At 71.8% G+C, this 55998-nt stretch carries 55 protein-coding genes, 2 tRNA genes and 1 riboswitch (2 of these 58 running past the window's edge); of the genes, 20 read left to right on the top strand and 37 right to left on the bottom strand.

What is annotated here, in order from left to right:
• A protein-coding gene (locus tag ML5_RS00570) for an NUDIX hydrolase (protein ID WP_013473383.1) crosses the window boundary here: on the bottom strand, positions 1 to 96 show its 5' end (the start). Its footprint begins 471 nt before the window's first position; only the first 96 of its 567 coding nucleotides appear in the window; it begins with the start codon at positions 94 to 96; its stop codon lies beyond the left edge, outside the window.
• Positions 97 to 128: 32 nt separating this feature from the next.
• Positions 129 to 1022, bottom strand: a complete 894-nt coding sequence (locus tag ML5_RS00565) for a LysR family transcriptional regulator (RefSeq protein ID WP_013473382.1) — start codon at positions 1020 to 1022, stop codon at positions 129 to 131.
• A gap of 88 nt (positions 1023 to 1110) precedes the next feature.
• On the opposite strand from ML5_RS00565, the gene ML5_RS00560 reads away from it, so the two are divergent.
• On the top strand, positions 1111 to 1506 hold the full coding sequence (locus ML5_RS00560) for a VOC family protein (protein ID WP_013473381.1): 396 nt from the start codon (positions 1111 to 1113) through the stop codon (positions 1504 to 1506).
• A 9-nt stretch (positions 1507 to 1515) separates the two neighbouring features.
• Positions 1516 to 2082 carry a GNAT family N-acetyltransferase gene (locus tag ML5_RS00555; protein WP_013473380.1) on the top strand — a complete coding sequence of 189 codons (567 nt, stop codon included), beginning with the start codon at positions 1516 to 1518 and terminating at the stop codon, positions 2080 to 2082.
• Here the strand turns inward: ML5_RS00555 and ML5_RS00550 are convergent.
• The gene (locus tag ML5_RS00550; protein ID WP_013283333.1) at positions 2061 to 2672 is read right to left on the bottom strand and encodes a dihydrofolate reductase family protein; all 612 of its coding nucleotides are present in this window, start codon (positions 2670 to 2672) and stop codon (positions 2061 to 2063) included. The two genes, ML5_RS00555 and ML5_RS00550, sit on opposite strands and share 22 nt — an antisense overlap.
• 77 nt (positions 2673 to 2749) lie before the next feature.
• On the opposite strand from ML5_RS00550, the gene ML5_RS00545 reads away from it, so the two are divergent.
• Positions 2750 to 3052 carry a hypothetical protein gene (locus ML5_RS00545; RefSeq protein ID WP_013473379.1) on the top strand — a complete coding sequence of 101 codons (303 nt, stop codon included), beginning with the start codon at positions 2750 to 2752 and terminating at the stop codon, positions 3050 to 3052.
• On the opposite strand, the gene ML5_RS00540 is transcribed toward ML5_RS00545, so the two are convergent.
• Positions 3030 to 3575: a hypothetical protein gene (locus tag ML5_RS00540; RefSeq protein WP_013473378.1), complete on the bottom strand. Its 546-nt coding sequence runs from the start codon at positions 3573 to 3575 to the stop codon at positions 3030 to 3032. The genes ML5_RS00545 and ML5_RS00540 overlap by 23 nt on opposite strands.
• Before the next feature lie 115 nt (positions 3576 to 3690).
• On the opposite strand from ML5_RS00540, the gene ML5_RS00535 reads away from it, so the two are divergent.
• Positions 3691 to 4428, top strand: a complete 738-nt coding sequence (locus ML5_RS00535) for a hypothetical protein (protein ID WP_013473377.1) — start codon at positions 3691 to 3693, stop codon at positions 4426 to 4428.
• Between the two features lie 12 nt (positions 4429 to 4440).
• On the opposite strand, the gene ML5_RS00530 is transcribed toward ML5_RS00535, so the two are convergent.
• The 5 genes from ML5_RS00530 to ML5_RS00510 all read right to left on the bottom strand — a co-directional run bounded on the left by ML5_RS00530 (position 4441) and on the right by ML5_RS00510 (position 6986).
• On the bottom strand, positions 4441 to 4683 hold the full coding sequence (locus ML5_RS00530) for a hypothetical protein (RefSeq protein ID WP_013473376.1): 243 nt from the start codon (positions 4681 to 4683) through the stop codon (positions 4441 to 4443).
• Positions 4684 to 4866: 183 nt separating this feature from the next.
• Positions 4867 to 5334, bottom strand: coding sequence for an SRPBCC family protein (locus ML5_RS00525; RefSeq protein ID WP_013473375.1), 468 nt, complete (start codon positions 5332 to 5334; stop codon positions 4867 to 4869).
• An 87-nt stretch (positions 5335 to 5421) separates the two neighbouring features.
• The gene (locus ML5_RS00520; protein ID WP_236619342.1) at positions 5422 to 5856 is read right to left on the bottom strand and encodes a hypothetical protein; all 435 of its coding nucleotides are present in this window, start codon (positions 5854 to 5856) and stop codon (positions 5422 to 5424) included.
• 187 nt (positions 5857 to 6043) lie between these two features.
• Positions 6044 to 6463, bottom strand: coding sequence for a hypothetical protein (locus tag ML5_RS00515; RefSeq protein WP_013473373.1), 420 nt, complete (start codon positions 6461 to 6463; stop codon positions 6044 to 6046).
• Positions 6464 to 6912: 449 nt separating this feature from the next.
• Positions 6913 to 6986: transfer RNA gene (locus ML5_RS00510), tRNA-Gly, on the bottom strand.
• A gap of 244 nt (positions 6987 to 7230) precedes the next feature.
• On the opposite strand from ML5_RS00510, the gene ML5_RS00505 reads away from it, so the two are divergent.
• Entirely contained in the window at positions 7231 to 8223 is a 993-nt protein-coding gene (locus tag ML5_RS00505) for a zinc metalloprotease (protein ID WP_013473372.1), read from the top strand.
• Positions 8224 to 8292: 69 nt separating this feature from the next.
• Here ML5_RS00505 and ML5_RS00500 read toward each other — a convergent pair whose 3' ends face one another.
• Complete coding sequence (locus tag ML5_RS00500; RefSeq protein WP_013473371.1) at positions 8293 to 8838, bottom strand: pyridoxamine 5'-phosphate oxidase family protein; 546 nt, start codon at positions 8836 to 8838, stop codon at positions 8293 to 8295.
• Between the two features lie 78 nt (positions 8839 to 8916).
• Here ML5_RS00500 and dcd point away from each other — a divergent pair, with 78 nt between their 5' ends.
• A complete protein-coding gene (dcd, locus tag ML5_RS00495; RefSeq protein WP_013283324.1) occupies positions 8917 to 9495 on the top strand; it encodes a dCTP deaminase in 579 nt (192 codons plus the stop codon).
• 64 nt (positions 9496 to 9559) lie between these two features.
• Here dcd and ML5_RS00490 read toward each other — a convergent pair whose 3' ends face one another.
• Positions 9560 to 10591 (bottom strand): NlpC/P60 family protein, encoded by a 1032-nt coding sequence (locus tag ML5_RS00490; RefSeq protein ID WP_013473370.1) that lies wholly within the window; start codon positions 10589 to 10591, stop codon positions 9560 to 9562.
• A 13-nt stretch (positions 10592 to 10604) separates the two neighbouring features.
• A riboswitch (cyclic di-AMP (ydaO/yuaA leader) is annotated at positions 10605 to 10739 on the bottom strand.
• A gap of 238 nt (positions 10740 to 10977) precedes the next feature.
• Here ML5_RS00490 and ML5_RS00485 point away from each other — a divergent pair.
• On the top strand, positions 10978 to 13011 hold the full coding sequence (locus ML5_RS00485) for an N-acetylmuramoyl-L-alanine amidase (RefSeq protein WP_013473369.1): 2034 nt from the start codon (positions 10978 to 10980) through the stop codon (positions 13009 to 13011).
• A 70-nt stretch (positions 13012 to 13081) separates the two neighbouring features.
• Here the strand turns inward: ML5_RS00485 and ML5_RS00480 are convergent, their stop codons facing one another.
• The 3 genes from ML5_RS00480 to ML5_RS00470 all read right to left on the bottom strand — a co-directional run bounded on the left by ML5_RS00480 (position 13082) and on the right by ML5_RS00470 (position 16567).
• The gene (locus ML5_RS00480) at positions 13082 to 14092 is read right to left on the bottom strand and encodes a C40 family peptidase (protein ID WP_013283321.1); all 1011 of its coding nucleotides are present in this window, start codon (positions 14090 to 14092) and stop codon (positions 13082 to 13084) included.
• A 170-nt stretch (positions 14093 to 14262) separates the two neighbouring features.
• On the bottom strand, positions 14263 to 15267 hold the full coding sequence (locus ML5_RS00475) for a hemolysin family protein (RefSeq protein ID WP_013473368.1): 1005 nt from the start codon (positions 15265 to 15267) through the stop codon (positions 14263 to 14265).
• A complete protein-coding gene (locus ML5_RS00470) occupies positions 15260 to 16567 on the bottom strand; it encodes a hemolysin family protein (protein ID WP_013473367.1) in 1308 nt (435 codons plus the stop codon). The genes ML5_RS00475 and ML5_RS00470 overlap by 8 nt, the downstream gene beginning before the upstream one ends.
• 82 nt (positions 16568 to 16649) lie before the next feature.
• Between ML5_RS00470 and ML5_RS00465 the strand changes: the two genes are divergently transcribed.
• On the top strand, positions 16650 to 17327 hold the full coding sequence (locus ML5_RS00465) for a GPP34 family phosphoprotein (RefSeq protein WP_235437536.1): 678 nt from the start codon (positions 16650 to 16652) through the stop codon (positions 17325 to 17327).
• A gap of 67 nt (positions 17328 to 17394) precedes the next feature.
• Here ML5_RS00465 and ML5_RS00460 read toward each other — a convergent pair whose 3' ends face one another.
• Positions 17395 to 19593 carry a (Fe-S)-binding protein gene (locus ML5_RS00460; RefSeq protein ID WP_013283317.1) on the bottom strand — a complete coding sequence of 733 codons (2199 nt, stop codon included), beginning with the start codon at positions 19591 to 19593 and terminating at the stop codon, positions 17395 to 17397.
• Positions 19594 to 19773: 180 nt separating this feature from the next.
• Entirely contained in the window at positions 19774 to 20037 is a 264-nt protein-coding gene (locus ML5_RS00455) for a cell division protein CrgA (RefSeq protein ID WP_013283316.1), read from the bottom strand.
• A 230-nt stretch (positions 20038 to 20267) separates the two neighbouring features.
• Here ML5_RS00455 and ML5_RS00450 point away from each other — a divergent pair, with 230 nt between their 5' ends.
• The 4 genes from ML5_RS00450 (at position 20268) to ML5_RS00435 (ending at position 23700) form a co-directional block, all read left to right on the top strand.
• Positions 20268 to 21074: a DUF881 domain-containing protein gene (locus tag ML5_RS00450; RefSeq protein ID WP_013283315.1), complete on the top strand. Its 807-nt coding sequence runs from the start codon at positions 20268 to 20270 to the stop codon at positions 21072 to 21074.
• A 791-nt stretch (positions 21075 to 21865) separates the two neighbouring features.
• Positions 21866 to 22768 (top strand): class E sortase, encoded by a 903-nt coding sequence (locus ML5_RS33215; RefSeq protein WP_013473365.1) that lies wholly within the window; start codon positions 21866 to 21868, stop codon positions 22766 to 22768.
• Positions 22769 to 22771: 3 nt separating this feature from the next.
• On the top strand, positions 22772 to 23044 hold the full coding sequence (locus ML5_RS00440; protein ID WP_013473364.1) for a hypothetical protein: 273 nt from the start codon (positions 22772 to 22774) through the stop codon (positions 23042 to 23044).
• A 5-nt stretch (positions 23045 to 23049) separates the two neighbouring features.
• A complete protein-coding gene (locus ML5_RS00435; RefSeq protein WP_013473363.1) occupies positions 23050 to 23700 on the top strand; it encodes an aminodeoxychorismate/anthranilate synthase component II in 651 nt (216 codons plus the stop codon).
• A gap of 174 nt (positions 23701 to 23874) precedes the next feature.
• On the opposite strand, the gene pknB is transcribed toward ML5_RS00435, so the two are convergent.
• The 7 genes from pknB to ML5_RS00400 are packed head-to-tail and all read right to left on the bottom strand — an operon-like array spanning position 23875 to position 32828.
• A complete protein-coding gene (gene pknB, locus ML5_RS00430; RefSeq protein ID WP_013473362.1) occupies positions 23875 to 25707 on the bottom strand; it encodes a Stk1 family PASTA domain-containing Ser/Thr kinase in 1833 nt (610 codons plus the stop codon).
• Positions 25704 to 27089, bottom strand: coding sequence for a serine/threonine-protein kinase (locus tag ML5_RS00425; RefSeq protein ID WP_013473361.1), 1386 nt, complete (start codon positions 27087 to 27089; stop codon positions 25704 to 25706). The genes pknB and ML5_RS00425 overlap by 4 nt, the downstream gene beginning before the upstream one ends.
• Position 27090: 1 nt before the next feature.
• Positions 27091 to 28599: a penicillin-binding protein 2 gene (locus ML5_RS00420; RefSeq protein ID WP_013283308.1), complete on the bottom strand. Its 1509-nt coding sequence runs from the start codon at positions 28597 to 28599 to the stop codon at positions 27091 to 27093.
• Positions 28596 to 30086, bottom strand: a complete 1491-nt coding sequence (locus tag ML5_RS00415; protein WP_013283307.1) for an FtsW/RodA/SpoVE family cell cycle protein — start codon at positions 30084 to 30086, stop codon at positions 28596 to 28598. The genes ML5_RS00420 and ML5_RS00415 overlap by 4 nt, the downstream gene beginning before the upstream one ends.
• Positions 30087 to 30114: 28 nt before the next feature.
• Positions 30115 to 31551, bottom strand: coding sequence for a protein phosphatase 2C domain-containing protein (locus tag ML5_RS00410; RefSeq protein WP_013283306.1), 1437 nt, complete (start codon positions 31549 to 31551; stop codon positions 30115 to 30117).
• Positions 31548 to 32033: an FHA domain-containing protein gene (locus ML5_RS00405; RefSeq protein ID WP_013283305.1), complete on the bottom strand. Its 486-nt coding sequence runs from the start codon at positions 32031 to 32033 to the stop codon at positions 31548 to 31550. The genes ML5_RS00410 and ML5_RS00405 overlap by 4 nt, the downstream gene beginning before the upstream one ends.
• Positions 32034 to 32039: 6 nt before the next feature.
• A complete protein-coding gene (locus tag ML5_RS00400; protein ID WP_026267912.1) occupies positions 32040 to 32828 on the bottom strand; it encodes a DUF3662 and FHA domain-containing protein in 789 nt (262 codons plus the stop codon).
• Between the two features lie 209 nt (positions 32829 to 33037).
• Here ML5_RS00400 and ML5_RS00395 point away from each other — a divergent pair.
• The 4 genes from ML5_RS00395 to ML5_RS00380 all read left to right on the top strand — a co-directional run bounded on the left by ML5_RS00395 (position 33038) and on the right by ML5_RS00380 (position 35796).
• Positions 33038 to 33123, top strand: a tRNA-Leu gene (locus ML5_RS00395).
• 71 nt (positions 33124 to 33194) lie between these two features.
• On the top strand, positions 33195 to 34304 hold the full coding sequence (locus ML5_RS00390; RefSeq protein WP_030269640.1) for an NAD-dependent epimerase/dehydratase family protein: 1110 nt from the start codon (positions 33195 to 33197) through the stop codon (positions 34302 to 34304).
• Positions 34301 to 35107, top strand: a complete 807-nt coding sequence (locus ML5_RS00385) for a WecB/TagA/CpsF family glycosyltransferase (protein WP_013473360.1) — start codon at positions 34301 to 34303, stop codon at positions 35105 to 35107. Before ML5_RS00390 ends, ML5_RS00385 begins: the two co-directional genes overlap by 4 nt.
• Before the next feature lie 86 nt (positions 35108 to 35193).
• Positions 35194 to 35796 (top strand): hypothetical protein, encoded by a 603-nt coding sequence (locus ML5_RS00380; RefSeq protein ID WP_013473359.1) that lies wholly within the window; start codon positions 35194 to 35196, stop codon positions 35794 to 35796.
• Here the strand turns inward: ML5_RS00380 and ML5_RS00375 are convergent.
• The 3 genes from ML5_RS00375 to ML5_RS00365 form a co-directional block, all read right to left on the bottom strand.
• Positions 35764 to 36162, bottom strand: coding sequence for a hypothetical protein (locus tag ML5_RS00375; protein ID WP_013283300.1), 399 nt, complete (start codon positions 36160 to 36162; stop codon positions 35764 to 35766). The genes ML5_RS00380 and ML5_RS00375 overlap by 33 nt on opposite strands.
• Before the next feature lie 149 nt (positions 36163 to 36311).
• Positions 36312 to 36533 (bottom strand): DUF397 domain-containing protein, encoded by a 222-nt coding sequence (locus ML5_RS00370; RefSeq protein ID WP_013283299.1) that lies wholly within the window; start codon positions 36531 to 36533, stop codon positions 36312 to 36314.
• A complete protein-coding gene (locus tag ML5_RS00365) occupies positions 36503 to 37384 on the bottom strand; it encodes a helix-turn-helix transcriptional regulator (RefSeq protein WP_013283298.1) in 882 nt (293 codons plus the stop codon). Before ML5_RS00365 ends, ML5_RS00370 begins: the two co-directional genes overlap by 31 nt.
• 626 nt (positions 37385 to 38010) lie before the next feature.
• Here ML5_RS00365 and ML5_RS00360 point away from each other — a divergent pair.
• The gene (locus tag ML5_RS00360; protein ID WP_013283297.1) at positions 38011 to 38298 is read left to right on the top strand and encodes a hypothetical protein; all 288 of its coding nucleotides are present in this window, start codon (positions 38011 to 38013) and stop codon (positions 38296 to 38298) included.
• Positions 38299 to 38396: 98 nt separating this feature from the next.
• On the top strand, positions 38397 to 38876 hold the full coding sequence (locus ML5_RS00355) for a hypothetical protein (protein WP_141722645.1): 480 nt from the start codon (positions 38397 to 38399) through the stop codon (positions 38874 to 38876).
• A gap of 3 nt (positions 38877 to 38879) precedes the next feature.
• Here ML5_RS00355 and ML5_RS00350 read toward each other — a convergent pair whose 3' ends face one another.
• On the bottom strand, positions 38880 to 39779 hold the full coding sequence (locus tag ML5_RS00350) for a PASTA domain-containing protein (RefSeq protein ID WP_013473356.1): 900 nt from the start codon (positions 39777 to 39779) through the stop codon (positions 38880 to 38882).
• 97 nt (positions 39780 to 39876) lie between these two features.
• A complete protein-coding gene (locus ML5_RS00345) occupies positions 39877 to 40548 on the bottom strand; it encodes a PASTA domain-containing protein (protein ID WP_236619341.1) in 672 nt (223 codons plus the stop codon).
• 103 nt (positions 40549 to 40651) lie between these two features.
• Here ML5_RS00345 and ML5_RS00340 point away from each other — a divergent pair, with 103 nt between their 5' ends.
• A complete protein-coding gene (locus ML5_RS00340; RefSeq protein WP_013473354.1) occupies positions 40652 to 42040 on the top strand; it encodes a hypothetical protein in 1389 nt (462 codons plus the stop codon).
• 204 nt (positions 42041 to 42244) lie between these two features.
• Here ML5_RS00340 and ML5_RS00335 read toward each other — a convergent pair whose 3' ends face one another.
• A complete protein-coding gene (locus ML5_RS00335; protein WP_013283292.1) occupies positions 42245 to 43723 on the bottom strand; it encodes a hypothetical protein in 1479 nt (492 codons plus the stop codon).
• 253 nt (positions 43724 to 43976) lie between these two features.
• Complete coding sequence (locus tag ML5_RS00330; protein ID WP_013473353.1) at positions 43977 to 44558, bottom strand: YceI family protein; 582 nt, start codon at positions 44556 to 44558, stop codon at positions 43977 to 43979.
• A gap of 101 nt (positions 44559 to 44659) precedes the next feature.
• Between ML5_RS00330 and ML5_RS00325 the strand changes: the two genes are divergently transcribed.
• Positions 44660 to 45151: a MarR family winged helix-turn-helix transcriptional regulator gene (locus ML5_RS00325; RefSeq protein WP_013283290.1), complete on the top strand. Its 492-nt coding sequence runs from the start codon at positions 44660 to 44662 to the stop codon at positions 45149 to 45151.
• 281 nt (positions 45152 to 45432) lie between these two features.
• Here ML5_RS00325 and ML5_RS00320 read toward each other — a convergent pair whose 3' ends face one another.
• From ML5_RS00320 to ML5_RS00290, 7 genes are all read right to left on the bottom strand, one after another.
• Positions 45433 to 47970, bottom strand: coding sequence for a helix-turn-helix domain-containing protein (locus tag ML5_RS00320; protein WP_013473352.1), 2538 nt, complete (start codon positions 47968 to 47970; stop codon positions 45433 to 45435).
• Positions 47971 to 48070: 100 nt separating this feature from the next.
• Positions 48071 to 49219 carry an acyl-CoA dehydrogenase family protein gene (locus ML5_RS00315; RefSeq protein WP_013283288.1) on the bottom strand — a complete coding sequence of 383 codons (1149 nt, stop codon included), beginning with the start codon at positions 49217 to 49219 and terminating at the stop codon, positions 48071 to 48073.
• Positions 49220 to 49337: 118 nt separating this feature from the next.
• Positions 49338 to 50870, bottom strand: coding sequence for an acyl-CoA carboxylase subunit beta (locus ML5_RS00310; protein ID WP_013473351.1), 1533 nt, complete (start codon positions 50868 to 50870; stop codon positions 49338 to 49340).
• 157 nt (positions 50871 to 51027) lie between these two features.
• Positions 51028 to 51948 carry a hydroxymethylglutaryl-CoA lyase gene (locus ML5_RS00305; RefSeq protein ID WP_013473350.1) on the bottom strand — a complete coding sequence of 307 codons (921 nt, stop codon included), beginning with the start codon at positions 51946 to 51948 and terminating at the stop codon, positions 51028 to 51030.
• 25 nt (positions 51949 to 51973) lie between these two features.
• Positions 51974 to 53311, bottom strand: a complete 1338-nt coding sequence (locus tag ML5_RS00300) for an acetyl/propionyl/methylcrotonyl-CoA carboxylase subunit alpha (RefSeq protein ID WP_030269621.1) — start codon at positions 53309 to 53311, stop codon at positions 51974 to 51976.
• Between the two features lie 77 nt (positions 53312 to 53388).
• Positions 53389 to 54003, bottom strand: coding sequence for a TetR/AcrR family transcriptional regulator (locus ML5_RS00295; protein ID WP_013283284.1), 615 nt, complete (start codon positions 54001 to 54003; stop codon positions 53389 to 53391).
• Between the two features lie 71 nt (positions 54004 to 54074).
• On the bottom strand, positions 54075 to 55998 hold the 3' portion of the coding sequence (locus ML5_RS00290) for a hypothetical protein (protein ID WP_013473348.1). Its footprint extends 920 nt past the window's final position; only the last 1924 of its 2844 coding nucleotides appear in the window; the start codon falls outside the window, past its right edge; its stop codon occupies positions 54075 to 54077.

Here is a 55998-nt window from a genome sequence, read left to right as displayed (position 1 = left end):
GGCGGCCAGCCAGGCCAGCGCCGCCTCCCGGTGCCGCGCCTCCAGCTCGTCACCCGGTGGCAGTTCCTCGACCAGTGCCCGGATCTCGTCCCGCATCCCGCCGATGGTGCCAGCCGGGTACGACGAGGTCAGTCCGGCGGCAGCGGGTTGGCGTCAGCAGCCGCGCGGACGAACTCACGTACCCGGGACGTGGTGTTCCCGGCCGGCCACACCGGACCGCGACAGATCGGCGGCGCGTCGTGGATCGGCACGTAGGCCACGTCCGGGCGGGCGTAGAACTGCCGGGCCTGCTCGCCCACCGGCAGCACCCCGCGCCCCATCGCGACGAGCGCCAGCATCTCCGAGAAGCTGCCGCCCACCGGGCCCTTCGGCACCGGGCGGCCGGACGGGGTGCGGTCCGGCGTGCGGTCCTGCTTGAACGCGGCCGAGGTCACCGCCGGGTACTGCACCACCGGATGGTCGCCCAGCACCTCCAGCGACACCGACTCCTCGGCCGCCAGCGGATGATCAGCGGCCACCGCGAGCACCCGGCGCTCGCGCAGCAGCACCGGGCCGTTCGCCATGCCGTCGAAGGGGTACGAGGCGATCAGCACGTCGATCGTGCCGTCCAGCAGACTCGACCGGGTGCTGGCCAGCGGCGCCTCGTGCACGTGCACCTCGCAGTCCGGGTGGCGCTCGGTGAACAGGGCCACCGCGCGCAGCAGCACCGGAGCTGTCGACTCACCCACGTACGCCACCCGCAGCTCACCGGTGAGCCCGCGCCCGGCGTCGACGGCCCGCTGCACAGCCGCCTCGATGCCGGCCACCAACGGGCGCATCTCCTCAGCCAGGCGGGCGCCGATCGGGGTGAGCCGCACGACCCGGCTGGTCCGCTCGAACAGCGGCGCGCCGATGCGGCGTTCCAGCTTGCGCACCACATGGCTGACCCGGCCGGTACTCACCCGCAGCCGCTCGGCGGTCCGCCCGAAATGCAGTTCCTCGGCCAGGGTCAGGAACGTCTCGACCTCGTACCGCTCCAGCACCGGAGCACCTCCGTCGTTGCCTGCGGGTCAACGATCGTAGTCCGGATCGGGGTTGGTCCGGACGGCGCGCCGGACCAGGGTTGACGGCATGCACAACCATCTCGTGACGGTGACCGGTTTCGACCACCTCGTCCTCTCGGTGAGCGACGTCGAGCGCTCCCTCGACTTCTACTGCAGCACGCTCGGCCTGGCCCCGGTGCGGGTCGCCAGGTGGCGGGCCGGTGAGGTGCCGTTCCCCTCCGTACGCGTCGACGCCGGCACCATCATCGACCTGATCGAGGGCGACCCGACCGGGTCCAACGTGGACCACTTCTGCCTCGTGGTGGAGCCGGTCGACTGGCAGCGGGTGGTCGACTCCGGCGTCTTCACCGTGCTGACCGGCCCGGTCCCGCGCTTCGGTGCGCGCGGCACCGCCACCTCGATCTACGTCAGCGACCCGGACGGCAACACAATCGAACTGCGCTGCTACCCGGCCGACGCCTAACCTGGTCCGATGCCGGAGCTGGAACGACTCGCCGCCCACCACGCACCCGCCGTGCTGCGGTTCGAGCGGGAGAACCGGGCCTACTTCGCCCGGTACGTCCCCGGCCGGGGCGACGACTTCTTCACCGGGTACGCCGCCCGGCACGCGGCCCTGCTGGACGAGCAGGAACGCGGCACCTGCCACTTCCACGTGCTGGTCGGCGACCACGGCGCCGTGCTCGGGCGGTTCAACCTGGTCGACGTCGCAGGCGGCAGCGCCGAGCTGGGCTACCGGGTGGCCGAACGCGCCGCCGGGCGCGGGCTCGCGAGTGAAGGCGTACGGCGCGTCTGCGAACTGGCCCGCACCGAGTACGGGCTGCGCCGACTGGTCGCCTCGGCGGCCCTGGCGAACCCTGCCTCGCTGGCGGTGCTCAAGCGCGCCGGTTTCGTGCTCGACGGCTCGGAGCGCGGCGATTCGGTGCACGACGGTTCGGTGCGCAGCGGTTCGGTGTCCGGCTGCGAGGTGGATCTGGACGGGGAGCCCGGCCTAAGGCACGTGCTCGACCTCCGCGCGCCCTACGCCGCTGCGTCCCCGTAGGTGGGCGCTCCGGCCGGCTCGTACGTCAGTTGCAGCGTGCCGTGGGCGTGGGTGACCGACTCGGTGAGCCGCAACGCGCTCGGCACCGTCCCCTCGCCGAACAGGCGCTTGCCGGTGCCGAGCACCACCGGGTACACCCACAGGTTGAGCCGGTCGACCAGGCCGAGGCGCAGCAGCGACTGCACCAGGTCCAGGCTGCCGATCACGTGGACCTCGCCGTGGCGGCCGTTCATCTCGGTGACGCGCTCGGCGAGGTCACCTTTTACCAGCGACGAGTTCGTCCAGGTGAGCGGCTCGGCGAGTGTGCGGCTGGCCACGTACTTCGGCACACCGTTCAGCAGGCCGGTGAAGGGGATGTCCGCAGGCGCCTTCGGCCAGTAGCCGGCGAAGATGTCGTACGTCTTGCGGCCCAGCAGCAGCGCGTCCATGCTGCTCGCCTGCTGGAACATCACCGCGCCGGACTTCTCGTCGAGCAGCGGCATCTGCCAGCCGCCGTGGCTGAAGCCGCCCTCGCGGTCCTCGTCGGGCTCACCGGGCGCCTGCGCCACGCCGTCGAGGGTCAGGAACTCTGTCACGATCAGCTTGCCCATGGGTCCGCTCCTCCGGTTTCCGCTCGTCCCCCGTCAGACCCGTCAACGACCCGCAACTCATCGCCGAGGTGTACGTGATGGATTTCGTGGAACTGGTCATCGACGGGCAGATCGACATCGATCGCGACGACCTCGAAGACGCCCTCAACGAGGCTCTCGTCGGGCGCGGCGAGGTGACCGGTGCCGGAACAAGCGAGCACGGCTCCCACCTCGACGTCGACGTCCTTGTGACGGCGGACCGACGAGCCGTCCTGGACGCCGTCTTCGGGGTGCTCGCCGCCTTGGACCTGGGCGACTCCGTCCGGGTCCGGCCCGGCGACGGGCAGACCTGGATCCGTCCGGGCCAGTGGACCCGCTCTACTCGTGCCGGACGAGCCTGAAGGGCACCCCGTCGATCTCCGTGACGTACCCGATCACCGGCACCGGGTTCCTCAGTTCCGCGATCTCGACAAGCAATGCGGTGGCAGTGCCGGCGTAGGGCTCGGGCGGGTCGATCAGGGCGGTATCGCAGACCACCGTCGGCCACTGCTCGGGAGGACCGTCGTCCAGGTGCCAGCAGAGCAGATAGTCGAAGTTCACGGCTCCCCAGACCCGGAGGTCTCCCGGTGAGGTGCCGAAGTGGTACGGGAACCCTCCCGTGCACTCCGCCCTCTTGTTCATCACGTGATGCCAGTTCCGCGCGTACCGGAGGAATTCCGGTACGCCCCAGTCGGAAGGATGAAGCACTTCCAAGAAGCCGATGCTGCCGTGTGGGAAGCGCTCGACGAAGCGTCGGTAGTCCTCGGGAAAGGGATGGCCTGCCGCCTCGGTGAGAGCCGTCCAGTCGATCTCCGTCTCCGTCGCCCCGTCCCAGTCGAACAGGCCGGCGAGTCGATCCACGGTCGGCGAAGCATTCGGTGTCATTCGGCTTCCTCCGGCAGATGATCGTTGGTCGGGTGCACGTCCCACCTCGCCTTCACCGTAAGATCACTCTCTTCGGCAGGCGTACGCCTCCGGAGTCCTCGAAGGCGGATTCGCCATGATCCCCGATCGGACTGAGGTAAGCGACCTCCTGGAGAAGGCGCTGGCGGGTGCGGCCGCCACGTTCCAGGGCATGACGGCGCACCGGCAGGAGTCCAACTGCGAGTGCCACTGGGGCAGCGCGGAGGAACTGGCACTGCTGAAGACGCCGGACGTGCCGCTCGACGAAGACCTGCTCCGTCGCACGTACTGGGCCACTGACTGGCGCTATCCCGGCCCGCTGCTACGCCGGATCCTGCCCCAACTGACCCGGAGCCTCGTGGCGGGCCGCGTGATGCCGATGGCCGGGATGGACAGCCTCGGGTACTTGTTCACCACCGCCCGCTGGCGGGAATGGCCCAAGGGGCAGCGGGACGCTCTGCGGGAGTTCCTGGACGCCTGGTGGCTGCATGCCCTGGTCGAGCCCGATGCGAAGGTGCCCGCTCACGAGGCCCTGGAACTCATCGCCGAGACCACCGGCAAGCTCACCCCGTGGTTGGCTGTCTGGACGGAGTCGCTGGCCGACGCGGTGGCCCGACGACGGCTGGTCACGGCCGTGGAGGAGTGGGTGGACGACCTGGTGGTCGACAGGCTCCCCTGGTCGAGTTGGCACAAGGAGGACACGTGGGGTGCCGCGCTGTCGCTGTGGGTGATACGACATGCGCCGATCCCACTACGGGAACACAACGCGTCGAGCGACGTGCTTGATCACATTGGCCTGCTCGCCCTGCCCTACGCCGATCGGTGGGACAAATAGCCCTCGCGACGGCTACGTCCATGGCGTGGACCGCATCTGGATCGGCTGGTAGGCCAAGGCTCGGTCAACCACCTCGGCAGCCGTCAACTCGGGGTCGCTCCAGTAGATCAGGTTGGAGACGTAGCCGCCTGGGCAGACGAGGTCTCGCTCAAGTTGGTCCAGCCAGCCGCCCAGCTCACCCTCGTCCGCGTAGTCGACACTCATGATCCGCTCGACGAGGGCGATGGCCTCGTCCCGCGTCAGCTCTGCTGCCAAGTCGACGCACCTCACGTCCTTCGTCGACCACGCCGGTCAGCTCTCGAACGGCGATCAGCCCAAGTAGCGCTGCTTTCAATCAGCAGCCTTACCGCGCGAAGGTCCGGCACCACTAGGTGCCACAGGAGTTCTTCGACTCCAGCCAGCTCCGGCCACGCTCGCGCCTGAGAGCAATGGCTGCACCTACCGGCACCGGGGCGCGTGAGCAGCCCAGGCGGTGAGCCGCCGCATCAGCTCCGCGAGCCACGTCCGGTACTCGTGGCGCAACTGCGCATCAACCCCCACCAGTACGCCTGCCGGAAGCTCCGCCCAGATCTCCTGGGTGAGACGGCACGAGTCGGGCCCGAGCGGCACAACGGTGAGCACGCCGCCGCTGGAGTATCCGGAAGTCAACGTACGGGTGACGGCACGACGCCCCGGTTCGACCTCGACGACCTCGTGCATGATCCCCAGTCGACCGTCGGGGCTCCGATGCACGAACGCCTGGATCTCGCCGGCTCCCTTCGGTCCGGGCAGGGTGACGCCGATCTCAATCGAGTCGTCCAGCACCACCAACGAGGCCGGATCCTCCATGAAGCCGAAGGCCGCCTCCGCGCTCGTCGGCAGGTCGACGGTGGCCGTCTCCCGTACCTGGACCCCAGTCGTCGTCACCCTGATCAACCGTAGACGCGAGCGCACGCCGCATTGTGTCAGTCGATCCGTCGACGGTGGGGGCGAGATCAGCGCTACGCGCCCTCGCTAGCGGGCGCCGCCCGGTGCGAACACGGCATAGAAGTACCGAAGGCTGTCCTCCGGACCGTTCTCCAGGCGCTTGAAGGCCTTCGCGATCGGATTGCACCAGCCCTGCCCGGCGAGCTCGACCACCATGGGCCATCCGACGACGGCCAGTTCGTCTGCCGTCGTTGCGCGCCACCGTCCACCCGCATGCCGGGTCAGCACCTCGCCGACATAGCAACCGAACCCGAAGAGAGTCTCTGCCACCTGTCCAGCGGTGAGGCCCTCGGCCCGAAAGCCGTCGAGGATGGCGTCCACGGACGTCAGGCTGTCCGGCGTGTAGTCCAGGTGCACAGCGCTGACCTGGGCCGCTGACACCACGATGTCGCCCGCGAACCGGGCTGCGTTCTCCGGTACGGGCGCGTACTTCAGGCGCAGTTGCATGGTTCCCTCCAGCATGATCAACAGATCGAGATCGCGCGATCGTACCGACGACGGCCGTCGAGCGGCGGCCTCTCACGCGGCTCCCGGAAGATCCACGTGGGTCAGATGCGACAGAGGCGCTCCGCTACCTGCTCGACTGCGAGGCCGCCGGTGACTTCGACAACTTCTCCATAGCCGAGCAAGCCCGATGGAGAGCCGCCTACTACCTGAGCTGACGTTGCTGCGCAGCAGGATCTTGAAGAACTGAGCCGTCGAACCCGAAGTCGGACGGAGCCTGAGAAACCTTCCTCCGAAAAGCGTCGTCGACCAGCGCGCCGACGAGCAGGCCGTCCAGGATCTCTTCCTTCCGGACGTCATAATCAGAACTTCCGTAACTGTCGACCAGTTCCGCGAGGAGGTTCGCGACCTCGCCGAGGTCGAGGTATCGAAAGCCTTCCACAGCACGCCGGAAATCGTCCGGCTCGAGAACTTCCACCGCGAAACCCAGGCCACCACCCATGACAGCATTGAAGACACGGTGTACGTGCGAGAGCTTTTCCACCCCGACGGGCGTGCCGACCGGCACAACGCCCTCGGCCCCGTAGTCCACTGCCTCGTTGAACACGTCATTCATCGACTTCATCAACACTCCCCGATCCCGGAGCACCCTGCCGCGTCTGAGGTGTCCGCCCCAACAAACTGCGCTTCATGGCTCAACCGGAGCAGCCAGCAGCCCCCGCGGAGCCGGAGGTTCTGAGATAAGGCGGCGCTGAAGCACCTGTCAGCTTCACGGGTAGCAGTGCCCTCACAAAGACGCCCACCTCGGGCACCTGCATCATCACCGGAGCGTCAGGCGTCGCGTGGCTCGGCCACGCCCCGGATACCCGGTGTCGCTCGGGGTTGTCGGGAACTGGATCAGGCAGCCGGAACCGCGCCTGGCGGTCACGGTCACGCCGTTCGTGAGGCTGATCAGATCGGCCCACGACGTCCCCTCCATCGCTAGTGGGGCCGCGGCCTACCAACCACGGGACAGGTGGTCCGTGGAACATCGAAGGCCCCGACCGGACTCGCGTCCCGGTCAGGGCCTTCGGTTGGAGCGGGTGACGGGAATCGAACCCGCACTGTCAGCTTGGGAAGCTGATGTTCTGCCATTGAACTACACCCGCAGGCGGCACCACTCTACCTGAAGGTCACCACCCCTGTGCATCCAGGTGCCCGCGCGCCACTTCGGCGAGGTGGCGGTATCGACGAGCGGTTGACCCCGCCACCTCCCCGAGCTGGAGTGGATCAAGCACCAAGGTCGGCAACGTATGGGCGTTCTCAAATGCGTCGATGGGATGTAACGTCTGCCCCACGTTTCCGAACCGGCGTGACACACCCCCTGGCACGCCGTCAGAAAGAGGTGGGCCCATGGGACTCCGTCCCAACCTGCTGACCCGGCGTACCGCCGGTGTCGCGACGTCGACCCTCGCGCTGCTGCTCAGCACCGCCGCCGTCGGCGTCGTCCCCGCTGCTTCGGCCTTCTCGGCCGCCCCGGCCGGCGTCTGCGCCGAGCCGGCCGACGCCCACGCCGACGAACACGCGAACGCGCGCGTCGCGAAGGGCGGCAACGCCAAGCTCGACCCCAACCACCTGACCACCAAGCAGGTCCGTGACCGTGAGGCCGACCTCGCCGCCGCGCAGCGCGAGCGGGCAAGCTTCCGGACCGGCGCCGTCGCCCCGCTGGCCACCGTGACCATCCCGGTCGTCGTGCACGTCATCCAGGAGAACAGCACCCGGGCCGGCGGCAACATCACCGACTCGATGATCAACCAGCAGATCACCGTGCTGAACCAGTCGTACGCGGGCTCGACCGGCGGCGCCGCCACCGCTTTCGGGTTCCAGCTCACGAAGATCAACCGGGTGACGAACCCGTCGTGGTACCCGATCGTGCAGGGCTCCTCCGCCGAGCGCTCGATGAAGACCTCGCTGCGTGAGGGCGGCAAGAACACGCTGAACATCTACCTCGGCGAGCTGAGCAACGGCCTGCTGGGCTGGGCGACGTTCCCGAAGAGGACGCTGGACAAGATGGACGGCGTGGTCGTGCTGAACGAGTCGCTGCCCGGCGGCACCGCAACCAACTACAACCAGGGTGACACCGGCACCCACGAGGTCGGCCACTGGCTGAACCTCTACCACACCTTCCAGGGCGGCTGCTCCGGCTCGGGCGACAGCGTCTCCGACACCCCGGCCGAGGCGTCCCCGGCGTACCAGTGCCCGACCGGCCGCGACACCTGCTCGACCGCCGGCAAGGACCCGATCACCAACTTCATGGACTACACGTACGACTCCTGCATGTACCAGTTCACCGCCGGCCAGGCGAGCCGCATGCTCACCGCGTGGAACGCCTACCGCGCAGCCTGACCGTCGTACCGCGTACCGGTGCCGGCCCTGTCCTCGGACGGGGCCGGCACCGTTTCGTCGTGGGCCGGGTCAGGCGGCCGGGCGGCGGGTGTCGAAGCCGTGCCGGCCACGCCGCCCCTCGGCGGCGAGCGGGTCACGCCGGGCGGGTTCGGCCCCGCGCGGATCGAGCCAGACCCGCACCTGCGGCGGGGCGGCGCCGGGCTGGGCCACCGGATCACGGCGGGTCAGCATCGCCGCCTCGACGGTGAACTCGAACAGCCGCCAGTCGCCCTGCGGTGACGCGCGGCCGATCCGGGCCAGGCGGGCCACCGTGGCGGGGTCGGTCACCGGCCGGGCGCGGCCTGCGACATACGCCTCGTCGTCGCTCTCCTCCGGCGGGAACGAGTGCAGCGCGTAGCGGCCGTCGCGTTCGAGGTCGCGGCGCTTCGGCGAGTCGATGACGAAGCACCAGAGGCCGTCGGCGGTGAACACCGGGGAGACCGGGTGGACCCGGGGGCCACCGTCGGCGCGGACCGTGGCGAGGTAGCCGAAGCCCGGCCCGTACTGCTGCATCAGGAGGCGGATCTCGTCGGCGAGGCGGGGCTCGTCGGCGGCGAATTCGGACCAGGAAGCCATGTGGACACTCTATCGAACACGTGTACGAAGATGTAGTGCGACACGCAGGTCACCGGCACCTGTCGCTATGGTGTTCCGATGCTGCTCTCCGACCGCGACCTGGTCTCCGAGATCAAGGCCGGCACGCTCGCGCTGGAGCCCTTCGAGCCCACGCTGGTGCAGCCGTCGAGCATCGACGTACGCCTGGACCGGCTGTTCCGGGTCTTCAACAACCACCTCTACACGCACATCGACCCGTCGATCCAGCAGGACGACCTGACCTCGATGGTGGAGGTGCCGGAGGGGCAGCCGTTCGTGCTGCACCCGGGCGAGTTCGTGCTCGCCTCCACCCTTGAGGTGATCTCGCTGGGTGACCAGCTCGCCGGCCGGCTGGAGGGCAAGTCGAGCCTCGGGCGGCTGGGGCTGCTGACCCACTCGACCGCCGGCTTCATCGACCCGGGTTTCTCCGGTCACGTCACGCTGGAGCTGTCGAACGTGGCGAACCTGCCGATCACGCTCTGGCCGGGCATGAAGATCGGCCAGCTCTGCATCTTCCGGCTCTCCTCGCCGGCCGAGCACCCGTACGGCTCGGCCGTCTACGGGTCGCGTTACCAGGGGCAGCGCGGACCGACGCCGAGCCGGTCCTGGCAGAGCTGGCGCACCTGGCCGACCCGCTGACGGCGCCCACAGTTGTTAATAGGGGCCCCCTCCTCTACCGGAGGCGTTAAGAGGGGGCCCTTCCTTACACCCGGCCGTAGCTGTTGATGTCGCCGTCGTCGACCCGCTTCATGGTGATGGGCTTGCCGGACTGGGAGGCGTGCACCACCCAGCCGTCGCCCACGTACATCGCCACGTGGTGCAGGTCGCTGTAGTAGAAGACGAGGTCACCGGCGCGCAGCTCGGCCCGGCTCACCCGCTTCGTCATGCCGTGCTGCTGGCGCGCGTTGTGCGGCAGCGAGACACCGCCCTTGGCCCAGGCCGCCATGGTCAGGCCCGAGCAGTCGAAGTGATCCGGCCCGGCCGCGCCCCACACGTAGATCTTGCCGATCTGGGCGCAGGCGAACTTGACCGCCGCTCCGGCCGCGCCACCGGGGTAACCGGCGGGGCAGGGCGCCGGGCGCAGCGGGCCGCCGCCACCGTTGCCGTACACCTTGAGCCGCAGCTTCTGCAGCCGGGCGATCTCGGCGTCGATCTGCTTCTTCTTCGCCGCGAGCTGGGCCTCGGTACGCGCCAGTCCGGCGATCATCTCGTCCAGCGGCTTCTTCTTCGCCGCCAGTTCGTCGCGCAGCGCGGCGACGGAGCGCACCTGCTCGTGCTGGCGGTGCGCGAAGCGGTCGAGCAGTTCCAGGCCGTTGACCAGGTCACCGGGTGAGCGGCTGCCCAGCAGCGCGTTGACGGTGGAGAGGTTGTCACCCTTGTAGGCGTCGGCGGCGAGTCCGCCGACCTGGCCGAGCGCGGCGTCCACCCGGGCCTGGAGGGGTGCGATCTGCCGGCCGAGCGCGTCGGCCTGCTTGCGCCGCGCGGCGAGCTGCTCGCGTACGGCGTTGACCTGTTCGATGACCGGTTCGAGTTTGTTCCAGTCGCGGTCGATCTGCGCCTCGATCTCGGCGACCGAGGGTTCGGCGTGTGCCGCCGTGGCGCCGCCGGTCAGGACGACTGCGGTGCCGACGAGGGCGGCGAGGGCTGTGGTGAAGCGGGACCAGCGGGTACGCGGCACAGCCGTGGAGCGGTCGACCGACCGGCTCGACGACGGCCGCGGGGCATGGAGTGCCACCGGGCGTCCGTACTCCTTCTTCCGTACCGCCTACCGGGTTAGCTGACGGATTCGGGCGGGAAGGGAGCCGCCCTACCGCATCGCTGCGGATTCACCCCAGGTACCTGGTTCCCCGGCTCGCCCGGAGGCGACTCGGCGGTGTCGGACCGTCACCGACCGGGTTGGACGGTGAGACGTGCGGCCGACGATTCACCAGAGTAGGGACCACCGTTATCGATCCGCAACTTCCAGCGCCGTGACACTCCGTACGCGATGAGGCGCCGCACCCCGGTCGGAGGTGAAATTTTCTTTCAAGGCTGATTACTCACTGGAAAGGTATTGACCCTTGCGGGTGTGCGGAGTGAGGGTGGAAACGCAGTGACCCCCATCCCTGTCCAGGAGGTTCGATGCACCTCTCCGCCCCGCCGTCGGGCAGACGGATACTGCTCGCCGCCGCAGTGGCGACAGCCACCGCGCTGGCGACGACCGGCCCGGTGACCGCCGCGCCGGACACGTCCGCGCCCGCGAGCGACCGGCAACAACAATACGCCGCCGCCGCGGCCGAGTACGGCGTACCGCAGAACGTGCTGCTCGGTGTCTCCTATCTGGAGTCCCGCTGGGACACCCACACCGGGCAGCCGAGCACCAGCGGCGGCTACGGCCCGATGCACCTGACCGACGCCGCGCACATCCTCGCCATGCCGGGCAGCGCCCACGTCGACGAGGACGAGGACCCGCGCGGCGACGACTCCCGGCCGCTGAAGCTCGACCCGGCCACCGCCGCCGCGCCGGAGCGGGAGACCCCGCTGCCGCCCGCCTCGCTCCAGACGCTCGACGCCGCCGCCGCGCTCACCGGGCTCGACGCGGGCACGCTGCGCACCGACCCGGCCGCGAACATCCGCGGTGGCGCCGCGCTGCTGGCGTCGTACCAGAAGGCTCTGGGTGGGCCGGTCGGCGCCGGCACCGACCCGGCGGCCTGGTACGGCGCGGTGGCCCGGTACTCCGGCGCGGACACCTCGGACGCCGCGGCGGCCTTCGCCGACGAGGTCTACGACCAACTCGGCCAGGGCGCCAGCCGCACCACCGACGACGGCCAGCGGGTCACGCTCGCCGCCACCGCCGCTAAGCCGGACCGTTCCCGCCTGGCCCGCCTGGGCCTGCGCAACGCCGAGCGGCCGGACGGGCTGGAGTGCCCGGTGCGGCTGGCCTGCGAGTGGATTCCCGCGCCCTACGAGCAGCTCAGCGACGACCCGGGCGACTACGGCAACCACGACCTGGGCGACCGGCCGAAGCAGCAGAAGATCGAGTACATCGTCATCCACGACACCGAGGGCTACTTCGGCCCGAGCGTCGACCTGGTGAAGCGGGCCGACTACCTGGGCTGGCACTACACGCTGCGCTCGGTGGACGGCTACATCGCCCAGCACATCAAGACCAAGGACGTCGGCTGGCACGCCGGCAACTGGTACGTCAACGCCAAGTCCATCGGCCTGGAGCACGAGGGCTTCGCCGGTCAGGGCACCTGGTACACCGAGGCGATGTACCGCACCTCCGCCAAGCTGGTGCGGCACCTGGCGCTGAAGCTCGGCATCCCGATGGACCGGCAGCACATCATCGGCCACGACAACGTGCCCGGCATCAACGCCGGCGCGGTGGGCGGCATGCACTGGGATCCGGGACCGTACTGGGACTGGTCGCACTACTTCGACCTGATGAAGGCGCCGTTCCGCAGCACCGGCACGCCCCGTACCGGCCTGGTCACCATCGACCCGGACTTCGCCACCAACCGGCCGGCGTTCTTCGGCTGCAACCAGCAGCCGCCGGGCGTCCCGACGCCCCGGCCGCCGGCCGAACCGTGCCCGTCGCGCGGCTCCTCGTCGGTGATCCTGCGGACCGCGCCGAGCCCGGACGCCCCGCTCGTCAACGACCTCGGGCTGCGCCCGGACGGCACGCCGGACACCATGTACATCTCCGACCACGGCGCCCGCGCCTCCGCCGGTCAGACGTACGCGCTCGCCGGCCGCCAGGGTGACTGGACGGCGATCTGGTACCTCGGCCAGAAGGCGTGGTTCCTCAACCCGGCCTCCGCGCCGACGGCCAAGTGGGCCACCGGCTTCGTCGTGACGCCGCGGCCCGGCAAGGCCACCATCCCGGTGTACGGGCGGGCCTACCCGGAGCAGGCCGCCTACCCGGACACCATCCCGTACCAGACCATCTCGCCGCTTCAGTACACGTTCGCCGCCGGCCAGCGGTACGCGGTGGGCGGGGTGCTGCCCGGCGAGTACTACCGGGCGGTCTCGTTCGACGGTTCGGCACCGGGTGACCGGACCGTGGTCCGCGGCGAGAACCGCTACGTGCAGGTCCAGTTCGGTCACCGGATCATGTTCGTGAACCTGGACGACGTGCTGATCCTGCCGTCCCCGGTCGGCGCGCCGCGCTGACCCGGCACCGCACACGGGAAGGCCCCCGGTCCGCGTGGACCGGGGGCCTTCTCGCTGCCAGGGTTCCGGGTCAGGCGACCCGGACGAAGCCGGCGATCGGCATCGTGCTGATGCTCGACACCTGGACCGGTTTGCCGGTACGTGGCGCGTGCACCATCACCCCGTTGCCGAGATAGAGCCCGACGTGGTGCAGGTCGGAACCGAAGAACACCAGGTCACCGGGGCGGGCCTCGGAGCGGGAGATCCTGCGGCCCTCGTTCCACTGCGCGCCGGTGAAGTGGGTCAGCGAGATGCCCGCCGCCTTGTACGCGTACTGGGTGAGACCGGAGCAGTCGAACGAGTTCGGGCCGGTGGCGCCCCACACGTACGGGTCACCGACCTGGGCGCACGCCGTCTTGATGGCGGTCCGCGCGGCGCTGCTCACCACGCCGTCGACGGCGGGGCAGCCTGCCGGGCGGATCGAGGTCACCGGCAGCATGGCGGTCAGCCGCTTGATCTCCGAGTCGATCTGCTTCTTCTTCGCCGCGAGATCGTTCTGCTGCTTGATCTCCAGCGCGATCAGCGCGTCGAGCTTCTCCTTCTGCTTGTTGTACTCGTCGCGCACCTTGAGCACACCGGCGATCTGGCGGCGCTGGTCCTCGGCGATCCGGTCCAGCATGACCAGCTGCTCGGCCAGCGCGCCCGGCTTGGAGTTCACCAGCAGCGCACCCAGCTCCTGCGACGGGCCCTGGATGTAGTAGCGGGCCGCGATGTCGCCGACCTTGTTCATGGCGAGCGTGGAGGCCAGCTCCAGCGGCACCATCTTGTCCTTCAGCGCCTTGGACTTCTTCTGGTTGGCGCGAAGCTGCGAGCGGACCTTGTTGAACTGCTCGATGGTGGGTTCGAGCTGCTGCCACTGCTTGTCGATCTGCGCGTCGATCTCGTCCACCGACGGCGCCGCGTGCGCCGGGGCGGTCAGCATTCCGGCGCCGACCGCGGCGGCCGCGACCAGGGTGACCAGACCGTGTACCACCCGTCGGAACCCGGCCCGCCGGCCGGGTGGAGCGCTCGGGGCGTGACGTTGAGGGGGCGTGGTTGCCACCGGCACGGACTCCTTTGCAACCGACCGCCGGGCGCCTCGCGAGAGGGAAGGTCGAGGCAGACGACCCACAGCGGTCGGTGCCTCACATTAGGGAAGGCGTCCGATGGAATCAAGGCGACCCTTTGTTCAATCACGTATCCGCAATCGGTTGCACACCAAGGGTATTCAATTCATCTTCCGACGATGGCTGTCAATACGTCGTCGAGCGTCACCACACCCATCGGCCTGCGTCCGTCGCTGACCAGCACCATGTGGCGGCGTTCGCGGCGCATCGCCAGCAGCAGATCGGCGAGCGTACGGTCCGGCGGCACCACAGCCAGCGGCCGGTAGATCTCGGCCGGCACGGGCGCGCGGCGGCTCGCCCCGGCGTACCCGAGCACGTCCTTGACGTGCACGAAACCGAGCACCCGACGGGTGGACCGCTGCACCACCGGGAAGCGGGACCGGCCGGTACGGGTCGCCAGCACCTCCAGCGACGCCGGTGAGACGTCCTCGGCCACCGTGGTCACAGTGGACCAGGGTTGCAGCGCGTCCGCCGCGGTACGGCTGTGCAGGGCCAGCGCGCCCGTGATCCGGGCGTGCTCCTCGGCGTCCAGCAACCCCTCGGTACGCGCCTGGGACACCAGCCCGGCCAGTTCCTCGGCGGTGAACACGGTCTTCACCGCATCGGTCGCCTCCACCCGCCACCACCGCAGCACCTGCCGGGACGCCCACTTCATCGCCAGCAGCAGCGGCTTGGTGGCCAGGCAGAACGCCAGCATGGCCGGGCCGAGCCAGAGCGCCGACGGCTCCGGCCCGGCGAGCGTGATGTTCTTCGGCACCATCTCGCCGACCACCGTGTGCAGGAACACCACCACCGCGAGCGCGATGACGAACGACACCGGGTGCACCGCCGAGGCGGGCAGCCCCAGCGCGGCGAACGCCGGCTCCAGCAGGTGCGCCAGCGCCGGCTCGGCGATCGCGCCGAGGCCGAGCGAGCAGACGGTGATGCCGAGCTGCGCCCCGGCGATCATCAGCGGGATCTGGTTCATGGCCGCCAGCGCCAGCCGGGCCCGCTTCGACGTCGCCGCCAGCGGTTCGATGACCGTACGGCGGGAGGCGATCAGCGCGAACTCGCTGCCCACGAAGAACGCGTTGCCGAGCAGCAACCCCACCGCGACGAGTAGTTCAGGCACCGCCGTCGGGCTCCTCGGGGCGTACCACCCGCACCTGCTCGATCCGGTGCCGGTCGACCTCCACCACAGTGAACTCGTACCCGGCCTCGTCGACCGCCTCGCCCGGCACCGGGATGTGGCCGAGCCGCGCCATGAGGAACCCGCCGAGCGTCTCGTACGGCCCGTCGGGCAGCCGGAACCCGGTCTGCTCGACCAGTTCGTCGGCGCGCAGCACGCCGTCGGTCAGGACTGTGCGCTCGCCGCCGGGCACCGTCAGCTCCACCGGCCCGAAGCCGTCCACCGCGTCCGGGTCGAACTCGTCGGCGATCTCCCCGACCAGTTCCTCGACGAGATCCTCCACCGTCACCACGCCGTCGGTGCCGCCGTACTCGTCCACCACGATCGCCAGGTCCGCCCCGGCGGCCTTGAGCGCGGCCAGCACCCCGTTCAGGTTCAGGCTCTCCGGGACGTACACCGGTTCCCGGGCCACGGCGGCGACAGTGGTGGCCGCGCGGCGGGCCAGCGGCACACCCAGCGCGTCGGGCACCCCGGCGACGCCGGTGACCAGGTCGAGCGTCTCCTCGTAGACCGGGAACCGGGTCCGGCCGGTCCGCCGGGACGCCTCCAGCAACTCCGCCACAGTCGTGGTGGCGCGCAACGCGGTCACGTCCACCCGGGGCGTCATCGCCTCGGCGGCCCGCTTGTCGCCGAAGCGGATGGTGCGGCGCAGCAGCATCGCGGTGTCCGGCGGCAGCGCGCCGGCCCGGGCCGAGATGGCGGCGAGCAGGCCCAGCTCCTCCGGGGACCGGGCGCTCGCCAGCTCCTCCTGCGGCTCCACGCCGAGGCGGCGCACCAGCCGGTTCGCTGATTCGTTCAGCAGCCGGATCAGCCAGCCGAAGGTGCGGGAGAAGGCCCGCATCGGCGCGGCGGTGGCGAGCGCCGCGGGCATCGGGCGGGCCAGCGCCAGGTTCTTCGGCACCAGCTCGCCGAACAGCATCGAGATGAGCGTGGCCAGCGCCAGCGCGAGCAGGCCGGAGAAGCGTTCCGCGCCGCCGAGCGGGTGCAGCAGCGGCGCGAAGAGCCGGGCCAGGGCGGGCTCGGCCAGGTAGCCGGTGAGCAACGCGGTGAGCGTGATGCCGAGCTGCGCGCCGGAGAGCTGGAAGGACAGCTCACGCAGCGCGCGGCGGACCGTGGCGGCCCGGCCGTCGCCCTCGTCGGCCCGCCTGTCGATCTCCGCCCGGTCGACGGTGACCAGGGCGAACTCGGCCGCGACGAAGAAGGCGTTGCCGGCGGTCAGCAGCACGAAACCGACCAGGGGCAACAGCGTCAGAAGCAGAAGGCCGTCGATGCGCGTGATTGTGGCACGCGCGCGCCGATGGCGGACCCCCCGTAGCGTGGTGCGCATGGACGGTCTGCTGCTCACCGACGAACTGGTCCTGCTCGCGTACGACGACGGCGGCACGAACCGGCTCGGCAGTCCGCACCTCGGCTACGGCCTCGCCGGGGCGGTGCTGCTGGAACTGGCACTAACCGGCCGGGTGGAGGTGGCGGACAAGCGGCTCGTCGTCACCGATCCCACCCCGACCGGCGTGCCGCTGCTCGACGAGGCTCTGGCGACTGTCGGATCGGGCCGCCCCCGCAAGCCGAAGGACTGGATCGGCAAGCTCGCCAAGGGCCTGCCGGAGCGGGTGCTCGGCGGGCTCGTCGACGCCGGGGTCCTGCGTCGGGAGTCCGACCGGGTGCTGCTGGTCTTCCCGCGTACCCGCTATCCCTCGCCGACCGGCGCGGAGCCGGCGGTGGAGACGGCGGCCCGGGAGCGGATGGCTGCGGCGCTCACCGGCGACGGCCCGGTCGACGCCCGGACCGCCGCGCTGCTCACGCTGACCCGCGCGGTCGGCCTGGACCGCAAGATCTTCCGCGAGCTGCCGAAGGAGCGGGTCAAGGCGCGCATCGACGAGATCGCCGCCGGTGACTGGGCATCGGCCGCCGTCAAGAAGGCGATCGAGGAGATGCAGGCCGCGCTTATGGTCGCGATGACGGCCGGGACGAGCGCCGCCATCATGACCACCACGACCAGCTGAAGGCGACGGCGGCGGCACCGCTCGGGTGCCGCCGCCGTCGTGGTCCGGCTTCCTGCCGGGGTACGCCTCAGCTCGCGGTCGGCGCGACCTCCGGCTCACCGGCCGGGGCCTCCGGCTTGACCGAGCGCAGCAGCACGCTCGCCACGTCGACCACCTCGACCTGCTCGCCCGCGCCCTTGCCGTTCACGCCGTCGTTCAGCATCGTCGAGCAGAACGGGCAGCCGACCGCGATGGTCTTCGCCCCGGTGGACATGGCCTCCTCGACCCGGTCCACGTTGATCCGCTTACCGATCTTCTCCTCCATCCACATCCGGGCGCCGCCGGCGCCGCAGCAGAAGGAGCGCTCGCTGTTACGCGGCATCTCGGTCAGCTCGCCCTGGATCGAGTCGCCGAGCACCTCGCGCGGGGCGGCGAAGATCCGGTTGTGGCGGCCCAGGTAGCACGGGTCGTGGTAGGTCACGCCGCCGTCGACCGGCTGCACCGGGGTGAGCTTGCCGGCGCTGACCAGGTGGGCCAGCAGCTGGGTGTGGTGCACCACCTCGAACTCGCCGCCGAGCTGGCCGTACTCGTTGCCCAGGGTGTTGAAGCAGTGCGGGCAGGTGGCGACGATCTTGCGCTTGCTCTTCTCCCGGCCCTCGAACGCCTCGTTCAGCGTCTCGACGTTCTGCTGGGCCAGCATCTGGAAGACGAACTCGTTGCCGATGCGGCGCGCCGGGTCGCCGGAGCAGGTCTCGCCCTCACCGAGGATGGCGAACTTGACGCCCGCCTCGTTCAGCAGCGTGGCGACCGCGCGGGTGGTCTTCTTGGCCCGGTCCTCGAACGCGCCGGCACAGCCGACCCAGAAGAGGTACTCGAAGTCGTCGACCTCGCCGACGCGCGGCACCTCGAACCCGAGGCCCTTGGTCCAGTCCTCGCGGGTGTTCTGCGGGGCGCCCCACGGGTTGCCCTTGTTCTCCAGGTTGCGGAGCATGACGCCGGCCTCGGACGGGAAGCTCGACTCGATCAGCACCTGGTAGCGGCGCATGTCGACGATGTGGTCCACGTGCTCGATGTCGACCGGGCACTGCTCGACGCAGGCGCCGCAGGTGGTGCAGGACCAGAGCACGTCCGGGTCGATGACACCGCCCTCCTCGGCGGTGCCGATCAGCGGCCGGTCCGCCTCGGCCATGGCCAGCACGTCCACGCCGGCCAGCTGCTCCTGCGTGGCCTTCTCCTCGCCGGTGAGGTCCTTGCCGCCACCGGCCAGCAGGTACGGCGCCTTGGCGTACGCGTGGTCACGCAGGCTCAGCACCAGCAGCTTCGGCGACAGCGGCTTGCCGGTGTTCCAGGCGGGGCACTGCGACTGGCAGCGACCGCACTCGGTGCAGGTGCTGAAGTCGAGCAGGCCCTTCCAGGTGAACTGCTCGACCTGGGCGACACCGAACTGGTCCTTCTCCGGGTCGGCCTCCTCGAAGTCCAGCGGCTTGCCCTCGCTGGTCATCGGGCGCAGCGGGCCCAGGCCGGAACCGGCCGGCTTCTCCGGGTCGCGCTTGAAGAAGATGTTCGGGAAGGCCAGGAAGCGGTGCCAGGCCACGCCCATGGTGACGTTCAGCGAGATCACGATGAGCCAGGTCATCGAAATGGCGATCTTGATGAGCGCGGCGACGCTGACGCCCGCCTCCCAGTCCGGGAGGACCGAGCCGACCGCGTGGCTGAGCGGGGCGGCCCAGACCGGGTACTCGAAGTGGTCGGTGGCGACCTTGAAGCCCCGGATCACGAACCCGAAGATCAGAACCAGCAGGACGACCCACTCGACGAAGTAGCCCTGCCACATGGTCGAGCCGGTGAACCGGGAGCGGTTCTCCGCGCGGCCGGGCCGGTTGCGCAGCCGGATCGCCATCAGCACCAGGATGCCGACCAGGCCGAGGATGCCGATCCACTCGGTGACCAGACCGAAGATCGTCCAGTGCCCGATGATCGGCAGCCCACCGCCGGTGGAGACGACCTCGAAGTAGGCCTCCAGCACCAGCAGCGACAGCACGATGAAGCCGACCATCACGAACCAGTGGGCGGCGCCGACCACGCTCCACTTGAGCATGCGGGTGTGACCGGCGGTCTCCACCAGCATCTTCTTCGTACGCGCGCCCTTGTCGCCGAACCGCTCCGGCGCGGGCTGGCCGAGCCGGATGACGGCGGTCATCTTCATGACCGCGCGCACCGCAAGCCACACCGCAACGGCGGTGATGGCGGCCGCGAGGATCGTGGTGACGATCTGGACGCTGCCCATCGAGTTGGCCTCCCGGTCTGCTGCTTTGTCCGTGCAGCCTACGCGCAAGGTTACCCAGCAGTAACGTGAGTCTTCTCGCACCAGGCCACGCCGCCCTGCGCACACCTTAGGTGGACCGACGCCGAAGCGCCGGGCAGGGGCGGCGTGGCGTGACCTACGCCGGGGTGGGGCAGCGCCGGATCAGCGCCAGCGGGAGAGCAGGATCAGCGACGAGACCATCGCGCCGAAGCCCACGGCGAGGTTCCAGTAACCCCAGCTGGCGACCGGGTACGCCTGCTCGGACAGGTAGTAGAGCACCAGCCAGCCGATGCCCGCCACGATCAGCGTGACCGCCGTGACCGGCAGCCAGATCGGGCTAGGCTTGCGCGTCGACGCCGTCGCCGTCGGACGTACGTCCGTCGGCGGGGTGTACACCTTCTTCTTGCGGACCTGAGACTTGGGCACGACGCTCTCCAGAGGGGGGTACGACCTCGTCCGGCCTGACAACCGGGCGCGAGGGCGACGGTCCATGGCCAATAATGTTCGACAGCTAGCGTAGTCCGGACGGACCGTCCAGGCCACGAATGGGGCCAGGCCGGTGCACTCAGTAACCGGAAAGAGCGGACTTTCCGGGTCGAGCAGGTCGGCTCGCACCGGCGCGGGCCGGAACGAGACGACGGGAAAGGGAACGCCCGGTGGAGTACACGTCCGGCGCCGCCTCCTGGCAGAAGGTCCTCCGCCGCGCGGCAGCCGCCCTGCTGCCCCGGCGCGCACGCCAGCGCCGCCCCGGCTGGTCCGTCGGCGTACCCCTGATCGCCGCCGCGGCCGGTCTGCTGTTCACCACCACCGCCACCACCGCGGGCGGCACCTCCCTGCGTGAGGACCGCCGGCCTCAGCTGACCCAGCTGATCGAGGACCGCCGCGAGGAGGTCGCCGCCAGCGAGGCGAAGGCCGCCCGGCTCCGGGCCGAGGTGGAGGAGCAGACCGAAGCGCTCGCCGGCGCCGACGGGCCGATCAAGACCGAGCGGGACCGGGCCGCCGCCAGCCGGCAGGGCGCCGGGTTCACAGCGCTCACCGGCAGCGGCGTGACCGTCGAGCTGAACGACGCCGACCGCCGGCCCGACCAGCCGCTGCCGAAGGGCGCCAGCAACGACGACCTGGTGGTGCACCAGGGCGACGTCCAGGCGGTCGTCAACGCGCTCTGGGCCGGCGGCGCGGAAGCCATGTCAATCATGAACGTCCGCGTGCTGAGCACCAGCGCGGTACGCTGCGTCGGTAACACCCTGCTGCTGCACGGCCGGGTGTACTCCCCTCCTTTCAAGATCGTGGCAATCGGCGATCCCGCGGAACTCCAGCGGGCGCTCGCCGCCTCTGAGGGAGTGCGGGTGTTCAAGGAAGTGGCCGACCACTACCAACTCGGGTACGTCGAGCGCGTCTCCACCGTCACCGTGCCGGCGTTCGAGGACTCCACCGCGTTGCAATCGGCGACGGTGCCCCGGTGACCGGCGGCGACCCCCGGGAACGCACCGGCCACGACCGCCAGGAGGAGCCCACAGCGTTCCTCCCCCGGGTCGAGCGTCCGGCCCCGGCGTCGCCACAGCCGCTCCACCTGCCCTGGCCCGACGCCGGCCCGGCCCACACCGCCCCGGCCCGACGCGGCCCGGACACCCGCCAGCCCGCGCCGTCACGGACCGGCCAACCGCCGTCCGCCCCGCCACGGACCACCCCGCCGGTCGCTCCGCCGCCGCCGTGGCCGGGCAGTCAGGCGCATCAACCGGCGAGCGCCTCCCGCCCCGAGGCCGACCCCCGGTTCCGCCCCCCGGCGAGCGAGCTTCCCCCCAGGGGTACGCCCCACCCGGCCGGCCCGGCGCACCAGGGCGCCGGACACCACGGCCCTACGCAGAACGGCCCCGCGCCCCACGGGCCTGCGCAGAACGGCCCCGCGCCCCACGGAGCGGCGCCCCGGGGCGGTCCCGCTCCCGGGATGCGCCCGGCCGCACCCGGCGACGTCGCACGCCGGCCGGGCGAGCGCCAGTCGCGACCGGAGGGGTACGGACCGGCGGGGCAGCAGTACGCCGTCCGCCATTCCACAGGTGGGGCGATCCCGCCCGAGCGCGGTGGTCGCGGTGGACAGCCACCGCAGAACGGCACCCGCCCGTGGGAGGCCGGCGGACGCCCGCCGGAGGACGGTCGCCGACCGGCGGGGGGTGAGGGACGGCCGCCCGGCGTACCCCCTCTCGGCGGGCCGGCCGGCGCGGACCGGAACCCTCCGGGCGACAGCGGAGCCACGACGGTGCTGCCCGCCGTCACCCGCCCACCCGCGGACCCCCACCTGGACGCCACCGGGCTGATGGGCGCGGTGCCCCCGGCGCCTGACGACGGGGACGGCGGCGGTGGTGGCGCCGAACCGCCCGCCGAGCCGCCCCGCCCTCGGCGCGGCGAGCGGGTGGTGCAGCTGCGGCCCGAGCAGACCGGCGACGGATACCGCAGCGTCTACTCCGAGCTGACCCGCCCCACCGTCGGCTCCCGGCTGCGCACCGTCGTGCGGGGCACCGGCGAGCTGCTGATCACCTTCGGGCTGGTGGTGCTTCTCTTCGCCGGGTACGAGATCTGGGGCAAGGCGGTCATCGTCGAGGCCCACCAGAGCGACCTGAACAGCCAGCTCGCCCAGGAGTGGGACGCGGCGGCGGACCCGACCGTCGGCCCGACCACCGGGCCGACGGTGAAGCCGAAGCCACCGGCGGAGGGCAGGCCGGTCGCCGGCCTCTACATCCCCAAGTTCGACAAGCACTGGGTGGTGGTCGAGGGGGTCAGCCCGGAGGACATCCGGTACGCGCCGGGCCGCTACCCGGACAGTGCCATGCCCGGCGAGGTGGGCAACTTCTCCGTCGCCGGCCACCGGATCCGCTCCACGTTCTGGCGGCTGGACGAGATGAAGACCGGCGACGCGATAGTGGTCGAGACCAAGACGGAGTGGCTCGTCTACCGGGTATACCAGCAGCGGATCGTCAAGCCGTCCCAGGTGGAGGTGGTCGCGCCGGTGCCCGGCAAGCCGGGTCAGAAGCCCACCGAGAAGCTGCTCACGCTCACCACCTGCAACCCGAAGTTCGACAACTACCAGCGGTTGATCATCCACGCCCGGCTCGACCACACGCAGGCCAAGTCGGCGGGCCGCCCGGCCGAGTTGGAGGCGTGAGCCGTGTACTCGTGGATCTGGCGCAAACTCCCGTTCGGGCTGCCCGGCAAGCTGTTCGGCTCGCTGGTGCTGGCCACCGCCACCGTCGCGCTGCTCTGGTTCGTGGTCTTCCCGTGGGCCGAGCCGCTGCTGCCCTTCGACGACGTGCAGGTCACCCAGGACTCCGGCGTACCGGGTGACGGTGGGATCACCGAGCCGACCGGGCTGCCCGGCGAGGAGGAGCTGCCGTACAGCACCGAGACGAACAACGCCCCACCCTCCACCCCGAACAGGTGACAGCGATGCGCGTACTGGTGATCGACAACTACGACTCGTTCGTCTTCAACCTCGTGCAGTACCTCGGCCAGCTCGGCGCCGACTGCGAGGTGCGGCGCAACGACGAGATCGACGTCGCCGAGGTGGGCCGCGCCGGCGCCGCCGGTGTCCTGCTGTCACCCGGGCCGGGCAGCCCGGACCGGGCCGGCATCTGCCTGGACGTGATCCGCGAATACGCGGGCAAGCTCCCGATCTTCGGCGTCTGCCTCGGTCACCAGGCGATCGGCGAGGCGTTCGGCGCGACTGTGGCCCGCGCGCCGGAACTGCTGCACGGCAAGACCTCGGAGGTACGCCACGACGGCGTGGGCGTGCTCGCCGGTCTGCCCGACCCGTTCACCGCCACCCGCTACCACTCGCTCGCCGTACTGCCCGAGACGCTCCCCGACGAGCTGGAGGTCACCGGCCGTACCGCCTCCGGCGTGGTGATGGCGATGCGGCACCGCACGCTGCCGATCGAGGGCGTGCAGTTCCACCCCGAGTCGGTGCTGACCGAGGGCGGTCACCTGATGCTGGCGAACTGGCTCGCCGCCTGCGGCTTCCCCGCGGCGCTGGAGCGCGCCCCGGAACTGGCCGCCGAGGTCGACGCCCGCCGTCAGGCCGCCTTCTCCCCAGCCTGACGCCCCCGCCCGCTTCCCACCCGGCGCGGTCCCGCCCGCCCTTTCTCGGTCGATCATGAAGTTGGCGGGGATAAATCGGACGCCTTGCGCCGCCAACTTCATGATCGTCGCGAGAATGGGCGCGGCGGCGGCCCCGGGGGTCGGGGACGCCGCCGCGTCGTGCTCAGGTCTTGCTCAGCGGTCGGTACGCGTCGGGGCCACCGGCGGGAACGGGAAGCCACTGCCGCCGCCGTTGCCGCCGCCGTTGCCCGGCGTGCTCGGGGACGTGCTGGGCGAGCCGCTCGGCGTCGGGCTGGTCGGCTCCTCCTCGCGCGGCACGTCGACCCGGATGGTCACCCGCTCGCCCTTGGCCAGGCTGGTCCCCGCGCGGGGTGACTGGCTGCTGACCTTGCCCGCCTCGGCCGGGTCGACCTCGTCGCCCTCCTGGACCCGGACCTCGTAGCCGGCCTCCTTGAGCCGCTGCGTCGCCTGGTCCTCGGTGTAGCCGCGGACGTTCGGCACCTCGCTCACGTTGCCCCGGGAGACCTTGAGCGTCACCTTGCTGCCCTCGGCGACCGGGCTGCCCTCATTGGGGGAAACGTCGACGACCTGGTCCTTCGGCGCGCTGTTGTTCACTTCCTCCACGACGGGAACGAGCTTCTGCTCGCGCAGACGCGTCTGCGCGGCATCCTTGGTGCTGCCCTTCAGGCCAGTGGGGATGGTGACCTGGCCCGGGCCGGTGCAGACGTTGACGGTGACCTCGGTGTCCTTCTCCACCCGCTGGCCGAACGACGGGCTCTGGTCGACCACCGAGCCCTTCTCGCACGTGGTGTTCTGCACCGGGTCACCTGCGGTGAAACGCAGCCCGGCCTGGTTGAGCGCCGCCTGCGCCTCGGCCTGCGAACGGCCCACCAACTGCGGCACCGACACCTTCTCGTTGCCGGCCTGGTTGAGCCAGAGCGCCGTGCCGAGCGCGATCACCGCGAGCACGCCGAGGGTGGCGAACGCGGCGATGACCCAGGACGAGCTCTTGCGCTTGCCCGGGTCGCCGACCCGCGCCGCCGGCTGCTGGCGGGTCTGCGGGCCCATCATCTGGGTCTGCTGCGCCTGGTGGTAGCCGCCCGCGGCGGCGCCCATCGGCATGGTCTCCTCGGCCGGCATCACCGGGGTGGCGAGCACCGGCCGGCCGGCGGCGGCGCGGAGCAGGTCCGCCCGCATCTCGCCGGCGCTCTGGTAGCGGTTGAGCGGGTTCTTCGACAGCGCCTTGAGCACGATGGCGTCGACAGCGGGGTTGACGTCCGGGTTGATCGTGCTCGGCGTCGGCGGCTGCTCCCGCACGTGCTGGTACGCGACGCTGACCGGGCTGTCCCCGACGAACGGCGGGTGGCCGCAGAGCAGCTCGAACAGCACGCAGCCGGCCGCGTAGACGTCGGAGCGGGCGTCGACCGCCTCGCCGCGCGCCTGCTCGGGGGAGAGGTATTGTGCGGTGCCGATGACCGCGCTGGTCTGCGTCATCGTGGTGGCGCCGCTGGCGAGCGCCCGGGCGATGCCGAAGTCCATCACCTTGACCTGGCCGGTCTGGGTGAGCATCACGTTTCCGGGCTTGATGTCCCGGTGGATGATCCCGTGCCGGTGGCTGAACTCCAGCGCGGCGCACATGTCGGCGCAGATCTCCAGCGCCCGGCGCGGCTGGAGCCGCCCCTCGACGCCGAGGACCTCCTTGAGGGTCCGGCCGTTGACGAACTCCATCACGATGAACGGCAGGGTCTCGCCCGTGGGGGCGGTCTCCTCACCGGTGTCGTAGACGGCGACGATGGCCGGGTGGTTGAGCGAGGCGGCGTTCTGCGCCTCACGGCGGAACCGCATCTGGAACGTGGCATCCCGGGCCAGATCGGCACGGAGCATCTTGATCGCGACATCCCGCCCGAGCCGGAGGTCACGGCCGCGGTGCACCTCGGCCATGCCGCCGTAGCCCAGCAGCTCGCCGACCTGGTACCTGCCACCGAGCAGGCGGGCCTGCGCTGTCATCGCGTCTCTCGTCCTTCGCTCGTCGTCGTACCGCCGCCGGCCGGCAGGAGGCGTACCTCACGACGGTACGACGTGCGGACCGGATAGTCGCCTCCGTACGGCTGCACCGCGCCGGAGGTCACGCTCACACTCGCCGAAGCGGATGCGGTAGCACCGTATTTCCGGTACAGGAACGAAATCACGCCCGAGCAGAGAATGACCAGTACGGCCACCACGATCGCCGTCGTCCACAGCCCGGACCGGGAGCGCCGGGGCGGAGCGGCGGCGGGCGGTCGCGCGTACCCCAGGGGGTTGTGCTGGGGCACGGGGCGTGGCTGCGGGACGGGGGCCGCGCCGCGCGGCGCCACCGGCGGACGGGGCTGCGGGGCGGGGTGCGCGATCACGGCCGGGCGCGGCGCGGCGACCGGCGGGCGGGCCGGTGACACGGGCGGCCGGGGCTGCGGGCGCGGGGCGGCGGACGGCGGCTGCGGACGCGGAGCGGCGGTGGGCACCTGCGCCCGCGCGACGGGCGCGGCAGGCGAGGCGGGTACGCCGGAGATCGGGTGCCCGGAGCGAGCCGCCTGGGAGAGTGCGAGCTTGGCCTGCCGGGCGATGCTCGCCAGCGCGGCGGCGCTCGGCCAGCGCGCGGCCGGATCCTTCGCCATGGCCCGCTCGACGATCGCCCGGACCTGGGGCGGGATGTCGGCCGGAAGCGCCCGCGGAGTGTCCCGTACGTGCTTCATGGCGATCTCGAGGGGGTTGTCCCCCTCGAACGGGCGGCGGCCGGCCAGGCACTGGTACGCGACCACGCCCAGCGCGTAGACGTCCGAGGCGGGGGTGGCGACAGCGCCGGTGGCCTGCTCCGGCGAGATGTACGAGGCGGTGCCGAGCACCGAGCCGGCGGCGGTGAGCTGGCCGACCAGGTCCGAGCGGGCGATGCCGAAGTCGGTGAGCACGAGCGTGCCGTTCGGCCGAACCAGCAGGTTGCCGGGCTTCACGTCGCGGTGCACGATGCCCTTCTCGTGCGCCGCGTGCAACGCGTCGGCGGCCTGCGCCAGCAGTGCCATCGTGCGGGCCGGGGTCAGCCGGCCGACGCGGCTGAGCGTGGCGGAGAGCGCGTCGCCCTCGACGTACTCCATCACCAGGAAGGCGATGTGCTGGTCGCTGCCGAAGTCGTAGACGTCGACCACGCCGGGGTGGTTGATGGTGGCCATGGTCCGGGCCTCGCCGCGGAACCGCTCGGCGAAGCCCGGTTCGTCCAGCAGCGCCGGGAGCAGGCTCTTCACCGCGACGGTACGGCCCAGCACCTGGTCGGTGCCGCGCCACACGTCGCCCATGCCACCGCTGGCGATCCGCTCGTCGAGGCGGTAGCGGTTGCCGAGCTTCACTCCCGGACCGAGCACGTCAGCGCCTCCCGGAGTCGGCGATCGCCGCCGCCATGATCCGGCCGGCGATGCGGGCCGCCTCGGCGCTGCCGCCGCTGCCCGCCTGCTCCAGCTCGACGCAGACCGCGGAGAGCGGCGTGCCGTCCTTGTCCAGGGCGAAGCCGATGAACCAGCCGTGGTCCGGGGTGTTCGGGCCGGACTGGGCAGTACCGGTCTTGCCGCCGACCAGGAAGCCGTCGATGGCGGCCCGGCGGCCGGTGCCCTCCTTCACCACGTTCTGCATCATGTCGCGCAGGTCGGCGGCGACCTGGCCGCTGATCGGGCGGCGCAGCTCGCGCGGCTGGGCGGCGTCGTAGACGGTGGTGCGGTCCGGCCCGAGCAGCTGCTTGACCAGGTACGGACGCATCTGCTTGCCGTCCTTGTTGGCCACCGCGGCGGCGATCATCGCGCCCTGCAACGGGGTCATCCGCACGTTGTTCTGGCCGATCGACGACTGCGCCAGAGCGGCCTGGTCGGTGCTGCCGTCCGGGTTCTGCATGTCGCCGGTGCGGCTGGCCGCCACCGGAAGGCCGCCCTCACCGAGCTGGCCGACGGTGAGGTCCTCCTGCTCGAAGCCGAACTGCTTGGCCTTCTCCTTGACCTTGTCCGAGCCGAGGCGTACGCCGAGCTGGGCGAAGCCGGTGTTGCAGGACTCGGTCACCGCCTCGCGCAGCGTCACCTGCGACTCGGGGCAGATCGACGGCGCGGCGTTGCGGATCGGCTGGCCGGCGCCGGGCGCGGTGTAGCTGGAACCGGCCGGGATGCGGGTCTGCTGCCCGACGCCGTTCTCCAGCGCCGCCGCCGCCATGATGATCTTGAAGGTGGAGCCCGGCGGCAGCGTCTCGGACAGCGCCCGGTTCGCCAGCGGCCGGTCCTTGTCCTTCTCCAGCGTGTTGTACGCCCGGTCCGCCTCGGTGCTGTTGTGACTCGCCAGCGGGTTCGGGTCGAAGCTCGGCATGGACACCAGCGCCTGCACCGCGCCGGTACGCGGGTCGATCGCGATGGCCGCGCCCTTGGTCGCGCCGACCTGGTTGTCGTTGAGCTGCTTGTACGCCGTCTCCTGGGCCCGCTTGGAGAGCGTCAGCAGCACGTTCCCGCCACCGGTCTCGTCACCGGTGAACATGTCCTTGATTCGGCTGGCGATGAGCGCGTCGCTGGTGCCGGCGAGGAAGTCGTTCTCCACCCGCTCGATGCCGCTCGCGCTGCCGTTGACCGGCTTCCAGCCGAGCACGTGCGCGTACATCGCCCCGCCCGGGTAGGTGCGCTGGTACTTCAGCTCACCACCGGTCTCCTTGCTGACCGCGTACGCGGTGCCGCCCACCTCGATGTTCCCGCGCTTGCGGTCGTACTCGGCGACCTGGACCCGGCCGTTGTAGTCGCTGTTGCGGTACTCGTCGGCCTTGTAGGCCTGGATCCAGTTCAGGTTCGCGAACAGGAGCCCGAACAGGACCATCACGACCACGCCGACGCGGCGCAGAGGGGCATTCACGGCCGGATCACCTCCGTCGGGGCGCCGTGCAACTGCTCGGGCGGGCCGCCTGCCGGCCGGGCGGCCGGGCCACCGCCGCCGGTCACCGGGCGGCGTGCGCCGTCCGAGACCCGCAGCAGCAGGGCGATCAGCAGCCAGTTCGCCATCAGCGAGGAGCCACCGGCGGACAGGAACGGGGTGGTCTGACCGGTCAGCGGGATGAGCTTGCTGATGCCGCCGACGATGACGAAGACCTGGAGGCCCAGCGTGAACGCCAGACCACCGGCGAGCAGCTTGCCGAACGAGTCCCGTACCGCCAGCGCGGCACGCAGGCCACGCTCGACGATCAGCAGGTAGATCACCAGCAGCGCGGAGAGACCGAACAGGCCGATCTCCTCACCGATGCCGGCGAAGATGAAGTCGGTCTGCACCTCGGGCAGCAGCGCCGGCTGGCCGCCGCCCGGCCCGGCCCCGAACAGGCCGCCGGTGCCGAGCGTGAGCAGACCCTGCACCAGCTGGTAGCCCCTGTCGTACGGCTCGGCGAACGGGTCCAGCCAGATCTGCGCCCGGTCGTAGAAGTTCGCGAACGGGCCGCCCACGGTGCTGCCCAGCACGTACGCCAGGTAGGCGCCGCCGAAGAACAGGATCAGGCCGATGAGCAGCCAGCTGACCCGCTCGGTGGCGATGTAGAGCGTCACCACGAACATGCCGAAGTAGAGCAGCGAGGTGCCGAGGTCCTTCTCGAAGATCAGGACCAGGAGGCTGACCAGCCAGACCACGAGCACCGGGCCGAGATCTCGCCCGCGCGGGAAGTCGATGCCCAGCACCCGCCGGCTGGCGAGCGAGAGCACCTCGCGCTTGCGCACCAGGTAGTAGGCGAAGAACGTGAGCAGGGCCAGCTTGGCGAACTCACCCGGCTGGATGGAGAACCCGCCGAACTTGATCCACAGCTTCGCGCCGTTGATCTCGGAGAACCGGCTGGGCAACACCGCCGGGATCATCACCAGCACGATGCCGGCCAGGCCCAGCGTGTACGCGTACCGGGACAGCGAACGGTGGTCACGCAGGATCGCCAGCAGAGCGGCGGCGAGCACCACCGCGGCGAGCGTCCAGGCGAGCTGCCGGCCGCCGGTGCCGGCGAAGACGGCTAGGTCCTCCCGCTCGGCGGGCGTGGCCTTGGCCAGGTCGTAGCGGCGCAGGAAGCCGACCCCGATGCCGTTGAGCAGTGCCACCGCCGGCAGCAGCGCCGGATCGGCGTACGGCGCCAGCCAGCGGATCACCAGGTGCAGACCGAGGAAGACCAGCCCCAGCGCGGCGGCCGGAATCCAGAAGTCGGGCGTGATCGTGTCCAGCGCCTTCGCCTCGATCATCGCCGCGTACGCCGCGACGAGCACCATGGCGAGCAGGAGCAGGGACAGCTCGGCGTTGCGCCGGGACCGGGCCAGGCGTACGCCGGACTCCTCGCCCGTCGAAGCGGGCGAGGCGGCCGGTACGGCGGCTGCGGTCACGGATACGTCCTCGGGATCGAGCCGGCACTCACTCCGGCGACCGGCAACCCGCCGGGTCGGCCGGCGGAACGGTGTCGGAGGGTACGGCGTCGGGCGTGATGGTCGTCAGCGGCGTCGACGCGCCGGGGCTCGGTGAGCCGGCCGGCGGAACGGACGGTGCGGGACTGCCGCTGACCTGCGGGTTCAGCCCGCCCGCTGCCGGGCTCGGACTGGTCGCACCGGGCGACGGGTCGGGCGGGCAGAGCGGCTTGAGGTTCGGGTTCGCCGGATCCTCACTCGTCAGCTCCGCCAGCCGGCGCTCCGCGTCCGGCTCGTTGCGGGCCTGGATGCCCTGCTTCACCCGCTCCTGGGCGGCGAGGGTGAGGTCGTCGAGCCGGGCCTCGCTGCGCTCGTGCACGTTCGACAGGTCCAGTCCGGCGACCTGGCCGGGCACCCCGCGGAAGACCGCGAGCTGGCCGTCGTCGGTGGCGCCGACGTAGAACTGCCGCTGGGTGTACGTCCACCCGCCGAACGCGCCACCGCCGACGATCACCGCGAGCGCCAGCACCATGGCGACGGTGCGCAGCGGCCGGCGGCGACGCCGTTCCGGCTCGTCGTCGCGGTTGTCCGCCGGCTCCTCCGGCGCGGGTGGCCGGGGGGCGGACAGCGCCGAGGCGCGGGCCGCCGGGGTGGAGTCGTCGGCCGAGGTCGCCATGCCCCGGTCGCGGGCGGCGGCGCCGCCGACGATCGGGGACGCCTCGACGATGTCCTGGTCGGTGGCGTCGGCGATGATCACCGTGATGTTGTCCGGGCCGCCGCCGCGCAGCGCGAGCTGCACCAGGCGTTCCACGCACCGCTGCGGGTCGGGGTACTCCCGCATGGTGTCCGCGATGGTCTCCGCGCTGACCACGCCGGAGAGCCCGTCGGAGCAGATCAGGTAGCGGTCGCCGGGCAGCACCTGGCGGACGCTGTACTCCGGGTCGATGTCGCGGCCGTCGAGCGCCCGGGTGAGCAGCGAGCGCTGGGGGTGACTGCTCGCCTCCTCCGCGCTGATCCGGCCCTCGTCGACGAGCATCTGGACGTACGTGTCGTCCTTGGTGATCTGCGCGAACTCGCCGTTGCGCAGGAGATAGGCCCGGGAGTCACCGATGTGGACCATGCCGAGCTTGCTGCCGGAGAAGAGGGTCGCGGTGAGCGTCGTGCCCATCCCCTCCAGCTGCGGGTTGGCGTCCACGGTGTCGCGGAGCTGCTGGTTGGCGGTGCCCACGGCGGAGCGGAGCGCGTCGACCAGGGCGTCACCGGGGACGTCCTCGTCGAGGGGCGCCATGGCACCGATGACGATGTTGCTGGCGACGTCACCGGCGGCCATGCCGCCCATGCCGTCGGCCACGGCGAGCAGCCGCGGTCCGGCGTAGACGGAATCTTGATTACCGTCTCGGATCAGACCGCGGTCGCTGTGGGCCGCGTAGCGCAGGGTCAGAGTCATGGCCGTAATTCGAGGGAAGTGCGGCCGATCCGGATCGGCACGCCGAGGGGGACGGGGGTTGGTCCGGTGACCTTAGCGCGATCGAGATAGGTGCCGTTAGTCGATCCGAGGTCCTCGACGTACCACTGCCCGTCGCGGGGCACCAGCCGGGCGTGTCGCGCCGAGGCGTAGTCGTCGGTGATCACCAGGGTCGAGTCCTCCGCGCGGCCGATGGTGATCTGGGCCTCCCCGAGCGTGATCCGGGTGCCGGCGAGCTGACCGGCGGTGACCACCAGCTGGTGGGCGGCCCGGCCGCGCTTGGCCTTCGCCGGCTTCCCCGGCTGCCCGGTCGACGCGCCGATCCCCCGCGGCGCGGCCACGAGCCGGCCCGACCGGGCACCGGCGAAGAGGTCCCGGCGGATCACGCCGACCACCGTGAACACGAAGATCCACAGCAGGATCAGGAACCCGAACCGGGCGACGGTGATGACGAGTTCCGGCAACGCGGATCAGCCGTCCACGCGGAAGGTCAGCGTCGTGGTGCCGAGCTGGATCATGTCGCCGGGGTTGAGGGCGACCGCCGAGACCCGCTGGCCGTTGACCATCGTGCCGTTGGTGGAGCCCAGGTCGGTCAGCACCACCTGGCCGCCGTCGAAGTCCAGCCGGGCGTGGCGCCGGGAGATGCCGACGTCGGGCAGGCGCAGGTTGGCTTGGTCGCCGCGGCCGATCACGGTCGAGCCCATCTGGAGGGGGTAGGTGCGGCCGTCGCCGGAGACCAGGCGGACGTTGCGGCCGCCGCCGTGACCGGGCGGAGGGCCGTAGCCGCCACCCTGGTCGTACGCCGGGTACGCCGGGCCGGCGTCGTAGCCGCCGGGCGCGGAGACCGGGGCGACGTCCCCGCCGGTGTAGACCTCGGCGGTGACCCGGAACATGCCGGTGTCCAGGCCCTCACCGCGTTCGACCTCGACGATCACGTCGCCGTAGACCGTCCACGCCTGCTCGCCGATGAACTCCGCCTGCGACTGGGCCAGCTCCTGGGCCAGCGCGGCAGCGTACGGCGCCAGCCGACTGTGGTCGTAGGGCGAGAGATCGATCACGTAGCGGTTGGGCACAAGGGTGCGCCCACCGGCCAGGATCGCCTTGTGCGCCTCGGCCTCCCGCTGCATGGCGTTGAGGATCTCCACGGGGTGGACCACCCCTTTGAAGACCTTGGCGAAGGCCCCCTCGACCAGGCCTTCCAGACGCTTCTCGAAGCGTTGCAGCACGCTCACCGGCTCCTCCTCGGGTCCCGAGGCAATGATGGTATCCGGACACCGCCTCCGCAGCTCACACGCCGCTCGGCCGGCTGCCGTCGGCCCGTTCGTGACCAGGCCCGCGAGCGTGCTAGAGTTTCGCCCGCCACGAGCGGTGATCGTTCGTGGCGTGACCAGTGGACAGCGTAATATGTCCCGGCACCCGCCGCAGATGGCGGGCGCGGGATGCGATATGGTGTTCCAGGTCGTGCCACGGGGATGTGGCGGAATGGCAGACGCGCACGGTTCAGGTCCGTGTGTCCGAAAGGACGTGGGGGTTCAACTCCCCCCATCCCCACCAGGACAAGGGCTCCGCACACAGCGGGGCCCTTGCTTCGTATCGGGGCGTTCCGGACGTCACGCTATGCTCCGATGGTTTCCCTGCCTCCCATGGACCAGGAGTGGCGTGTGACTGTCGCGTTGGTGACCGGTTCCGGCGGTCTGATCGGCTCCGAGGCGGCCCGGCACTTCGCCGGACTCGGTCTCGACGTGGTCGGCATCGACAACGACATGCGGCGGTACTTCTTCGGCGAGGACGGCTCGACCGCCTGGAGCCTCGACCGGCTCGCCGCCGACCTCGGCTCCGCGTACACCCACCACGCCGTCGACATCCGCGACCGCGACGGGCTGGAGCAGGTCTTCAAGCGGTACGGCAAGGACATCGCCGTGGTGATCCACAGCGCCGCCCAGCCGAGCCACGACTGGGCCGCCAAGGAGCCGTTCACCGACTTCGACGTGAACGCCGGCGGCACGCTCAACGTGCTGGAGAACACCCGGCGGCACGCCGTCGACGCGCCGTTCATCCACTGCTCCACCAACAAGGTGTACGGCGACCGGCCGAACTCGCTCCCGCTGATCGAGCTGGAGACCCGGTACGAGCTGCCCGAGGACCACCGCTGGTACGACGGCATCACCGAGGACATGTCGATCGACGAGTCGCTGCACTCGATCTTCGGCGCTTCGAAGGTCGCCTCCGACGTGATGGTCCAGGAGTACGGCCGCTACTTCGACATGAGGACCGCCTGCTTCCGGGGCGGCACGCTGACCGGCCCGGCGCACTCCGCCGCCGAGCTGCACGGCTTCCTGGCGTACCTGATGCGCTGCGTGATGGAGGGCCGGACGTACAACCTCTTCGGCTACAAGGGGAAGATGGTCCGGGACGCCATCCACTCGCACGACGTCCTCACCGCGTTCGAGGCGTTCTTCCGCGAGCCGCGCTCGGCCCAGGTCTACAACCTCGGCGGCGGCCGGCACTCCAACACCTCGCACATCGAGGCGTTCCGGGTCGCCCAGGAGATCACCGGCCGCGAGGCCCGGATCAACTACGTCGAGCAGGCCCGCACCGGCGACCACCAGTGGTACGTCAGCAGCATGGCCCGCTTCGAGGAGCACTACCCGTCCTGGAAGATCACGTACGACGTGCCGATGATCCTCCGCGAGATCTACGAGGCGAACGCCGACAAGTGGGTGCCGAAGGCATGACCGCCGGGACCAAGCGCAACGTGCTCGGCGTCGGGGTCGACGCCACCGACTACGCCCGGGCCACCGAGGCCGTGGTGGCGGCCGCGCACGAGCGCCGCCCGCTGGCGCTCACCGCGCTGGCGGTGCACGGCGTGATGACCGGCGTGCTCGACCCGGCGCACAACGCCCGGCTCAACTCGTTCGACGTGGTCACCCCGGACGGGCAGCCGGTGCGCTGGGCGCTCAACCTGCTGCACGGCGCCGGGCTCACCGACCGCGTCTACGGCCCGGAGCTGACCCTGCGGGTGCTCGCCCGGTTCGCCGAGGAAGGGCTGCCCGTCTACCTCTACGGCTCCACCGAGGAGACGCTGTCCCGGCTGGTCCCGGCGCTGGAGCGCAAGTTTCCCGCGCTGAAGGTCGCCGGGGTCGAGCCGTCCAAGTTCCGCGCCGTCGCGCCGGGCGAGGACGCCGAGATCGCCGACCGGATCCGGGCCAGCGGCGCCCGCCTCGTCCTGGTCGGGCTGGGCTGTCCGCGCCAGGAGGTCTTCGCGTACGCGATGCGCCCGCTGCTGGACATGCCGCTGATGGCAGTCGGCGCGGCCTTCGACTACCACGCCGGCCTGCTGCGCAACCCGCCACCGTGGATGCAGCGCGCCGGGCTGGAGTGGTTCTGGCGGCTCGGCCTGGAGCCCAAGCGCCTGTGGCGCAGGTACGTCATCCTCAACCCGGCCTACCTGGCCCGGCTCGCGGCCCAGAAGACCGGCCTGTGGAAGGCCACCCCGCCGGCGCCGGCCACCGGGCGACCGGCCACGTTCGACGTCTGAGCCGTACCCCTACGGGCACGGGTACGGGACGAACCGGGGTGCCGTCCCGGATTCGGCGGACGTCGAAACGGGCAAGGCTAGGGGCCATGGATGACCGTCTCGCCCTGCTGCTTCCCGTCGCCGCCGTCTGGCTCGCCGCCGGACTGGTCGCGGAGGGCCTGCCCGGGCTGGACCGCGCCCGCGCGCTGCGTCGGCGTACCGGATGGTTGTCCGTCCTGGTGCTGACCGGCCTCGCGCTCACCGCGGCGGTCCTCGCCGCGGGCCTGCAGAGCGCCGGTGACACCACTGTGGACCGGGCCGCCGCCGCGCTCGGCGTCGCCGCGGTGCCGGCGGCCGTCGTGGCGGTCTGCACGGTACGGCGGGTCCGGCGGCTGCGGTCCGGCGCGGGCGCGTTCGCGGCGGCGCCGGAGACGCCCGCCCCGCACGGGCTGCGCGCGGCGGCAGCGCACCCGCTGATCGCGCTGCCGCTCCAGGCGACGGCGATCGCGGTGCTGGTGGCGGTGCTGCCGGCGATCGGCGTCGACCTGTTCACCGCGCCGGGCGTCGCCGGACCGGTGATCACCGTCGGGGTGCTCGGCGTGTGCGCGATCGGAGTACGCCACGCGCTCCGGCACAACCGGCTCGCCGAGCGGGCGATGCCGGCCGCCGAGGCGGTGTCAGCGCGACCGGCTCGCGCCCTGCACGTATAGCAGTTCCAGGATCGCCCGGGTCGCCTCGAACCAGCGGTCCAGCCAGCCGGGCGGGGGCACACTGCCCTTCGGGGGCAGCTCCATCAGCAGGCCGCGCAGCAGCGGGTGGTCCACCAGGGACTCCTGCTGCTCGACCGGCCAGCCGCTCGGCGGGAAGGACGGCTCGGTCAGCGGGTTGGGGTCCAGCGACGGCAGGGACAGCGGCGCCGTGGCCTGCTCGGGGACGCCACTCTCGCGGGCGTCCTCGCCGTCACCGGAGACCACCTCGGTGAGGACGGTGTCCCGGCGGGCACCCCGGTACTTGCCACCGAACCGCTCGGGCTTGCCCGGGCCGCTGGTGAGGTTCTCTGAACCGATCGTCGTCATCCGTCTCGCCTGCCTTGTTCGGTTGCCGATCCGTGCGGTTCAACGAGGCGGATCGGAACTGGCGACGGGTGCCCGCCGCCGCACGGGCACGCGGACGCGAATGGTCCCGCCCGGCGGCGCTGCCGGGCGGGACCACATCTCGGTGCCGGTCAGCTCCGGCCGAACACGCCGTTCCGGGCGCGGGCGACGAAGGCGTGCCAGTCGCCCGGTGCGAAGACCAGAGCCGGGCCGGTCTTGTCCTTCGAGTCCCGCACCCCGACCGCCCCGGTCACGTACGCGACCTCGACGCAGTTGTCGCAGTTCGGCCCGCTCTTCGAGCTCTTGAACCACGTCGCCTGCGTCAGGTCCACGGGGAACTCCTTGGTCGCCATTTCCACAGTGGCTCCTCTGCCAGTTTCGCGATGTGTGCGATGGACTCCTCCGGGCGCATGGCCGCTGCTCGAATGTGATCGAAGATGAAGCTGTACTTCTGCAGTTCGTCACTCTTCTCCAGGAAGAGCCCACCCGTGGCGTTCTCCGCGTACACGACATCGGGATCACTCGGCTCGGGGAAGCTGAGGATCGTGAAGGTCCCGTCCATGCCGGCGTGCGCTCCCACCTCGAAGGGCAGGACCTGCACTGTCACGTTCGGCAGTTCGGCCACCTCCACCAACCGCTTGAGCTGGCCACGCATCACCACGTCGCCGCCAACCGGCCGGCTCAGCACCGCCTCATCGAGCACCACCCACAGATCGACCGGATCGTCCTGCGTCAACAACGACTGACGGCCCAGACGGACACGCACCCGTTGGTCGACCTGTTCGTCGGTGAAGTCCGGCCGGGCCGCCCGGATCATCGCACCGGCGTACTCCTCGGTCTCCAGCAGACCCGGCACCACCTGCTGCTCGTACGCGCGGATGGAGCTGGCCGCCGCCTCCAGGCCGACGTACGCGCCGACGAGCACCGTGCTGTACGGATGCCACCAGCCCTTCTGCCGAGCCTCCCGGGCGATCTGCACCAGCTCGTCGCTCTCCGCGCCGACCACCCCGTAGATGCGGAGCATGTCGCGTACGTCGCGCGGGGTCGCCGTGGTGTGGCCGGTCTCGATCCGGGAGATCTTGGAGGCCGAGCACTCCAGCTGCTCGGCGACGACTTCGATGGTGATGCCCGCCGCCTCCCGCTGCCGGCGGAGTTCCGCCCCCAGCCGGCGCCGCCGGATGGTCGGGCTGCGCCGTTCGCTCACGGAGTCACCTCGGTGCCGTCCATCGGCTTGCGGGACCACGCTTCACAGTCACCCGGCTACCTCCGGTCGGTCGCGCCCCGGTTCGGCTCCCACCGCGGGCGCGACCGGCGGGCGGCGGGTGTGCGTTCGCGGCAGGGGTGGTGCCGGTCGTCGACCGGCCGCGACGGGCGAAACCGGCGTCCAGTGTGCCGCTCCGATACCTGACGCTTCAAGTTTCGCCGTTTGCGTGTCCGACTCACCTATCAGCAAAACTCCACGTGCAACTTGCATGTCGCACGTCCCTGATGCAGTCTGTCCGTATGGCACGGGTTACTCACCGTCTTCGCTTGATCTCCGGGCGTGGTGGCACCACGGTCCGTGGGACGGCCGGAGGGGAGCCGTCCCGCGCCCTGCGACCTGCCCCGGAATGAAGACCCCGTCGCTGTACGCCAGCTTGGCTGCGGCGACGGGAGCGGTAACCGGGAGCAGCCGGGTGATGGTCGGGTGGCGGTCCGCCACCGCGGGTACGGCCCGACCAGCACCGACCCACCGACCGCCGGTCCACGAGGCAGACCCCCCGTCACCGGACCGCACCTGCCCCCCGTTCAGCCTCGCCGGTCCCGCCGGCCGACTTCCCAGGAGCCCATGTGCTTCCCCGCTCCGGTGACGTACTGCACGTGACTCGCGCGGCGAGTGTCCAGTTCCTCCGACCGATCATGTTCCGGGTGATCCGGGTGCTCGACTGGCCGACCTACGACGGTTGGCTCTGGCTCGACGGCTACGAGTTGAACGCGGCGGGGGACGCGGTCAACCGGAGGTCGATCTTCGTACTCCAGGAGGGGTTGCGGCAGCTCCAAGCCGCGCCGGCTCCGCGTCAGCACACCGTGCGGACGGCTCGCCGCCCGGCGGTCCGGACCCCGGTCCGGGTCGGCTGACCTCACGATTCCCGGTCGGGAGGGCGTGCCGTCGCCATAGAATCGGTACGCCCACCCCGGCACGTTCCACCCCGCGCGCCATGGACCCTGAACCTGGGATGGTCATGGTCAACTTGCCCGCCGCGCGGCGGCACCACCGGTCCCGTATCGGCTATGCCCTCGGGCTCTTCCTCTTCCTCGTCACCGCGACCGCGCTCGCGCTCGCGGTACGTCATCCCGCCTTCTCCGCCACCCAGCAGCTCGCCGAGCCCGTACCGGCCCCGGAGATCACCGTTGCGGGTGAGAACGGCCGGACGGAGTCCGACACGGCCGACTCCGATGCCGCCGAGTCCGATGCCGCCGAGTCCGATGCCCACTCCGACGGGTCGGACGACGAGGACGGCTGGGCCGCCGCCGACCCGGCGGAGGACGAGGACGAACCGGCCGCGGGTGCCGGTGGCGGCGAGGGCGCGCTCGCCGAGCGGCCGACCGGCGCCACCGACGACCTCAGCCGGTCGCTGTTCTACTCCGGGCTGCTCGGACTCGCCATCTCGCTGGCCGGGCTGGGCCTGGTCGGCACCCGCAGACGCCAGTGGTGATCGTCAGGGCGTCGTGGTCGTCGCCGGGGCGGAGCCCGGAGTGCTCGGCCCGCTCGTCGGCGGCGCGGGTACGGCCACCACGATCGTGACCCGGTCGTCCTCGCCCACCGGGTAACCGGCCTCGGGATCGGTGGAGATCACCGTGCCGGCCGGGCGGTCCGACGCCCGCCGTTGCACCCGGTAGTCCAGGTCCAGCCGGTCGAGCGCCGCCCGGGCAGCCGCCTCCGGCAGCCCCACCAGCGGCGGCATCGGCACCTCCAGCGGGGCGGTCGTGGCCGGCGTACTCGGCGGTGAACTGCTCGGCGCGGCACTGGTCGGTGCGGCGGTCGTCGGGGCGGCGCTCGTCTGTGCCGAGACGCTCGGCACCGGCGGGCCCGGATCGGAGTTCCGGTCGGCGGCACGCAGCGCCAGCCACACCCCCGCCCCGATCAACCCCAGCAGGAGCAGCGCCAGGATGCCGAGCAGGATCGGCATCCACCAGCGGCGCCCGGCCTGCTCGTCGCCGTACCACTCGCTGCCGGGCTCGGGATAGCCCGCCGGACGTGGTGGCGGCACCCCGGCCCGGCCGGACCAGGCGCCCACCGGTTCCTGCGGGGTGGTCGCGTCGAGGGGACGGCGCGACCCGCCCTGTCCTGCCGGTCCGCCGGGCAACGGCCGGGTGGCGTCGCCCGCGTTCCGCGGCATGGCGCGGGTCGCCTCCACGTCCTCCTCGGCGGCGTTCCTCGGCATCGCACGGGTGGCGTCGGCGTCGTGCCCGGCCGCGTCGCGCGGCATCGCGCCGGTCGCGTCGGCGTCGTGCCCGGACGCGTCGCGCGGCATCGCGCGGGTCGCGTCGGCATCCGGGGGCAGCGCGCGGGTCGCGTCCGCGTCACCGGCGGGTGGTTCCTGACGGTCGTCGCTCATGGCACGTCCTTTCCCCACCGGGACGGGGCGCACGGCCCTCGATCGTCCACCGTAGCGGTCCCCGGCGACACCGGCTGGGATCAGCGCGCCGCGCTCGTCACGGAGTCGGCGGCGGGGAGACCGTCGGCGGCGTGGACGCCTTGTCGCCGCAGGTGAGCGTCACCTGGTCGTTCCATCGGGCGGTACCGCCGGCCACCGGCTCCTGTGCCGTGACCGGGCCCTGGCGCCCGGTGGCGTACCGGGGATAGAGCCCCGCCTCCACCAGGTCGTCGGCCGCGTCGGAGCAGGACAGCGTGCCCACGTCGGGCACGGTGACGGCCGGCGCCGGCCCGGAGACCCACACGGTGACGGTGGTGCCGCGCTTCACCGGGGTGCCGGGAGCCGGTGAGGTGCGCTCCACGGTGCGTCCGGTGCCCGTACCGAAGACCAGTCGCCAGCCGAGGCGGCGCTCGCGCAGGTCCCGGCGGGCCTGCTCGAAGTCGGCGCCCACCACCTCGGGCACGGTGAGCCCGGCCGGGGCGCTGGTGCGCGTACCGGATGGTTGGGCAGCGGTGGCCGGCGGCGCCGTGGTCGCGGAGGCCGATGTGGACGCGGCGGCGGGCGGTGCGGAGTCGCCGGGCGCGGCCGAGCGCTCCGGCTCACCGGCAAGGATCCACCCGACGCTGGCGCCGATCACGGCCAGCAGGGCCACTGCCACACCACCGCCGAGGAGCAGCCTGCCTCGCCCCGGTCCGCTGCCGTCGCCGGCCGGTTGCCGCTCGTCCGTCATGCTCCCCGCCCCGATCATCGACAACCGTATCCGTTGCTCACTGACGGTCACGGCCCGTCGTTACGACTCGCCGCGCCGACCACGGGACGTTACGCTCCCCGGCATGGTCAGACGGGGCTGGGGAGGATCGACAGCCGCCGCGCTCGGCGTCGCCGCCGGCGCGGGTGCCGCGCAGCTCGGTTTCGGGTACGGGCTGGGCATCATCAACTGGGTGCCGGACGGCGCGGTACGGGCCGAGGCGGCCTGGGTGGCGAGCCTCGCCTGGGCGACCTGGATCGCGGCGACATCGGTCATCGTCGGTGCGGTCTGCGCCCAGCGCCTGCGTGGTGGCGACGACGAGTCGCCGGGCACGCTGCCCCGGCTCGGCCTGGCGCTCGCCGCGGGTGTCGGCGCGATCGTCACCGTCCTGCTGGTGGCGGTACCCGCGCGGGCGGCCCGAGTGCCGGACGTCTCCTCGCCGCAGGCGGTCGCCGCCGCGTACGCGGGCGCGGGGCTGGTTCTCGGCGTGCTGCTCGCCGTCTGGGCGCTGCACACCCGCGCCGCCGCCACCAACCTGATCGCCACCACCGGCTGGCTCTGGCTGCTCGCCGTGGTGTCGGTGGTCGACGGGGTGATCGCCGGCCGTGGCCTGACCACCGCCCAGCTCGGCATCTGGCAGATCAGCGCGGACCGTGGCGCGTTCTGGATCCGCGACTACTTCTACTGGCCCGGTGCGCTGCTGTCGGTGCTCTCCGCCCTGGTGATCGGCCTGGTGGCGGCCCGCCGAGCCGCCCGCGCACCGGAGATCCGGGTCGGCGCGGCGGCCTCCGGGGCGGCCGGACCGCTGCTCGTCGCGCTGGCGTACCTGCTTGCCGTGCCGCGCCTGGCCGGGATCGCGGCGGAACAGTTGTCGGCCCACCTGATCGCCCCGTACGCGGTGATCGCCGGCGTCGGCGGCTCGATGGTGATGGCCGCGCTGGCTCAGCGCGCCGAGCGCCGGAGCGCCGAGCGGGTGACAGTTCCCCACCAGCGCACCGGCGAGCCGGCCCCCGTCGACGGGGAGCCCGCGATCGGCGAGGACACGGCCGAGCCGGATGGAGGATCGACGTCGGGACGGTCCGCGTCGGATCTCTCCGGGCGGACGACTCTGCCGGACACGGAGCCGAACGCGTCGGCCGGTTCGCTCCGGGATGCGGCAGTGGACGACGGGCCGGGCGTGACGTCCGGCCGGACGGAGACGGATCGGGGACGTGCCACCCGGTCCACCACCGGCCGTCGAGGTCGGGCCGTGCCACCGCAGCGGCAACCCGAGTCACCCACGCAGGCCGGCTCGCACGACAAGGGTTCAACCGCCGACGAGCCGAACCCGCGAAGCACGACGGCCTCGCCGCAGGACGACTCCTCGTCCCCGACCGCCTCGCCGGGCCAGACCGGTTCGTCAGGCCAGACCGGTTCGTCAGGCCAGGCCGATCCGCCGCCGCCCACCGACACCACCCGCCGCCGGGGTCGCTGAGCCCCACCCGCCCAGCACGCGCGTCACCTCGGCCGCTGAGCCACCGCCCACTCGCGTCGATCTTGGAGTTGTGGCACCTCACAAAACTCCCATTCGGAAGATTCGAGGCGCCATAACTCCAAGATCGACGAGGCGCGGGCCAGCGCCCGCGCGTTCGCGGCCTGCCGGGCCGCAGGCGAGCCAGGGCGAGGGCGGCAGCGGGAGTCAGTCGACGGGCCAGGTGTGGACGGGTTCGTTGCCGCGCTGGAGCTCGGCGTACCGCTGGACCATGTGGTGCAGCGCGGCCTCCCGGTCCAGGCCCCGGCTCCGCTCCGCCGCCCACACCGTCTCGGTCTGCCAGACCGCACCGTTGCGGCCGGTACGGCAGCGGCCCTCGATCACGCCGAGCAGGCGGTCCCGCTCGGCCGGGGCGACGCCGAACCGGTCCAGCCCCTGCGCGGCCACCGGCAGCAGCGTGTCGAGTACGAGCGTGGTGACCGGCACGTCCCCGAGCCGGGGCCAGTGCAGGACCGCCTCGATGCCGCGCCGGGCGGCGGCGTGGAAGTTCTCCTCCGCCGAGCTGAACGTCAACTGGCTCCAGATCGGACGGTCCGACTCGGCGAGGCCGCGGGCCAGCCCGAAGTAGAACGCCGCGTTGGCGAGCATGTCCACCACTGTCGGGCCGGCGGGCAGCACCCGGTTCTCCACCCGCAGGTGCGGGCGGTCGTTCATGATGTCGTAGACCGGCCGGTTCCAGCGGTAGACGGTGCCGTTGTGCAGCCGCAGCTCACCGAGCGTGGGCACGCCACCGGCGTGCAGCACCTCGACCGGGTCCTCCTCCTCGCAGATGGGCAGCAGCGGCGGGAAGTAGCGGACGTTCTCCTCGAACAGGTCGAAGATCGAGGTGATCCAGCGTTCGCCGAACCACACCCGGGGCCGTACCCCCTGGGCCTTCAGCTCGTCCGGGCGGGTGTCGGTGGCCTGCTGGAACAGCGCGATCCGGGTCTCCGCCCAGAGCTGCCGGCCGTAGAGGAACGGCGAGTTGGCACCGACGGCGACCTGCACGCCCGCGATGGCCTGGGAGGCGTTCCAGTAGTCGGCGAAGCTGTCCGGCGCGACCTGGAGGTGGAACTGGAGGCTGGTGCAGGCGGCCTCCGGCGCGATCGAGTCGGTGTGCGTACGCAGCCGCTCGACGCCGTTGATGTCCAGCTCGATGTCCTCGCCGCGGGCGCCGACGATCTGGTCGTTGAGGACGCGGTACCGCTCGTTGGTGGAGAGGTTGTCGGCGACCAGGTGGCGTTCGGTGAGCGTGGGCAGGATGCCGACCATCATGATCGTCGCGTCGGACTTGGCGGCCCGCTCGTCGGCGCGGCTGAGACTGCTGCGCAGGTCCTGCTCGTAGTCGGCGAAGCCGCTGCCCTCGATCAGCCGGGGCGAGGCGTTCAGTTCGAGGTTGAACTGCCCCAGCTCGGTCTGGAACAGCGGGTCGGCGATGTCGGCGAGGATCTGGTCGTTGCGCATGGCCGGTTCGGCGGCCGCGTCGATCAGGTTCAGCTCGATCTCCAGCCCGGTCATCGGGCGGTCGGCGTCGAAGCCGAAGTCGTCGAGCATCAGCGCGAACACGTCCAGGCACCGTCGGACCTTCTGCCGGTAGCGGACCCGATCCTCGCGGGAGAAGGCGCCCTGCTCGACGTCTCTGCCCATGTGTCCTCCCGGCGCCGGTGCGACGGAACCGTACCGTTCCGCAACGCATTGTGAACCATTCACGTGGTGGGCGTAAGTGCGCCCGCCCCGCCACCCGGCTGGACGGGCGACAGGTCTGCACCTGTACCCCGTCACCGCCGTCACCAGCGCGTCAGTGCGGAGAACTTCACGTGACGATTCGCACCGCCGGGGCGTACGCGAGAAGGGCCCGCACCGTCGGGGACGGTGCGGGCCCTGCGGGCCTGTGCCGGGCTCAGCCCTGGCGGATGGCCTCACCCTCGATCTCGATCTTGACCTTGCGGCCGACCAGGACGCCACCGGTCTCCAGCGCCACGTTCCAGGTCAGACCGAAGTCCTCCCGGTCGATCTCGGTGGAGGCGGAGAATCCGAAGATGTCCTGCCCGAACGGGCTGCGGCCGACGCCCTCGAACTCCACCTCGAGCTCGACCTGGCGGGTCACGCCCTTGATGGTCAGCTCGCCGACGAGCACGAACTCGTTGCCCTCGCGGGACTTCACCTCGGTGCTGCGGAACTCCAGCGTCGAGAACTGCTCCGCGTCGAGGAACTCCGGGCTGCGCAGGTGCGCGTCGCGGTCCGCCTGGGCGGTGTTGATGCTGGCCGCCTGGATGCTGGCGGTGACCGAGGACTGCATCGGGTCGTCGGTGACGGTGATGGTGGCGGTGGCGTCCGCGAACTCACCGCGTACCTTGCTGACCATCATGTGCCGCGCGACGAAGCCGACACGCTTGTGCGCGGCGTCCAGCACGTAGGTGCCGGGGGTGGGGATGGTGAGACCCTCCCAGTCGCGGGTAGTCGCCTCGGTGCTGCTGGTCATGATGCTCTCCTCCGGAGAAGAATGTTTAGGAGCCCAACGACTGACTGAGCAACTATAGTTGAGACAATATTCCCCGTGTCAAGTGTTGCTAGGATGGTGGCGTGGACCAGAACGTGTTCGACGACCCCCGGATCACCGCCGTCGGCCTGCTCGTCGAGGCGCACGCCGGGCTCGCCGCCCGGTTCGCCGCCCAGTTCGAGGAGCACGGCCTCTCCCCGGTCGAGTTCGAGGTGCTGACCCGGCTCGCCCGCTCACCCAACAACCAGCTGCGGATGACCGACCTGGCCGCGCAGACCTCGCTCTCCACCAGCGGCGTGACCCGCGTGGTCGACCGGATGGAGCGGGACGGGCTGATCTGCCGGCGTGCCTGCCCGTCCGATCGGCGCAGTTCCTTCGCGGTGGTGACCACCGCCGGGCTCAGCCGGCTGGACGACGTCCTTCCCGGCCATCTGCGGATCATCGAGCAGTGGTTCACCAGCCAGCTCGACCCGGCGCAGCTCGACGGGCTGCTGGACGGGCTGCGCCGGGTACGCGACGCGGTCCATCCGGGCGCCACCGCCGGCAGCACCGAGCCGGTCGAGGACGCCGCCTGACGGTCCGCGACCTGCCGGGCACTACCTGCCAGTCACCGGCAGAATGACCGGCAGAACCGCCCGAACGGCCGGACAAAGCGGTCCACATATTCGCGAATCGGTCGTCCGACCTCGGTAGTCTTCCGGCAGCGGGGGGCACCGGGGGGTGCTGGCGCGAGCGTGGAGCGAGGGGCAGTACCAGGGGGCTACTTCGCTCGCGCCACCCCCGCGCCCTCCGCCCCTCCCGTGCCGGCCGACGCGCAGTGCGGCCACCGCGATCGACCGGGGTGACGACAAGACGCTCATCGCCCCCGTCGGGCCGTCAGGGAGAACAGCAACTCCTCCTCCTGCGGCAGCAGGCTGACGCCGGTGACCTGTCGCGCCGCGTCCAGCCGATCCAGCACGGCCGGATCAGCGGTGCTGACCGCCAGCCCCACCAGCGCCTCGACCAGATCCCGCCGATCGGCGACACCCTCGGCCGCGTCGGCAGCCGCGGCGAACCACTCCGCCGCCAGCTCCCGGTCTCCCCGGTGCAGCGCCACGTGCCCCTCGATCAACCCGCGCAGCGCGTCCTCGGTGCGCGCGTCCCCACCCGGGCCCGGCGGATCGAGCATCTCCACGGCCGGTGGACGGCGCCGACCCGGCACCACTCCCGACGGCCACAGCTCGGCGATCGTGGCCAGCGCCTCGTCGGTGCGCCCGGCGTGGGCGAGCGCCAGCCCGACCGCGCCGACCGTCCGGCGCCGCCGCCCGGGATCACCCAGCTCCGCGAGCGCGGCCGCCACCCGGCGACCCTGCTCGACCGCCTCGGCGTATCGGCCCTCCAGGCGGGTCAGCTCGGCCTGATCGGCACGCGCCAGCACACGCAGGCGCTGGTCACCGCACTGTGCCGCCAGGCGGTCGACAGTCGCCAGCCGCCGCCGGGCACCGGCCAGCCGACCTTCGCGTACGTCGTGCCAGGTCAGGTGCGCCTGGGCGACGGCCATCTCGCGTACCCGGTGGTGCCGGGTGGCCGAGGCCAGTGCGGCCTCGGCCTGCTCGCGGGCCTCGTCGTGCGCGCCGAGCCCGAGCAGCAGCGCGCAGAGCACGGACCGGGCGGACAGTTCGCCTGTCACGTCGCCCGCCTCGGCGAAGACGACCAGGGCGGCCCGGGCCGCCGGGAGTTCCTCCGCGCCCGCGCCGTGCTCGGCGGCGAGTCGGGCCGCGCCGAGCATGGCCCAGGCCCGCAGCGTGGGCCGGGCACCAGCGGTACGCGGATCGGCGAGCAGCCGCCGCAGCCGGCCCCGGCCGGACACGTCCCGCCCGCGCAGCCGCCACCATCGGGGCAGTGAGGCGGCGAGCAGGAGCGCGGTCTCCGGCGCGTACTCGGCGGCGTACGCCAGCGCGGCGGTGATGTCGCTCGTCGCCTCGTCGAGCACGTGCACCGCGCCGGACATCTGTGCGCCCACCAGCCCTGGCGCGGTGCGGTGGACCAGACCGGCGATCACCGCGGCGTGCCGCATCCGGATCCGGGCGGTCTCGCCCTCCAGGTCGGCCTGTTCCGCGGCGAAGTCACGGACCGCGTCCAGCAGACGGAACCGGAACGGGCCGGTGCCCCTGACACTCAGCAGGCCCAGCTCGCGCAGCCGGTCCAGCATCGGCGCGGCGTCCCACCGCCGGCCGCCGTCGGCGAGCAGATCCTCGGCCAGCTCGACCGACCAGCGGTTACGGAACGCGGACAGCCGCCGCAGCGCCGCCCGGTCGGCGCTGGCGAGCAGGTGATAGCTGGTCGCCACGGCGTCGCGCAGCGTCACAGTGCCGGCGGACGGGTCGGCGGGCTCCCAGCCGGGGCGTACGCCGGTCAGGTCCAGGACGCGGTCGCCGTAGCGGTCGAGCAGCTCGGTGACGTCGAGGATGCGTCCCCGTGCCGCCATCAGCTCGATGGCGAGCGGCAGTCCGCCGAGCCGGCGCACGAGCGCGGCGAGCGCCGGCAACTCGGCCGGGGTCGGTGGTTCCCGGCGGGCCTGGGCGAAGCGGGCGGCGAACAGCGCCGCCGCCGGCCAGCGGTCCAGGCCGGCCCGGTCGGCGGGTTCGGTGCCGGCCGGCGGTACGTCGAGCGGCGCGACCGGCCGGACCATCTCGCCGGCCAGGCCGACCGGGCGGCGGCCGGTCACCAGCACCCGCAGCGTCGGCACGGCGGCGGTCAGGACGCGGAGCGCCTCGGCCACCGGCTCCGGCGCCCGGTCGACGGCGTCGACGAGCAGCAGCGCCCGCCGGTCGCCGATCCGGCAGGACAGGTCGGCCAGCCGGTTCACGCCGAACGTCGACGCCGACGCGGCGAGTACGTCGGCGGCGTCCGAGCCCTCGCCCACGAGCACCCCGGCCACGCCCGCCGGGTGGCGGGCCGCCACCGCGTGCGCGACGGTGACGGCCAGCGCCGTCTTGCCCACCCCGGCGAGCCCCACGAGGCTCACCACCGGGTACGCGTCGAGCAGCCCGGACACCTCCGCCACGTCCCGTTCCCGGCCGAGCAGCGGTACGGGCTGGGGCAGCGCCACCGGCGGATCGTCGGCGGCGGCACCGGCTGCGGGGAGGCGGGATGCCGCGGGCCGGGCGGTGTCGACGAACTCCCGCCGCTCGTCACCGCTCAGGCCGAGCGCGTCGGCCAGCAGGTCGACTGTGGTGCGCTGGGGCCGGGTGGCCCGCCCCCGTTCCAGATCGCGGACCGTCCGTACGCCCACGCCGGCCCGGCCCGCCAGCTCGGCCTGGGTCAGGCCGACGGCGAGCCGGTGCCCGCGCAGCAGGTCGGCCAGACCGGTACGACCGCCTGGGCCCCGCGCACGGTCATGATCCGGAGTCATGGGCACGAAGATTACGGATGGACTCCGACGCTCCACAGCCCATCGTCAACCACCCGACCGTCCACTGCCGATATCCGACAGGGCGCGGTTCCGGGCGTCCTCACATGCCGAGATCGCGCGCGATGATCATGCGCTGCACCTCGCTGGTGCCCTCGCCGATCTCCAGGATCTTGGAGTCGCGCCAGAAGCGGGCCACCGGGTACTCGTTCATGAAGCCGTACCCGCCGTGGATCTGCGTCGCCTCGCGGGCGTTGTCCACAGCGACTGTGGAGGCGTGCAGCTTGGCGATGGCCGCCTGACGCTTGAACGGCTCACCGGCGAGCATCCGGGCGGCCGCGTCGTAGTAGGCCAGCCGGGCCGTGTGCGCCTTCATCTCCATGTCCGCGATCTTGAACTGGATGGCCTGGTAGTTGCCGATCGGCTGGCCGAACGCCTGGCGCTCCTTCGCGTACTTGATCGACTCGTCCACGCAGCCCTGGGCCAGGCCGACGGCGAGCGCCGCGATGGCGATCCGGCCCTCGTCCAGGATGCGCAGGAACTGCGCGAAGCCCCGGCCGCGCTCGCCGAGCAGGTTGGCCGCCGGCACCCGGCAGTCGTCGAACGTCAGCTCGTGGGTGTCCGACGCATTCCAGCCGACCTTCGAGTAGCCGGGCGCGACGGTGAAGCCGGGCGTACCGGACGGCACGATGATCGTGGACAGCTCCTTGCCGCCGTCCGGCCGCGTACCGGTGACGGCGGTGACTGTGACCAGCGCGGTGATGTCGGTGCCGGAGTTGGTGATGAACGCCTTCGAGCCGTTGATGACCCACTCGTCGCCGTCCAGGACCGCGCGCGTCCGGGTGCCGCCCGCGTCCGAGCCGGTGCCCGGCTCGGTGAGCCCGAACCCGGCCAGCGCCTCACCGCTGAGCAGCTTCGGCAGCCACTGCGCCTTCTGCTCCTCGGTGCCGAATCGGTAGATCGGCATCGCGCCGAGCGACACCGCCGCCTCCAGCGTGATGGCCACGCTGGAGTCGACCCGGGCCAGCTCCTCCAGCGCCAGGCAGAGCGCGAAGTAGTCGCCGCCCATGCCGCCGTGCTCCTCCGCGAAGGGCAGCCCGAACAGGCCCATCTTGCCCATCTGACGGACGATCTCGTACGGGAAGGTGTGCTGCTCGTAGTGCTCGGCGATGGTGGGCGCGACCACCTCGCGGGCGAATTCCCGGACGCTCTCCCGCAGCGCCTGCTGCTCCTCGTCGAGCCGGAAGTCCATGTCGATCCTCCTGGAAAGGGCGGGCCGCCGGGCGCTCGTGACGCCGGGAGCGGCTGAAGCGTTAGGAGGGGCCCCTTTACATGCACCAGGCGTTAAGAGGGGGCCCTTCCTTACCGGGTCAGACGGGGGTGACGCCGTGCCGGCGCCGGGAGAAGTGCCGCTCCTTGCCGCGCGCGGCGGTGAACCGGCGTACCAGCTCGGCGCGCAGCTCGTGCGGCTCGACGATCGCGTCCACCACCAGCTCGCTGGCGAGGCGGACGACGTCGATGTCGCGCTCGTACTCCTCGCGCTTCGCGGCCACGAACGCGGCCCGCTCGGCCTCGTCGGAGATGGCGGCGATCTTGTTGGCGTAGACCGCGTTGACGGCGGCCTCCGCGCCCATCACCGCGATCTTCGCGGTGGGCAGCGCGATCGTGGCGTCCGGCTCGAAGCCGGGACCGGCCATCGCGTAGAGACCTGCGCCGTACGCCTTGCGGACCACCACACAGATCTTGGGTACGGTCGCCTCGGAGATCGCCGTGATCATCTTGGCGCCGTGCCGGATGATGCCCTGCTTCTCCACCGCGCTGCCGACCATGAACCCGGGCACGTCGCTGAGGAACAGCAGCGGCACGTTGAACGCGTCGCAGAGCTGCACGAACCGGGTCGCCTTGTCGGCCGAGTCGACGAAGAGCACGCCGCCCTTGAACATCGAGTTGTTGCCGACCACGCCGACGACCTCGCCGTTGAGCCGGCCGAACCCGATGGTCAGCTCCTTGGCCCACAGCGCCTGGATCTCGAAGAAGCTGCCGGAGTCGAGCAGGCCCTTGACGTACCGGCGCATGTCGAACGCCTGCCGCTCGCTGGCCGGTACCAGCGCGGCCAGGTCGGCCTTCTCCGGCGCGGCCACCGCCTCGGCCGCCGGCGGGTCCTGCTTCCAGTTCGACGGCAGGTACGACAGGTACGTCCGCACCACGTCGAGCGCATCGTTCTCGGTCTTGCAGAGGAAGTGACCCACGCCGGACTCGGCGCAGTGCACCTTCGCGCCGCCCATCGCCTCCAGCGTGGTCTTCTCGCCGGTGACCATCTCGACCATCCGGTCGGAGCCGAGGTACATGCTGGCGTTGCCGTCCACCATGGCGACCACGTCGCAGAACGCCGGGATGTACGCCCCGCCCGCCGCGCTCGGCCCGAACAGCGCGCAGACCTGCGGGATCGAGCCGGAGGCGCGGACCTGGTTCCAGAAGATCTTTCCGGCGCCGCGGCGGCCCGGGAACAGGTCGACCTGGTCGGTGATCCGGGCGCCGGCCGAGTCGACCAGGTAGACCATCGGGACGCCGGTCGCGTAGGCCCGCTCGATGATCCGGATGATCTTCTCGACGGTACGCGCACCCCAACTGCCGGCCTTGACCGTGGAGTCGTTGGCCATCAGGCAGACCTGGCGGCCGTCGATCGTGGCGGTGCCGGTGACCACGCCGTCGGCGGGCAGCCCGTCGGCCATCGCGTTGGCGTAGAGCCCGTCCTCGACGAAGGAGCCCTCGTCGACCAGGTACGCCACACGCTCGCGGGCGAACAGCTTCCCCTTCGCGGCGTTTGCCGCGTGGTACTTGTCCGCACCGCCGGCGCGGGCGCGCTTGCGTAGCTGCTCCAGAGCTTCACCGTCGAGCGTCACGCCGACTCCCGTTGCCACGGCCCCCGCACAGGGCGCCCACCGACCTGAACGATCGTTAGGCTACCCCACCCGCACCATCCCCGGCACCCCACCACGCCCCCGCACCCCACCCACCCCCGCTCATTTCGTTGATCACGGGGGTGGGTGGGAGAGGGGGTCAGGCGGGGCGGGGGGTCAGGCGGGTTCGGGGGCCGGCCCGGAGGACTCCGGACGGGAGCTTCTTGCCCACCAGGGTCTCGGCCAGCTCGGCGGCCTCGATCAGGGCGTCCAGGTCGATGCCGGTGTCGATGCCCATGTCGTGCAGCATGTGCACCGCCTCCTCGGTGGCCAGGTTGCCGCTGGCACCCGGCGCGTACGGGCAGCCACCGAGGCCGCCGACGCTGGCGTCGAACTCGGTGATCCCCAGTTCCATCGCGGTGAGCATGTTCGCCAGCGCGGTGCCACGGGTGTTGTGGAAGTGCAGCAGCACCGGCAGGTGGGCGTTGCGGTCCCGGACCGCCGTGACCAGTTCGCGGACGCGCCGGGGCGTACCCATGCCGGTGGTGTCGCCGAAGGCGACGCGGTCCGCGCCGTCGCGGGCGACGCGGTCGACGATCGCGGACACCCGGCGGGGGTCCACATCGCCCTCGTAGGGGCAGCCGAAGCTGGTCGCCACGATCACCTCGGCGGTGGCGCCCGCGCCGTGCAGCAGGTCGATCAGCTCGGCGATGTCGTCCAGCGACTCGTCGGTGGACCGGTTGACGTTGCGGCGGTTGTGCGTGTCGCTGGCCGAGACCACCACCTCGATCTCGGTGAAGCCCGCCGCCAGCGCCCGCTGTGCGCCACGGGTGTTCGGCACCAGGGCGGAGTAGCGCACGCCGTCGACCTTCTCGGCCCGCTGCCACACCTCGTCGGCGTCGGCCATCTGCGGGATCGCCTTCGGGTGGACGAAGGAGACGGCCTCGATGCGCCGTACCCCGGTGCGGGACAGCGCGTCGAGAAGCCGCACCTTCGCGTCGGTGGGGATGGGCTCCTCGTTCTGGAGGCCGTCGCGGGGACCGACCTCACGGATGCTCACGGAGTCTGGAAGTTCCGCCATCAGATTCACCTCACTGGGTCGAAGGTCAGCGCATCCGGGAGACGATGCCGGTGTCGTAGTCGCCGGAGAGGAACTCCGGGTTCTCCAGCAGCTCGGCGAAGAACGGCAGGTTGCACTTCGGGCCGGCGATCTCGAACTGGGCGACAGCCGCCCGCGCCCGCTCGACCGCCTCCTCGCGGGTCGCCCCGGTGAGGATCAGCTTGGCCATCAGGCTGTCGTAGAACGGCGTGACGGTGTTGCCGGCGACGTAGCCGGAGTCGACCCGGACGCCGGTGCCGGACGGCTCGTTCCAGGTGGTGATCGCGCCCGGGCCGGGCAGGAAGCGCTTCGGGTCCTCGGCGTTGATCCGCAGCTCGATGGCGTGACCGCGCGGGGTGAGCGCGTCCGGGTCGAACGTCGGCGCCAGGCCGGACGCCACCCGCAACTGCTCCTCGACCAGGTCGACGCCGTAGACGTACTCGGTGACCGGGTGCTCGACCTGCAGCCGCGTGTTCATCTCCAGGAAGAAGAACTCCTGCGTCGAGGGATCGAGCAGGCATTCCACAGTGCCCGCATTGCGGTAATTGACCGCCTCGCCGGCCCGCACTGCGGCGGCCAGGAACCGCTCGCGCAGCTCGGGCGACACCGCCGGGGACGGCGACTCCTCGACCAGCTTCTGGTTGCGCCGCTGCACCGAGCACTCCCGCTCGCCGAGCGCCACCACCCGGCCGTCCGCCAGGCCGAGGATCTGCACCTCGACGTGGCGCACCCGGGGGAAGTACCGCTCGATCAGCACCGACCCGTCGCCGAACATCCGCTCGGCGAACGCGCGGACCTTGTCGTACTCGGTGCGCAGCGCCGCCTCGTCGGCGGCCACGCCCATGCCCATGCCGCCGCCACCGGCGGCGGCCTTGACCATCACCGGGTAACCGATCTCCGCGGCTGCCGCCACCGCCGCGTCCAGGTCGCTCGCCGGTTCGGTGGTGCCGGGCGCGACCGGCACGCCCGCGGCCGCCATCAGGTTCCGGGCGTTGATCTTGTCGCCCATCGCGCTGATCGCGTCGGCGCCGGGCCCGACCCAGATCAGGCCGGCCCCTTCGACGGTACGGGCGAAGTCCGCGTTCTCGGACAGGAAGCCGTAGCCGGGGTGGATCGCCTGCGCGCCGGTGCTCCGGGCGGCGTCGAGGATCGCCTCGACGTTCCGGTAGCTCTGGGCCGGGTTCGCCGGGCCGACGCAGACCGCCTCGTCGGCCTCGGTCACGAACGGCAGCGCGCCGTCGGCCTCCGAGTGCACCGCGATCGTCCGGATCCCGAGCCGCCTACCGGTGCGGATGATCCGCCGCGCGATCTCCCCCCGATTCGCGACCAACAACGATTCGATCATCTTCTGCACGGACGTGACCCCTTCTCGACGCAAAGCCGGGGTCTCTTCTTAACACGCGTTAAGGTACGCGCGGCGTGTCAGGTCGGGTCGGTGGGCGCGAGCAGGGCCGCGAGGGTCGCGCCGCGCAGCAGTTCGGCCCGGCGCCGGCGGTCCACCTCGCCGCCGAGGAACGGCGTCGAGTTCATCAGGCCGAACGCCGCGTGGGCGAGCACCCGGGCCGCGCCGTCGGGCAGGCCGGGGTGCAGCGCGGTCAGCACGGTGACCCATTCCTCGACGTACATCCGCTGGAGCCGGCGGATCCGGCGGCGCGGCTCGTCCGGGAGGCGGTCCAGCTCGTGCAGGTGCAACGCGATCACCGCCGGGTTCGCGAGCGCGAAGTCGACGTGGAAGTCGATCAGCGACTCCAGCGCCGCACGCGGGTCGCCCGGGTGACCGGCGGCCCGTTCCCGCCCGCCCGCGAGCAACCCCTCACTCACCGGGATCAGGGCGGCGACGAGCATCGCCTCCTTGCCGGCGAAGTGGTGGTAGAGCGCGGGACCGGTGACCCCGGCCGCCGCGCCGATGTCGTCCATCGACACACCGTGGTAGCCGCGCGCCGCGAAGAGGCCGACCGCGATCTCCAGGATCTCGTCCCGCCGGGACCGGCGCCGGGCCGCACCCGCCGCACCCCGTGCCTGCTGTTCCACCGCCACCGGACCAGCCTAGACCTCGCGTTCGAACTGGGGCAGCCGCGGTTACCCAACGGTTGCCCCAGCCCGTCGTGTCAGTCCTCCTCGATGCCGTGGTCGGCGCGGACCTTCGACGCCTCGGCCTCCCGGCCCTGCTCGTCGAGCGCGCGGGCGAGCAGCCAGGCGGCCTGCGTGGCGGGACGGGAACCGCTGGGCAGCCCGCCCAGGACCGGGCGCAGCAGCCCTTCGGCCTGCTCCGGCCGCCCGTCGCGCAGCAGCAGCTCACCGGTCAGCACCTCGACCTGCGCCGCCTCACCGAACGCCTCGATCGACCGCAGGCGCTCCGGCACCCCGTCCACCCGGTCCAGCGCGGCGGTGAGGCGGTCCTCGCCGATCAGCACCCGGGCCACCGCGTCGGCGGCCATCGCCCGCTCGTACGTGACCACCGGCGCCTCGTCGGCCTCGGCCGGGAGCGCGGCCGCCGCCTCGTCCACCCGCTCGATCGCTGCGACCGCGGCCGGCAGGTCGCCGGACCAGTGCAGGGCGAGCAGTTCCCGCCGCCGGGCCCGCATCTCGTCCACCTGGAAGCCGGCCAGCCGCCAGGCGGTCGCCGCCGCCGCGAACCGCTGCGCGGCCAGGGCGTCCCGGTCGGCGTCGTAGAGCAGGCCACCGGACTCCTCCAGCACCTGCGCCCGGTGGGGGAGATTGTCCGGCCCGTCCAGGTTCTCGGCCAGCGTGTCGAGCACCGTGAGCGCCAGATCCGTCTCGCCGAGGCCGGCGTAGATGCCCGCCAGCATGTGCCGGCACCGGTCCGCCTCGGCCTGCGCGCCGGCCCGGTCGAGCCCGAGCACCGCCTCCTCGGCCACCTCGGCGGCCTCGGCCAGCCGACCGGCCACCCGGTACGCCTCGGCCAGCTCCCAGCGCAGCAGCGCGTCGCCCTCCAGCCCCTGCTCGACGCAGAGAGTGACCGCCTCGGCCAGATCCTCCACCGCCTCGCCGGCCCGGTCGGCGGCCATCAGCGCCCGTCCCCGGGTGACCCGCAGCGGCAGCTGGGCGCCGGCCGGGGCGACCGACAGCGCCTCCTCGCACGCGGCCACCGCGTCGGCCGGGTCGTCGGTGGCGCGGGCGTACGCCAGGCAGGCGCCGGTGAGCATCTCGGCGTCGCCCAGCTCGCCCGCCAGCCGGCGGGACCGCGCCGCCGCGTCCCGGAACTCCTCGGCCCGCTCCAACTGCTCCAGCACGTGCGTGCGGTGCAGCGCGACCCGACCGGCCAGCCACGGATCGGCGTCCGCCTCCGCCTCGGCCCGGTCGAGCGCGTCGAGCGCCTCCGCCCACTGCTCGCGGTGCACGTGGGCCAGGGCCAGCCGGTCCCAGCCGGCGGCCCGGTCACGCGGCTCGCCGTGCTCGGTCAGGTAGCCGGCCGACTCCCGGGCCAGGGTTATCCCCTCGTCCGCGCTCTCCTCGACCATGCTGAGCAGCACACCGAGCCGCCCGGCCACCACCTGGGCGCGCAGCGGGTCCGGCACCTCCCGCCACGCGGCGAGCGCCTCGCGGTTGACCTCGATCGCCACCGGCACGCCGTCGTCGTCCTGGGACAGCTCACCGGCCCGCAGCTCCAGCCGCCAGGCGCGGGTGGTCGCGGGCACGTCGGCGTCACCGAACCGCTCGTCGTACGCGTGCAACGCGGCGACCAGGCCGTCCCGGCGGTTGGTGCGCCAGCACTCCTCGGCCAGCGCGAGCAGTTCGTCCGCCCCGGCGTCGGCGGGCACCGTCACCGGCTGCGGAGAGGCCACCGGCGCGTCCGAGCCGGCACGCGGGGCGGGCACCGCCGGGCGGCGCAGGCTCGCGGAGAGCGGCAGGTGCTCGCCGACCGGCCCGGCCGCCAGCTTGCGGGCGATCAGGCCGGACTGGTGCGTGGTGCCGTTGCGCGCGTCGAACCGCTCGGCCAACGCGGTCGCCGTACCGGCCAGCTCGTCGGCGAGCGCACCCGCCGGCACGTCGGCGGCGGCCCGCTCGCCG

It is taken from the genome of Micromonospora sp. L5 (genome assembly GCF_000177655.2).
GTDB classification, from domain to species: Bacteria; Actinomycetota; Actinomycetes; order Mycobacteriales; family Micromonosporaceae; genus Micromonospora; species Micromonospora aurantiaca.
Note: the sequence above shows the minus strand (reverse complement) of the source record. Positions and strands in the feature narration are given on the sequence as shown.

Coding starts and splice junctions, on each gene's coding strand:
- ML5_RS00560 (WP_013473381.1), top strand. CDS start 1,111: ATGCACAACCATCTCGTGACGGTGACCGGTTTCGACCACCTCGTCCTC.
- ML5_RS00555 (WP_013473380.1), top strand. CDS start 1,516: ATGCCGGAGCTGGAACGACTCGCCGCCCACCACGCACCCGCCGTGCTG.
- ML5_RS00550 (WP_013283333.1), bottom strand. CDS start 2,672: ATGGGCAAGCTGATCGTGACAGAGTTCCTGACCCTCGACGGCGTGGCG.
- ML5_RS00545 (WP_013473379.1), top strand. CDS start 2,750: ATGGATTTCGTGGAACTGGTCATCGACGGGCAGATCGACATCGATCGC.
- ML5_RS00540 (WP_013473378.1), bottom strand. CDS start 3,575: ATGACACCGAATGCTTCGCCGACCGTGGATCGACTCGCCGGCCTGTTC.
- ML5_RS00535 (WP_013473377.1), top strand. CDS start 3,691: ATGATCCCCGATCGGACTGAGGTAAGCGACCTCCTGGAGAAGGCGCTG.
- ML5_RS00520 (WP_236619342.1), bottom strand. CDS start 5,856: ATGCTGGAGGGAACCATGCAACTGCGCCTGAAGTACGCGCCCGTACCG.
- ML5_RS00515 (WP_013473373.1), bottom strand. CDS start 6,463: ATGAAGTCGATGAATGACGTGTTCAACGAGGCAGTGGACTACGGGGCC.
- ML5_RS00505 (WP_013473372.1), top strand. CDS start 7,231: ATGGGACTCCGTCCCAACCTGCTGACCCGGCGTACCGCCGGTGTCGCG.
- ML5_RS00500 (WP_013473371.1), bottom strand. CDS start 8,838: ATGGCTTCCTGGTCCGAATTCGCCGCCGACGAGCCCCGCCTCGCCGAC.
- dcd (WP_013283324.1), top strand. CDS start 8,917: ATGCTGCTCTCCGACCGCGACCTGGTCTCCGAGATCAAGGCCGGCACG.
- ML5_RS00485 (WP_013473369.1), top strand. CDS start 10,978: ATGCACCTCTCCGCCCCGCCGTCGGGCAGACGGATACTGCTCGCCGCC.
- ML5_RS00465 (WP_235437536.1), top strand. CDS start 16,650: ATGGACGGTCTGCTGCTCACCGACGAACTGGTCCTGCTCGCGTACGAC.
- ML5_RS00460 (WP_013283317.1), bottom strand. CDS start 19,593: ATGGGCAGCGTCCAGATCGTCACCACGATCCTCGCGGCCGCCATCACC.
- ML5_RS00435 (WP_013473363.1), top strand. CDS start 23,050: ATGCGCGTACTGGTGATCGACAACTACGACTCGTTCGTCTTCAACCTC.
- pknB (WP_013473362.1), bottom strand. CDS start 25,707: ATGACAGCGCAGGCCCGCCTGCTCGGTGGCAGGTACCAGGTCGGCGAG.
- ML5_RS00410 (WP_013283306.1), bottom strand. CDS start 31,551: ATGACTCTGACCCTGCGCTACGCGGCCCACAGCGACCGCGGTCTGATC.
- ML5_RS00390 (WP_030269640.1), top strand. CDS start 33,195: ATGGTTTCCCTGCCTCCCATGGACCAGGAGTGGCGTGTGACTGTCGCG.
- ML5_RS00385 (WP_013473360.1), top strand. CDS start 34,301: ATGACCGCCGGGACCAAGCGCAACGTGCTCGGCGTCGGGGTCGACGCC.
- ML5_RS00380 (WP_013473359.1), top strand. CDS start 35,194: ATGGATGACCGTCTCGCCCTGCTGCTTCCCGTCGCCGCCGTCTGGCTC.
- ML5_RS00375 (WP_013283300.1), bottom strand. CDS start 36,162: ATGACGACGATCGGTTCAGAGAACCTCACCAGCGGCCCGGGCAAGCCC.
- ML5_RS00370 (WP_013283299.1), bottom strand. CDS start 36,533: ATGGCGACCAAGGAGTTCCCCGTGGACCTGACGCAGGCGACGTGGTTC.
- ML5_RS00355 (WP_141722645.1), top strand. CDS start 38,397: ATGGTCATGGTCAACTTGCCCGCCGCGCGGCGGCACCACCGGTCCCGT.
- ML5_RS00350 (WP_013473356.1), bottom strand. CDS start 39,779: ATGAGCGACGACCGTCAGGAACCACCCGCCGGTGACGCGGACGCGACC.
- ML5_RS00345 (WP_236619341.1), bottom strand. CDS start 40,548: ATGACGGACGAGCGGCAACCGGCCGGCGACGGCAGCGGACCGGGGCGA.
- ML5_RS00340 (WP_013473354.1), top strand. CDS start 40,652: ATGGTCAGACGGGGCTGGGGAGGATCGACAGCCGCCGCGCTCGGCGTC.
- ML5_RS00335 (WP_013283292.1), bottom strand. CDS start 43,723: ATGGGCAGAGACGTCGAGCAGGGCGCCTTCTCCCGCGAGGATCGGGTC.
- ML5_RS00330 (WP_013473353.1), bottom strand. CDS start 44,558: ATGACCAGCAGCACCGAGGCGACTACCCGCGACTGGGAGGGTCTCACC.
- ML5_RS00320 (WP_013473352.1), bottom strand. CDS start 47,970: ATGACTCCGGATCATGACCGTGCGCGGGGCCCAGGCGGTCGTACCGGT.
- ML5_RS00315 (WP_013283288.1), bottom strand. CDS start 49,219: ATGGACTTCCGGCTCGACGAGGAGCAGCAGGCGCTGCGGGAGAGCGTC.
- ML5_RS00305 (WP_013473350.1), bottom strand. CDS start 51,948: ATGGCGGAACTTCCAGACTCCGTGAGCATCCGTGAGGTCGGTCCCCGC.
- ML5_RS00300 (WP_030269621.1), bottom strand. CDS start 53,311: ATGATCGAATCGTTGTTGGTCGCGAATCGGGGGGAGATCGCGCGGCGG.